Raw genomic sequence first — 42,129 nt, forward strand, 5'->3', positions numbered from 1 at the left:
ACTTTTATTATACAAAAAATCAGGATGCCTTTCCTCAATATTGAGGAAAGGCATCCTGATTTTAGATATTGGACTTTTTCAGTGGCCTCGCAGCATACCGAAGTCATCTCATTGCCGCTTAAACAGCGGCGCATCCTTTTTTTTAAAACTGTCTACTTAATAGGGTTCAGTTCAACCTATCTTTATAGATTGCTCTTTTACTGCTATTTTTCATTTTTCCAGCTTCATATTAACTATTTCTCAATATCCACTTCAAACTCTAGTTCAGGAAAATAGGCTTTCATCACATTCCCTTCCTCGTCAAACTTAACCTTCCCTTTTTCGGTGTCACTATATATATTTTGATAAGGTTTGATGATAATCTTAGACGGGAGCGTAGTAAAAGGTTCTAGCCGGAGATCTGAAATCATTCCAGAGCTATTTGCCTGACCTCTCCCATTTCCACTTATTATTCTCAGCTCATTACCTTCATCATCATACACATCGTAATGCATACCTATCGTTAGCGGATCATATTTCATGCCTTCCGGAAGAACGAAACGAGTCGAGATATTTGTCGTTATTGGTGTTAGTTCCACCCTTTCCAGTGTTACTGTATAGATCCCTTGGGTCTTGGTCATATTCGGAGAAATATCAATGATATCCTGTTTTGTCTTCTCAACGGGAATATGCATAACGACAGGGTCCTCAAATGGTTTGACGTCCAGGCTTAACGTAAGCATGAACGAATCAGGAAAAGGTGTTCCTTGTTGATTTCGTAAATCGGAAAATTCCAAAATCACAGAATTCTCAGATGCACCAGGATGAAAAAATTTAGATATCCCACCATATTTGGGTGCATACTCGTTTATATCTCTTCCGTTGATCTGCAGCGTATAGCCGCTTAGATCTTCGTTCAGCTTCTCTCCTGACTCATCCATATTATCTTGCGTCGTTCGTTCTAAACTCAGTGAGACCCTTGTGCCGTCATAGATGATTTCCGGGACCGTAAATGTGGTATCCCCTCGAACCACACTTATATTTGGGGTATCCGCTAATTTTTTTTCTGATGCTGTCCTCAGTCCAAGATCATCCACAAATGCAAAGATACTCTTCATCCCAGGAACTTGCTGCAACGAATCGGCCATTGTTGGAGATACAAATCCACTCCCTACAATCACCAAGACTGCTGATGCCGCTATAGCCGTTGAAACCGCAATTTTCTTCCACATCTTCTTTCGCCCCCTACGCTTCGTTTTATTTTGATAAATCTCCACCATCACTCGATCTGTAAGATCGATAGGAACCTCTTTTTCTCGTATCATTCGGATGACCTGATCCATGGGTTCCTCTTTTTTATGTAAATGATTCTTCATACGTCCCACCTTCCCCATTTCTTTTGATCAGTTTTTTTCGAATACGTTCATATTTTTTCCTCGCCGTAGCCGCCTTGATATTCATGACTTGTCCGATCTCATCATAGGAGTAGTCTTCCACTGCGCGAAGCAGCAAAATATGTTTTTCATCAAAAGAAAGATGATCCATTAGGATCTCTAATCTGTCAGTGCTTTGGACGTCCTTCTTGTATGCCAATTCTGCCGAGTAGGTATGCTTGAAGATTTTGAGCAGCTCTACATCTCGAAATTTCTTTTTATTGAGATTCATACAGTGGTTGTACGCAATTTTATAAAGCCAAGCTGAAAAAGAACCGGGTCTCGTGTAGCTTGCTATGTTCTCATACGCCTTAATAAAAATGTCCTGGACTGCATCCTGTGTCATTTCGGTCTGCTTTAATAAGTAATAACAATACACATAGATTTGCCTTTGATACTTCTCGACAATGACTCTATAGGGCTCGGTCTCTCCCTGCTGTATCCTCTGGATCATATGATCTAAATGTAATTGCTCACGATCGTCTGTACTGTTCCGCTGTATAGAGTTCAACAGTGCCTCTCCCTCCTTTCCACGCCTATATAACAATTCATAGTTTCGAAATGTGACATTACATTAAAATAATCCCGATAAATTCTTCACACAAAAATAAAAGCCGGAACGCATCTCTGCTCTCCGACCCTTCTCTATCCTAAAATCTAATTCTCACTCACTGGTATGACCTTGGTATCTCGATCCCATGCGGTTACAATCTCATTTTTCCGTTCTTTCAGCAGCTCTTCCTTATCGTCCCGATAGAACAAATTATAGGTGTCAAAAGGAATGATCCGTCCATCAGGATGGACAATGTGAACACAGGACTTTTTGACAGAACGCACATCAAAATTGTGTGCATCGAGGAACTGCATAATGATCACCCGGAACACGTTGTCATACGTAATCTCTTCGGGAACAGCTGCGAGCGGTAGGCAGCAGAGTAAGCTTTTCAGCGAAAGAGCAGAAGACTCCGGCGAGTGTCCGGTCGACAACAGCTCAAACATTTTATCTCTGATCACCGGATCTTGTTCATATATAATTGTATTACTGTCCCCTTCGAGTAAAATGTCCGGATCGATCATTCCTGTCAGCGGAATAACTTGTCCGCCAAGCTTCAGCGCATATCCCATTGCCAGGCAGTCCGGGTGACATGGAACCGGTAAAATATCATCGTCCTCAAATACTTCCGACTGGTCAATAATCATCTGCCTCACTTCACTCACCGTCAGACGATCTGTTGCAGGGTCATATCCTTCGAGTCTGCCTGCCGCCTGAATAGGCTGAATGGTGACTCCGCGAACGGCTTTCTGCTGAAGACCATACTGAATTATGTCACCGATCTCTCCGTCATTAAGTCCTTTTTTTAGTGTAACGACGAGTGTAGTGGAGATGTTAAATTCATTTAAATGGTCAATGGCCTGCTGGCGGATTCTTCTTAGGTCTGCCCCTCGCAGCTCTTTTAGTACATGTGCTTCAAAACTGTCGAACTGCAAATAGACCTCAAATCCAGGAGCATATTCAGATAACTTACGGGCAAATTCCCGGTCCTGTGCAATGCGAATCCCATTCGTGTTCACCATAATATGCTTGATGGGCCGCGATTTACACATATCCAAAATTTCAAAAAAATCAGGATGCGTTGTCGGCTCCCCGCCGCTGATTTGCACGATGTCTGCTTCGCCTTCATTTTCGATAATACGGTCTAACATAAATTCAATCTGAGCAAGTGACCGATACGAGGTACGATGCGGGGAAGATTCTGCAAAACAGATCGGACACTGCAGGTTACAGTGATCGGTAATCTCCAGTAAGGTTAGGCAGCTATGCTGCTCATGATCTGGACATAATCCGCAGTCATAAGGGCATCCGTACTTGATCGGAGTATTCCACACGAGCGGCATTTCTGAAGGCTTAATAAACTTACGAGTCCGGTGATAATACTCCACATCGGTGGAGATAAGCACTTTCTCCGGTCCGTGAATAAGGCATCTTTTGACCATGTAGATTTTGCCGTCTTCTTCAATCACCTTGGCTTCTACTTTGCGATAACAGGTCGTACATATACTATTCGTCAGCTCATGATAGAGATAAGGACGGTTAGGCATGAAATCGCTCCTCCTGTTAAATACAGATTAGGCTTGCATATTCGAACTCGTTATTTGATGATCTACCTTCTTCTTGCCATAAATAAGCCAAGCATAATAAAGCACACCAGCGATGCAGGCAAGCTGAATATTGTTCAGTCCGAGGTAAGGATGAGGCGTAGGTTTGATCCATTCAATACCCAGACGAAACAGCAGATAACCTGCCATAAACCACTGGAACATCCGCCCAGATACATACTTTACTTGAGTAGATGTAGCGCTTTTAACACGGCTCTGACGATAAAGCGGGATGAGCACTATAGCTAATATAATAAGAAAGAAAATTTCATAGAGCTGTGCCGGATGACGAGTCACCCCATCTCCAAAATCCACACCCGTAATCCATGTCGTCGGCGTACCATAGGTATGGTCAGTAAGTCCGGTAAGAAAACATCCAATTCTTCCTATACAAAGACCAAGCATCAGCGGATACACAAAATCATCCCCCGTCGATTGGGACCAACCTACCCAGCGCTTTGTAAGTTCCACCCCGATCAGTCCTCCGAGTAACCCTCCGACAATGGTCTTTCCACCCCATAAGAGTTGTCCTTGACTAAGATGCTCCCAAGTGGCGACCGGGTCCTCCAACCAAAACAGCAACTTGGCACCAATCGCTGCACCCAGAATCGTACCCGCTAATATTTGCAGGCTCATCAAAGCAGACATCCCGCTCGGTCTTCGTGTCCATAGATAGACCCTAAATCCGATAAAATAGCTAAGGGACTCAAATAGTACATGTGGGTGAATCCGCAAGGACCCAATAGTAAGATACACAGGAAAATCCATCAGTCCACTCCTAGACATAGATAGTAATAACTAACATTAGTGAATCATTTTCATAATACCTTTAGTACGATAATAAAAAGGCACCGCATATCGTAATTAAGAGTACGGCTAGTCCTCCAATGATCGCTAAGATCGCCACAATGACTTGCAAAAGAATATTTTTCTTAGGCTCATGAATAGAAGAAACTGCTCCATTATTGATACACTGATCACGGCAATATCCCGTCGCTGAGTCATAGCAGTTCTCACAGATCGGCTTACCACACCTTCTACACTGAGCAACAGCCTGCTTATCCGGATGGTTCATACAGAGAAATTCCGTCATCACTTCACCTCTATTTGGTAAGTTTTGTTATTTATTGTAACTTTATTTTTGGTATTACGCTAGAATGTGGTGTACCTTTCGTTTTCAGATGAGAAGCCTACCATTTATTTTTTAATAAAAGGGTCGTATCCTTTCGCCTTGATCGCATCAACCAGTTCAGGACTCATCGCAAAATTCGAAACCTCATTTGTTTTGTAATTGACAGATACGTTGAAGTGTTGGTCCTTATTCCCGATTACATTCCCCTCCAAACTAACTCTGTAACTTACATAAGTCGGCAGCATTTGTTCCCCCGTTATTTCCACATCGAGTTCATATTTTTCTTTTAGATGTTCCATCGCTGTAATTTTGGCCTGATCAATAATCGCTTGATTATTCATTTTCTTCTCCAAGTTATGGTTGTATATTTTTTGAAATCCTAATGCGAGCAAAATAATAATAATGATGCCCAGCAGAACCATTAAGGGCCGAAACTTGAAAACAATCACGATCACCCCCTTAATTTTCTTTCTTATAAGCTATGAACCTAGCCACAGCAAACAGATTATGTACCATAATAATCCATATACTGGATATATAGAAGCTTTGTTTCCATATTTTAATGAGATATGAAATTAATTTACCTGTAAAATAATTATTCTGCTTGAACATACAAAAGAACCCGGGAGATGCTCTCCCGGGCTCATTCTATTTATCTTTTATTTTTTACCGATCTGCCTGATATAGGCTCTCTCACTCTTCACCAAAACTTTTATCTGTCTAGACCTTACTTACTTCAATTCCTAATCTTCTCTATTCTTATACCTGCTTTGCTGCATGCTGCTTCTTTATATATGAGATTTGTCCTGCATGAATACCTGTATGATACATAAGACGTCCTACGGCTTCGAGCGGTGTGGAGTCGCCAATAGGACATTTTTTAATTTCATTCCATTCTTCCTCAGGCAGCTCCGACATTCCCTGAATAAGCCAAGTTTGAGACGCCTCTAAAAATGATACAATCTCTTCTAAATTCGTGAATGTTTCTTTACTGCGTGTAGCCCCTCGGTGCGTGTGAATAACAAGATCTTCCGGCATCGGCTTATTAAAAAACCATGCTGCAAACATATACTCTACCTCGGCATTATGCCTGAGCATATATCCGATCGAAGTATCGTCCATTTGAAGTGCAAGTTCTTCGTTAGTCAGCTGCTTTACCGTATTTAGAAAACGGCTTTGAATTGCATTCCATACTGGCATGATTGTAGCAAAGGTAGACATTTTCTTTCTCTCCTCCTTGTTTCTATTTGATATCACATTACCCGGTTATTCCTTTATTTCGCTGCTGCACTGCTGGCATGACCATCGCGGGCTACATGCTCAATTCGGTCTGTGGCAAGGTCTAGATCAAAAGCAAGACCGAAGCCTGCCACGTATCTTCCTGTCTGCGGAGTAAGCTCGAACAAGGAGAAATCGAGTCCCCGCAGCATTGTTACAAGTTTCGCTGGAAACTTCTCTTCAAATAGAGCGAATACTTCTGGATATCCCTCATTCCCCACATTATTCGCTGTACAAGGGAAGCGAGCCCGCTGTCTTGCAAATAGATTACCCGAAGCTGCCTCATCTTCAATTAGCATCACGTCCACTTGCGGACGTTTATCCAGATGATGATAGTGATTTGCAATGCGGCTGATATAGATGTACATTTTATTGTCATACGCTACAAAAGGAGCATAAGAAATGAAGGGATTTCCTTCCTCATCTAACGTACTTAACATGAGCGATCTCAGCTCACCTGTAAATTCCAAGTACTTATTTTTCACTTCTTCCATATTGATCCGATTCATATTCATCATGTTTATTCCACCTGCTCCATCCTAAATTTTATGAAGTACATGTATTCTAGGTTTTCTATCTTTCGTTAACTCTACATCGACCTCGACGCCGTATACACTTCGGATTAATTCTTGGTTTAGTACATCCTTTGGAGTTCCATATGCTTTTCGCTCTCCGTTCTGAATGACACATACTTTGTCGCTGTATAAACTCGCATGGTTCAGATCATGCAGCACCATTACTACTGTGATCCCAAGTTCCTTATTCAGTGTCTTCACCAGCTCCAGAACATCCAGTTGATGCGCAATATCTAGATAGGTGGTCGGTTCATCAAGTAATAGCAGCTTGGGACGCTGGGCGAGAGCCATGGCGAGCCAAGCTTTTCTTGACTCCCCGCCCGATAAGGAATGAACCAAGCGGTGCTCATACCTTGTCATATTCGTCTGTTCAAGCGCCCACTGAATGATCTCACGATCCTCCTGAGTGAGTTGTTCGTACCACTTTTTATGCGGCATCCGTCCAAAACCGACCAAATCTCCAACGGTCATATCCATAGGGCTTACATTTGATTGAGACAACATACATAGCTGCTTCGCCACTTCTCGGACATTCATTTTCTGGAGTTCCTTACCCTCAATGGTCACTCCGCCGCTTGCGTAAGGAATAAGGCCGGATATGCTTTTGAGCAGTGTTGATTTCCCTGACCCATTCGGCCCGATGATGGAGACAACTTCTCCTTTTTGAACGGTAAGCGACAGGTTCTGAACAATTGGCCGTTCTCCGTAATGTACATGTACCGATTCTACTTGCAGCAATGCTATGCCCCTCCTTTACGCATCAGATAGAGAAAATAAGGCCCTCCTACCATCGCCATCACAATACCCGCCGGAATTTCAAGCGGACTAAACATCGATCTGCCGATCGTATCGGCTATAATCAATACGACAGCCCCCAGCGCTAAGCTAAAAGGAAGGCTGTATTTATAATCCGAACCGATCATCATACGTGCCATGTGTGGAACGATGAGACCAACAAAGCCGACAAGCCCAACCATGGAGACGGAGACCGAAGCAAGAAAGACAGCAACAAAAGAAAGCGTAATCCGCACCCGATTTATATTTTGGCCGAGATTATGTGCTGCTTGTTCTCCAAGCCGTAAAATATTCGCCTGCCGTATGCATAGAAGTGCCATAATCCATCCCGCCGCAGAATAAGGTAGAATCGTCAGCACCGCATCCATTCCTTTTCCCGATAAACTCCCGTTCATCCATGAGAGCGCAGCGGGTAATTTGTCACTATAGAGAATAGATAGTAGTCCGATGACTCCGCCAAAGACGGCATTGACTGCTACCCCTGATAAAATAATGCGAATAGGCGTTATCCCCTGTGTCTTGGTCCAAGCCCATCCATAAACCATTGCCGCAGCAATCCCTCCGCCGACGATAGCTGCAATGGGAATAAGCGAGGATAACTCCGGTTTCACCAGCATGATAAAAAGTACCGTAACAGCAGCACCGCTGGAAACCCCAGTTAGCCCAGGGTCTGCCAGCGGATTATGCATTACGGCTTGAAGCAGCGCACCCGAAACCGCTAGATTGGCTCCGATGATCAGCGCGAGGATCACCCGCGGAATACGTATATTCCATAGGATGGTGTTCCATTGTTCACTTCCCGATCCAGTTAAAGTCTGAAGGACTTCTGCAGGAGATAACCTCACGCTTCCGATGCCGATAGCAAGAATAATAATGATCAGTAAGATGAGATACGTAATTGCAAGAAGTAACTTCCGGCTTCTCTGCTGCCCTATTGTATTCACAAGCTCATAATCCTCCTATTCCCCGTACAAAACGGTGGAAAGTGCTTTATAAGCGTCAGGCGTTTTGGATAGGGAAGCAACACCAAACAAGTTATAATCCAGTGTTTTCATTTTTCCATTCTTGAAAGCATTCATTTTCTCCCATGCGCCGTTCTTCTTCACATCTTCTTCAAACTTCTTCGCTACCGCTTCAGCATCTCCGTGAGCCACAAGTAAAATCACGTCCGGATTCGCTTCTACTACACTTTCCATATTAAAAGGAACATACGTCTCGGTGGACTGCATTGTATCCGTAAGTACATTCGTTGCGCCTAGATTTCTAGCGAGACTTCCAGCAAATGTATCTTCATTCATCAGCATGAGATAATCGGTGGAACCGAATAAGAACATAACAGTGGGTGCATCTTTTCCTTCTACTGATTTCACAATTTCCGATTCCTGTTCAGCAAAAGAACTCAGCACCTGCTCTGCCTCAGCTTCTTTATCGTAGAGACGTCCTATGGCAACTAGTGAAGCTTTGAGTCCATCTAATGAATCAACGGGGAGATATGCTCCCTTTAAACCGGAAGGCTTCAGCATTTTTTCAATGCTGTCTTTAATTGATTCGGGTGACAGTATTGCATCAGGTGTAAGGCTTGCGATCACTTCGAGATCCGGCTGATGAGATGACCCAACTTTCTGTACATCTTGGTAAGCTGCTGGCAGTTCACTTTGTGTAGTCGGTACACCTTCTAGCGATAATCCTAAGTCATTAAATAATTCTGTAATGGCTACTGACAAAGTTACAGTCGTACTCGGTGTTTTATTATCAAATTGAGACAAAATTTCTTCTACTAATGCTTCGTCTACCGCAACCGTTGCAGCAGCTTCATCTGCTGCTGGAGTAATATCTTCCGATCCCGTTGTTACTGTTGTATCTGCGGCTGCTTGCTGCTGAGCATCAGAACTGGTTTCACTGCCGGCCCCTTCCTGATTCCCACACGCCACCATAACAACCATGGTTAAAGCGATAATTCCTAATTTCAACGACGAAACCTTCTTCATACCTTCATGCCCCCTGATTTATTGTTATCTCTCTATGTAGACGAGTAATTGATAATGATTATCATTATATGTTGGATGATAATGGTTATCAATGGACTTTTTCCGGCTTACCCATGGATTAATCTCACTATGTTTTTATGTTCTTCACACCTGTTCTTTCTCTGTACATGAATAAAATGCAAAAAACCTTCTAACGATGGATTCGTTAGAAGGTTTTTATGGTGTTTACGCTATTCTAGAGATAATGCCATTACTCTCAAGGACTACACGGTCGGACTCATTCACAGGGCGATATCCTTTTTCCAAAAGTTCTTTAATATAAATCTTGTTGTAAACAAAAGAAAATACAATGCCACAAACCCATGCTCCAAATCCCAGTGTAAAGGATCCAAGAATAGCAGCAAGAATGAACATAATAGCTGCCCACTTTAAATCCCCTCTAAATAATGCAGGAAAGAAACCAAAGAAAAATGTTGTCCAGCTGAATCCTACTTTAACGTCCTTTGCTACCCCTGCTTCATTAGCTAATACGACTCTCACCGTTCCACACTCCTGTTTGTTGTTAGAAAAGAGCTTGTCACTTGGATAAACTGATCTACTTTTTATCTATATAGGTCTTATGTATTACTAAGTGACAAATCACATCTTTTCATCTAGTCAATTATTCCTAATATATCGGTTCATTACATGGATAATTTTAGAGATATCTCAATGATTTATTATAAATATGTAAAATTATATCAGCTTCTCCTGCATATTTTCATTCCCATCAGGCTCTCGGAACTATAAAAATCCCTCATCATCATCCACGTTTGCGTGTTTGTAAACATCTCAATCAGCGGATAAGCTGAGGGATCCCTTAGAATTATATTGTTTTTTTGAGTTTATCTTACCTATTTTTTATACTTGATTGTGCCGAGAGCTGCTTCCTGTTTAAATACTTCTTCCCACTTCTTATCGGTTCCTAATGAAATTCCTTCAGTAGCCCAATTTTCCGGTTTCTCAAGCTGATCATAGGCTTCCATAAGCCGCTTGTTAGCATGAATAACCGCTTCTCTCTTCTGTGATTTCAAGACTTTATTATCATGGTAACCAAGGAAATGTTGCTTAAAAATCCCTCTCGCTGCGGTAAGCGAATACTCCTGATTAGCCCCGCCCCATACCTTGTCAGCCTGGTCATCTCGCTGGCCATCGTCTTCCCAGCCGCAAAGTATACAAACCTCATATCCATAATTCTGGATTTCTAGTGTAGGATAACCACAACATGGACAAGGGAATCGTTTCGGATCTATTTCTTCTTCATCATAGTCATAGAACTCCTCATCCTCCATCCACTTTGCTGCCTCTCTTCTAGAAGATATTTCTGTATCAATCACTAGCGGAAGCCAGAGAAACGTACCTATTAGAAAATGAACAACCTTACTCCCCTTTTTGCCAACCATTTGATTCAACATGCGTTTCATTCCCTAGTGATTAATCATGCTGCGCTAACATTCTACAGAAACCGGTTCATATTCACCATGAATAAAATGGAATTTCGTTTTCAAAATAGTTCTCGCTGAGGTTCTATAATGGGATCAGTCGATCAAAAGTAAAACAACAGCGATTCTCCAAATAGGAAAATCGCTGTTGTTGTTACACTTCAGAAACGGGGTGAATTAGCGTACTTCTCCGCGCGAAGCAATCAACTTCTGATACCAGTAGAAACTATCCTTACGAATCCGTTTCAAATCCTTCAAGTCAAACTCATCGCGGTCTACATAGATAAATCCGTATCTCTTACTGGATCCTTGATGCGTACTAACCAGATCAATTGCAGACCATGGACAGAAACCAAAGACCTCAACGCCGTCTGTAAGAGCGAGTTGAATCTGCTCAATATGTTTACGGAAGAAATCAATCCGGTACGTATCTTTTACAGTACCGTCTTCTTCTAATTTATCAAATGCACCCAGTCCATTCTCTGTCACGATCAGCGGCAGGTTATAGCGGGAATAAATCTGGCGCAATGTCGTACGGAATCCAACCGGATCAATCTCCCATCCAAATTCCGTTTTTTGCAGATTCGGGTTAACGGATCCGCGATATGCTCCCGGCTCACCAACAATCTCATGCTGGTCACCTGTGTGGGAGAAGTCATTACCGTCATTTTTGCTCTCGCCCACCGTCTGAGAAGTATAGTAATTGAAAGCGATGAAATCCGGTTTACCTGACTTGAGGATTTCCATATCGCCTTCCTTAATCTCAGGTTCATAACCTTTTTCCACCATATAACTCCAGGCAATATGATTGTAGCGTCCATATACCGCCATATCTAGATACAGCCAATTGCGAATTGCCGCATAATTGTCGGCAGCTAGTACATCTTCAGGTTTGGAGCTAGCTGGATAAATAACACCGATGTTTGGTGCAGGACCAATCTTCGCATTCGGCAGCATTTTGTGACACAACGCCATAGCTTTCGCTTGAGCCACCAACATATGATGGTTCTGCTGATAAAGCTCTTTTTGAGGATCAGTCATATTTTCATTAAGTGTTCCAATAGATCCCGGATGCAAGATCAGCATGTTCTGCTCATTAATGGTCAGCCACCATTTAACACGATCTCCGAAATGTTCGAATAGTGTCTTGGCATACTGTTCAAAAGCATCAATGGTAATTCGGTTGGACCAACCTCCTCTTTCTTCCAGCGCATACGGGAGGTCGAAATGATACATTGTCACAATCGGTTCTATACCGTATTTTAACAATTCATCAATCAGTGAGCTGTAAAAGGCTAGTCCTTTGGGATTTACTTCTCCATCGCCATTCGGATAAATTCGTGTCCAAGCAATTGAGAAACGATATGCTTTAAAGCCCATTTCTGCCATGAGTGCCACGTCTTCTTTATATTTGTGATAGTGATCACTACATACTTTGAAATCAGTAACACCTTCTACATGATTGGCAAAATCAATGACGGATGGACCTTTGCCATCTTCATCCCAAGCTCCTTCGAGTTGGTAGGCCGATGTTGAACCTCCCCATAGAAAATCCTCAGGGAATGCGCTTAATTTTTTGTGTAACATATTCAGTTCCTCCTTATATATAGATGTTATTTAACCAGTGTTAGAAGAATATCATTCTTATTAATTTTGGATTGAGTTGTTTCAAATATCTCAACTTCATTTTGCGTCAGTGTAACAATAACGGGAGTGGTTGTTTCATAACCGGCTGCCTTAATTTGTTCCAGATCGAAACGAATTAACAAATCTCCCTGTTCCACTTTGTCTCCTTCTTTCACCATAGGAGTAAAGTATTTCCCTTTCAGGCTGACCGTATTAACACCGATATGAATTAAGACATCTGTCCCTGCTTCCGAAGTGATACCGATTGCATGTCCTGTTGGAAATAGGGAGGTTACAACCCCATCCATTGGAGCGACGACTTCTCCTACAGCCGGAACTACTGCGAGTCCTCTGCCCATTGCCCCTGAAGAGAAAGCTTCATCGCTAACCTCACTGAGTGACAATGCTGCACCTGTCAACGGGCTGAAAATGTACTCTTTCTTCAAATCCACTGCTGGACTAACTGAAGGCGAGTTCGGTACTGATGTTGGTGCTGTTGGTGCTGTTTCTACAGGTTCTACTGCCTCTCCACCCTCTACTGTTTCTGCCTTCTTCGGTTTACTTTCGTAGCCGAACAACAGTGTCAGCAAGAAAGCTGTACCCAGAGAAACAATCAAGGAAATTACAAATATACCGCTTGGCTGCTCTACAGGAATCGAGAAAATATTGTGGAATACGTATGCCGTATACTTAACATCAAAGTGACCGTTTATCGCACCACCCAAAGCTCCGGCTATAGCTACAATAGGGATAACTCTTTTATATTTGAGAATGATCCCATATACGATAGGTTCTGTTACCCCTGCCAGTAGTCCGGTAATTCCAGTGGAACCAGCAATGGTTCTCAGCGATTTATCTTTTTTAGCCTTAATAAAAATACCAAGTGCGACACCAATCTGTGCAAATACTGCAGCCGAAGCCATCGCTTCAATTGGATCACCGCCGTTTGCGATATTCTGCAGCGTAATAGGTGTGAATCCCCAGTGCAGTCCGAACACAACCAGAAATGTCATGCCGCCGCCTAGTACAATACCTGATAAAATACCACTGACTCCAATGAGCCAGGTTACCCCTGCTGCAATCCAGTTACCAACATTCGTACCAAACGGCCCTAAGACAATAATCGTAAGCGGTACCATAACCATTAGTGAAATCATCGGTACCATGAAAATCTGCAGGTCTTTCAAAATGATCTTCTTCAACAATTTTTCTAGCAGTGCATAAACACTAACTGCGATAAAAATGGGGAACACGCTGGATGCATAGCTGACAATAGTGAGCGGTATCCCTAAAAATGAATGATCTGCGCTGCTGTCTAACAATGCAGTAAAACTTGGCTCTAATAGAGCAGCGCCGATTGCCCCTGCTACATAAGGGTTCGCTTTTAACTTCATCCCAAGTGTAATACCAAGGAATATCGGCAGGAAATAAAAGACCGCGTTACCGGCTGCCGATAAAATCATATAGGTATCGGATGTTTCAGACAACCATCCGAGCATCGGCAGGACAGTTAACAGTGCCTTGAGCATCCCTGCACCAGCCATTACTGGAATGAGCGGTGAGAAGCTACCCGAGATCACTTCAAACACTTTAGACATCGTCGAAACTTTTTGATCTGGATTATCTTGTTTCGAAGAAGTATTGGCAGCAAAATTGGTACTCTTAACGATCTCACTGTAAATACCAGCGACACTGCTTCCAACTACAACTTGGAATTGTCCTCCGCTTTCGACTACCGTAATAACTCCTTCATGCTTTTCAAGCTGTTCTCTTTGTGCTTTTTTATTATCTTTCAGACTGAACCGCAGTCTGGTAGCACAGTGAACTAAATCATTAATGTTCTCTTCGCCGCCAACAAGTCTTACGATATCTTGAGCCATCATTTTGTTATCCATCATGCTAACTCCTCTCTTGTTGTAGTATTTAAGATTTGAGGCAAAAAAAATACCTAAACGAAAGGGTATGATCACACAGATGTGATCGTACACACTCGTTTAGGTATCGCCTGCTTTACCAGTAACAATCCTGTTGTTTAGGTTGTGCCTTTAATATAATCGATTAAGAAAGCGCATGCAACAGGTTTTTTATTCCAGTTCCTTTTACAAGTCAATTCCACTTCTTGAAGTTACCCGCTGTATATGAATCGTTAAATATACTTTTTCATCAATCGTCATAGCGCTTTCATACTCGGTCTCCAAATAATGATTGATTCGATTCATACACTCAAACGCAGTGGGGTACTTCTCTTTAACCTGGTCGTAAAGAAAATTGTCACCCGATGCCGATTTCTCCTGCTCTCCACTTAGCATCCGTTGCAGGAAAAACTGTAAATGGGTAATAAAGCGAGAATAATTAAATGAGTTCTCATCAAGTTTCAGCTGATAATAATCTGACACAAGATTTACAATATCACTCATAGCCTTGGTCACTTCAACTGTTTTCTGCATTCCTTGACTGTCTTGGCGCGCATTAACAAAATGCATGGCAATAAAACTCGCTTCATCCTGGTCCATTTCAATGTCAAAGTATTTCTTAATCAAAAGCAGCGCATTTTGACCAATTGCAAATTCCTTAGGATAGAATTTTTTGATCTGCCAGAACAACGCATTCTTGAGATTCATCGATTTTTTATAGCGGGCAACCGCAAATTGGATATGGTCAATTAAGGTAATATAAATATTATCATTAAAAATATTTCCCATTTCTGATTTTGCATAGCTTATAATTTCATCAGCCAAAGAGAAATAAGTGACAGATGTCTCGCCAATAAGATCAATCAATTTCTGAGGTACTTTCTCTGGCTTCAGCATAAAGGTCTTTTCGATTTTATCTTCGTCAACTTTTTGTCCTGCCTTCTTCTTGAAGCCCAGACCATTGCCAATCACGATGTATTCGTGACCAACCTGATCCTCAACACGAATAACGTTGTTATTGAAGATTTGCCGAATGATCATGGTGTATTCATTCTCCTCTTTTTCAGTTCAATTCTATGCGTAAATGCTTTAAGTAAGATAACACAGCTTCCAACAGCGATTCAATATACAATGATTTCTTTGCCTCTATCCTATACAATTAACAATTTTTCATAAGAATAAACCCTTATTGGGGGTTGTTTTTTAGGATTCAGGCAACAATAGATCGGTATTATTTGCCTTAAAGTACAGAATATATAACGCAAAACCGCCCTTCCAGCTATAGCTGAAAGGACGGTTCCTTCTTCTCTAGTGCTGTTCGTGAAGCACGAACTGAGCAATATTTTTACAATGATCTCCGATGCGCTCAAGGTTCGTTAGCAAGTCCAAATAAATGGTTCCTGCACCGCTTGAGCATACGTTTTGGTTTAGACGAATGATGTGATTTTTGCGGAACACAACTTCAAGGTCATCTAATTTCGTTTCCAGTTCCAACACGGCTTTAGCTGCCTCGGTGTCCTGTCCTTCCAGTGCAACGAGCGCCTTCTCTACCGTCTGATCTGCCACTTCCATCATTTCCTGCAGCTCTTTCGTAGCCGCTTCCGAGAACAAAATCTTGTTATTAATGCTGAACTCCGCAAGCTCTACTACATTCTCTGCATGGTCGCCGATCCGCTCAATATCACTAACCGTTTGAAACCAGCCAGAAGCTTTTTCTGACTCCCCTGCCGGCAGTGCGTTCTTCTGGTGGATTCGAATGATATAATCCGTAATTTTGCGATTCAGCTCATTAATAAGCTCTTCCTTTTGCAAAGCTAGGTCAGCATATTTCGTATCCCGATCAAAGAAATACTTCGTTGCATCCTGCAAAGACTCTCTCGCATACTGACCCATACGCACAATTTCATGCTGAGCTTGTCCTAATGCGACAGCTGGTGTTGCAAGTAGACGATCATCGAGATAGATCGGTTTAAACTGAATCTCATCCATCTTGCCTGGAATGACTTTGGTTACAATCCATGCCAGTACAGGAATTAGCGGCAGGAAGATAAGGGTGTTCGTCACGTTAAACAATCCGTGGGCATACGCAATCTGCATCCGAATATTCACGCCTTCTCCAAGCCACAGTACTACCCAGAGTACGACAGGCAGCAGAAGCGTGAAGATAATGGCTCCGCAAACGTTAAAAATAACGTGTACTAACGCCGTACGTCTTGCTGCGATCGACGCACCAATAGATGCGAGTACCGCTGTAATCGTTGTACCGATATTATCACCAAACAGGATCGGCAAAGATCCGCTGAGACTGATCATCCCTTCATCCGCAATAGTCTGCAGAATTCCGATCGTTGCACTTGAACTCTGTACGACCATCGTAAAGATGGTACCGACAAGAAGTCCCAGTACAGGCTGATCTGCCATTTGAATCATAAAATCAGTAAAAGCCGGCAATTCCCTAAGCGGTTTCACTCCACCACTCATGGTAGATAGTCCAAGGAACAACATCCCGAAACCAAAGATTACTTGGCCAATGTATTGAAATTTCTTCTTATTCAGGAAAAATAAAAAGAAGGCACCCACTGCAATAATAGGCAGAGCATACTCTTCAATTTTGATCCCGACGATAAAAGCAGTCATCGTTGTACCGATATTCGCACCAAGTACAACCCCAATTGCTTGTCTAAGTGTCATAAGTCCAGCGTTTACAAGTCCAATTGCCATTACTGTCGTCCCAGAAGAGGACTGAATTAAACAAGTAACGATAATTCCAACTAGAACGCCCAATATCGGATTTGTGGTGTACTTTTCCAAAATCCCGCGCATTTTGTCTCCGGCTGATTTTTGCAGTCCGTCTGACATAAATTTGATACCAAATAGAAAGATGCCGAGTCCCCCGACAAACTTAAACAATATCTCTTGCCAATCCAATATATGAAAGCCTCCCTCAGTTATTGGTCCGTCCAAACCTTTTTTAATTTATCATACTCACGAATCGAAATGAATAATTCAAGTTTAGACATTTTATGATATTTTTAGTACAGAATAAGGAAAATACTTAAGATGTTTCTAATATGAGTGTGAGAAATGTTATTGAATACAAAAAAAGAGAGCTGACAACTCAGCCCTCTCCAATGAAAATATCAGATTAGATCAGTTTACGACGATACCATTTGTCCCCGCGGAAACGAATCCAGAAAATCACTCCACGAACGCTCCATTCAGTGACCATAGCAATCCATACCCCCATGATCCCAAGTCCAAGCGTAATTCCTAGGAAATATCCTAAGAATACACGGAGAACCCACATCGACAGTAAAGAAGTTAAGGAGGTGAAGTTCGAATCCCCAGCCGCACGCAGTGCAGAAGGAAGGATAAAACTAATTGACCAGAAAATCGGCTGAACAATCGCAATCAGCAGTGTGAGTGCAAAGATATCAGGTACAATCTCAGCCGGCGGCGAGAATAAGCCGACGATGAACGGAAACAGCGGAATGATAATAGCAGCTACCAAAATAAAGAACGCGGTCGACAAGCCGATAAATGACTTAATAAATTTCCTTGCATCCGGTATACTCCCATTACCAATACATTGCCCAACTACGGTGACAATGGCGATACTAAGCGCGCTGCCCCCAATTTGGAACAGCAGTGATATGGAGCCGCTGATTGCATTTACGGTAATTGCTAAAGTTCCAAGCTGAACAATAAACGTCTGAGTGAGCAGTTTCCCGCCGTTAAAGAACATTTGCTCAGCGGCAAATGGAATTCCAACCGCCATAATCCTTTTGAGGATTGAAAAATCCAGTTTTAGAGCTTCTTTAATCTTGTATTTTAAAGTCTGATTTATTTTGATCAAATAATACATCGAGATACACATGCCCAGCACCCGTGCTGTGATCATGGAAATAACAAGACCTATAATTCCCATATCGAATACAGTAATAAGCAAAATATTCAGTCCAAGATACGTAAGGTTCATGATGAGTGACAATCCTAGGCAAGCCTTCGTCTCCGCTACCCCGCGTAGAACACCGGTTACGGCCTGAAATATCGCAATAAACGGATAAGAAATACAGCTGCCTATAAGAAAGACTCGAGCATTCTCGAATACTTCTGCTTCCGCCTTACCAAATAACAGATTAAGAATAGGGGTATGAAAAGTAATAACGAGCCCGCATATAACTACGGAAAGTATCGCTACTGCCGTAATGGCTTGTGTAGCCGATTTCGATACCATCTCCTCATTACCGCTCCCCTTATACTGAGCAACAATGACGGTTCCCCCTGTGGCTACCGCAACAAATACGTTAACGAGGAAAATATTGATCGAATCGACCATACTTACGGCACTTACCGCAGCAACGCCGGATGATGCAATCATCGCTGTATTTAACAGGGCCATTAAAATAATAAAAGCCTGATCCACAAATATCGGAATAATAATCGCGATAATTTGCCTGAAATCAAGCGTCTTTCCAGTAAAATATTTATTCAAGAAGGTATTAGATTTTTCTTTATACATAGGAAGTGGATTACTCAAAGGATAATCATCTCTTTTTCATTGTATTTACAACATCGCCCAATAGTATAGCATGATTTTGTGAGTATGGGTTGTGAAGTATTTCTTTTTTATAATAATGATTGCAGAAAGTCCAGTTTTCGACTATACTTTCGTTATTCCAATAAAAGTAAACAGGTGTTCATTAATGCAAATTTTAAAAGAAGAAATCCGAAATAATATTCTGAGCGCAGCCCTATCTGAATTCGAACAATACGGGTATGCGCAGTCCTCGATGAGACGAATTGCGACCGCAGCGGGAATAACAACAGGTAACATTTATCGCTATTTTAAGAACAAGGATGATCTATTCCAGGCACTCATGGGAAGCGCACATGAGCAGTTTATTTCGTACACCATCGCAATTAAGGAAGAAATAGAGAAAACCTTCACCATTCACAGTGACGAAGTATTTGAGTATATCAAAATGGTGGATGAGACCATTGTAGAACTGCTGAAAGACTCAAGTACAGAGATCAAGATCTTATTAACTTTAAGTGAAGGTTCGGCTTATGCTTCGGCAAAACAGGATCTTATTGCAATTGTCATTCAGATTTTGGAGAAGGTATTCACGGTCACCCGGGAAACAACGGATTTAGATCCCAAGGATCGATTGTCTATTCAGATGCTAGCCGTCACCATCATTGAAGGGATATGCCTAATTCTCCGCGATCACCGGGATGGAGCAACTATTAAATATCTTGTTGATGAGCTGCTGCAAGTGTTCTCCGTGGGGATTGCGGAGAAAATTAGTTGTGTTACTCGCAAAGCTTAGATTCATCTCTACGAGTGAATGAAGGTTTGCGAGTACTCGCAATTCTTTTGATCATCTCCAATCCAATGGGTCCACCTCTGCCGAGCGGATAATTGGTTTGGAGTCCAATCTTTTGGCTCACCTCAGCTGAGTAAATAATCAATTGAAAGCACATCTCTTTTTTTAGCATTATAATGAACGCCTGTTTACTAATGTTCTGTACCTCAAGCAATGCCACTATTCCATGATCAAGGGAGATAATGTACGAATGCAAAAGATACTAAAGTGGCGCTGGCTTATTCTAGCCATTTGGCTGGTTAGCGCAAGCTTACTCACCGTATTTCAGCCAGATGTCAACGCGATCCTACATGAAAGAGGCCAAGATCCACTCACCAAAGACAGTCCCTCCAAAGTAGCAAGTGAGCTATTAAAGGAAATGACAGGAGATCAAGGCACCAGCGATATTATTGTTTTTCATAATGAAAATAAACTGTCTGATACGGATCTGACTCAGATCGAAACAGGTATAGAGAACATACGAGATCAAAGTGCTGAACTCGGTGTGCATGATATGATCGACCCTTTTTCTACCCCAGAGGCGAAATCCTCTCTTCTCTCCGAGAATGGAACGACCCTTATGGTCAGCTTCAGTCTCGATAAAGGAGATCGTGAAGTTGCCGTCATTAAAGAACAACTTGAGCAAGAACTCGCTGACGTAGATACTGATTTTTATCTAAGCGGTGAAGATTTTATTCAGAACGATTATTTGGAAGCAACAACGGCAGGTGTAGAAAAAAGTGCTTTGCTGACCGTTGTGTTCATTCTTGCCGTTCTTATTATTATGTTCCGTTCCCTGCTCATTCCCTTTATCTCGCTGCTAACGGTGGGGATTACTTATCTCGTATCCATGGGCATTGCAGCACAAATTATTGAAAAGCTGAATTTCCCGGTCACCAGTGTAACGCAGATGCTGCTTGTCCTCATTTTGTTTGGGATCGGTACCGACTACAACATTCTTTTATTCAACCGCTTTAAAGAGGAACTTGCTCACGGTGCAACGATTGATGAAGCTATCTTCACTACGTTCCGAACCGCAGGCAAAACCATTCTCTACAGTACATTAACCGTATTTATTGCGTTTGCTGCACTAAGTTTCTCAAACTTTGGAATTTACAAATCTGCGAACGTCGTTGCCATTGGTGCGATCGTATTAATTGTGCAGATTTATACCTTGACCCCCTTCTTTATGAAGACACTTGGGGAAAAATTATTCTGGCCTGCCAAACAAAATAACGGCCATAAAGACAGCAAGTTTTGGACCAAGCTCGCTACGATTTCAGTAAAATATCCGGTGATTACCACCGCACTTATTATCATCATCATGATTCCTGTTCTCATGTTCAGCAAACAGACGCTGTCCTTTGATCAGCTGAAAGAACTCGGTAACGGCTACCCTTCGACCAAGGGATTCAGCCTCGTTGCAGAAAACTTTAGTGAAGGTCAGGCTCTGCCTACGAATGTAGTCATTCAAAATGATGAGCCGATGGATAATAATGATGCCCTGGCTGTAATTGATTCGATTACCCTCGCTCTTAATGAGCTTGAAGGGGTAGACAGTGTATCGAGTGTAACGCAGCCGCAGTTTGAGGAAATTCCGGATTTGTATACAGATAGCCAAACCTCTGCTATAACGGATGGAATCTCAGCTTCTAGGGATGGTGTCGATCAGATCCAGGATGGACTTTCACAGATGGAAGCAGGACTTGAAACGCCTGACTTCTCTGAAGTGGATCAGCTAGTTTCCGGTTCGGGAGAGATCACATCAGGCTATCAGCAGCTAACAGATGCGGTGAAAGAACTTGGAGGCGGTATAAGTGACAGTGCTTCCGGAGCAACCGGGCTCTCATCCGGTATTGCCGAGATTCGCAGTGGACTATCTTCCATACAAAAAAGCTCTTCACAAGTCTCAAGCGGACTCCGTGAGATTCAAAAACAATATACGGCGCTTGGCAGTGGATATGAATCACTAGCGAAGCAGCTGCCCGGCATTCAGCAAGGAATGACAGGGATTAACGGACTGATCACTGCCCTCGGCACTTCCCATAGTGAACTTGCGTCTGATGATACTTATGTACAGCTGAAGACACAGGGTGCAGCACTCGAAGGCGGCATTGCCCAGTGGGCTGGAGGGTTAACACAACTCAACACGAATTATGAAAAGTTAAATAGCGCCTTTACACAAGCTACTGGTGGTCTAGATCAGATTAACAGCGCTCAGGGGCAGATTCTCAGCGGGCTCAAGGAATTAGAAAACGGAGCAAAACAGCTGAGCTCTGGACTGAATCAAGGCGCTAGCGGCGCGGATGAAATTGCTGCTAATATGAATAAATTAAATGATGCTTTAGCTAAAGTGAATCAGGGGCAAGAAGAACTGAGTAACGGTTTATCTCAGTTTTCGGGCGGTCTAACTTCATTAAAAGATGGACTTCATCAAAGTGGAAATGGACTGGAAGATATTTCGGAGGGACTTGGAAAAACCAACGAATTCCTGACGCAATTCGAATCTTCTAAAACGTTCTTCATTCCTAGAGAAGCACTTGAAGGAGAAGATTTCGCCCAGGTACTTGATAATTTCATGTCCGAAGATCGTAAAATCACAAAATTGATGGTTATTTTGAACGACGATCCTTATTCAATGAAAGCTATGGATACCATTGAAGAGATTAACGATACCGTTGCTTCAGGACTTAAAGGAACTGTACTAGACGGAGCAGTATTTGGAGCAGCAGGACCAAGCTCGACAACCTATGATACCAATAAAGTACAGCTTGAGTCATTTAACGGAACAGCAGTGATCGTAATTATCGGGGTATTCCTTGTACTGCTGTTTGTGATTCGTTCAATTCTGCCATCCATCTATATTGTAATATCTCTAATTGTCTCTTACTTTGTTGCCATGGCTGCAACCAATCTGGTTACCTATCAGATACTCGGTGCTGACGGCGTATCATCCTTTGTTCCCTTCTTCTCCTTCATCATTATTGTGGCGGTCGGAGTCGATTACAGCATCTTCTTCATGATGCGCTATAAAGAATACGGGGAACTGGACCCTGCAAAAGCACTCGTGGAATCAGCCAAAAATATCGGCGGCGTCATCATCTCCGCCATGATTATACTCGGCGGCACCTTTGCCACACTCATTCCATCAGGACTTGTCCTGCTGATTGAACTAGCTTCTGCAGTCATTGCGGGTCTCCTTGTACTTTGCTTCATTTTACTTCCGATGCTGGTACCTGCTTTAATTATGCTGCCTAACGCATTCAGCAAGAGAAAAAACACAGCTGCAAATGAGAAATCTACGTTGCATCAATAACGACATGCAGTTGTTAAAAGAAGCAGATGCCTATCATAGGCTCTGCTTCTTTGTTTTATTTTGAGAGACAATACTCCTCTTTTAATATACCGAATACTTCCCGATCCACTACCCCTTTGCCGGACCAAAGTGCTGCTTGTCTGAGAGTACCTTCTTTTATAAAACCGTTTTTCAGGAGCACCTTTTTGGAGATTTCATTCTGCGGCATCACATCTGCCTGAACTCGGTTAATACCTGCGCGCAGGAACAGGAATTCAAGCACCAAGCGAACCGCTTCCGTTGCATATCCCCTGCCCCAATAAGCCTCTGCTAAGAAGTAACCCATCGTGGCCATGTTCACCTTGCGATTAAGATCAAATACCTCAATAATACCAATCAGCCGATCCTGCTGATCCTTAGCAAAAATCCCCCACTTTACACGGGTCTGTTTATTGAAGTCTCGCTCAAAGTGCCCGATCATTTTCCTCACCGTGTCTTTGTTGTGTCTCGGAAGGATTCCACAGTATCTAAATATCACGTCATTGCTGTATATTTCGAACAATTCATCCACATGTTCCTCTTCTACTTTCTTAAGTACAAGTATGTCTGATTTCAGAATAGGAAACGAGTCAAAAATGGGATCCATATTCTCCTCCTTGTCATTCATCTTATTCTTCCTACGTTCCGGCCTATCCCTGCAAGTTTAGATCTTTTAAGAACGGATTACGGGCAGCAATGTCGTTTGCTTTCTTCATGAGGTCTATTCCTTCCGGTCCTTGTGCAAACCGGTTAAGCAGAATCCAGCGCAAATAAGCGATAGCTTCAAATTTAGTTCTGTCTTCCTCTTGAATAGGATGTAAGGAGAGATAAGCAGTAGAGAAAGCTTCGGCAAGGAAAGAAGGCATATAGATTCGCTTTAGAAAAAGAGACCAGGAAAAGTCAAACCTCGGATCACCAAGCTGTCCATTCGTCCAGTCAATGATCGTCATGCGTCCATCCTTCTCTACCAAATTATTTAAGTGAAAATCACCATGAATGAAATGACAGTGTTCGATAGAAGTTACGGATGCCACTTCAGTTACCACAGCTAATAGATCCGGATGCTGATCAAGATCGGGAAAATAATAAGCAAAAAAATCGTATTTAGGAAGTGTCAGCGGAAGTAGTTTCTCCACATTCACCTGGTGAATCTGATATAAAAGAACCGCGATCTCCTGCATTTTCTTTTCACTATAATCTTGTAGTTCTCCGCCATCATCATAGGTGAACAGTACTTGTTCCTTTTGTTCAGAACGTTTTCTTCCCCACCCTAGAGGCTTCGATACAGGTAAACCTTGCTCATATAATCCTGATAACAATCGGTACTGATAATCAATATTCGGCTTAGAAACTTTGTTCCACACTTTCAGAATAAAACGATTATCCTGTATACATAGTTTGGTTACTTCTGCTTCCATTCCTTGAGTCATGGGCTGTACAATAATCGGTGGATTTTGAGCTAACAACTCATCCAGTAAAGGGTCTTTCTGTATCCATTCCATGTCACGTAACAGAGATCTCAGCTCCTTTTTCCTAAATGTTATAGCCTATTTGCAGTATCCTTGTTACATTCGCTTAGAGAGTCTAGGAAACCTTTGAAATTCAGGTACAATTGAATATAAAACATTTTTTACTTTCCGGTTAAGCTCGAAATAAGGTAAGTTCAAATGAGATCATTTTGAAGAGGGGTTAATATACCATGGAACTACATATTTCCGCTGAACATAGTAATGAAGATCGGACCCGTGTACGTAACAAACTGATTGCATTTAATCATGCTCATTTTCCTAAAGAACTGAGTAATCGATACGAAGAATTAAATCTTTTGTTAAAAAATGCAGAAGGGGAAACGCTGGGTGGAATTGTGGGAGATATATGCTGGAACTGGCTGGAGATCCACTATCTAATTCTGGATGAACAGATTCGCGGACTTGGTTATGGCTCGAAATTATTATTAGAGATCGAGGAAATAGCCAGGCAGAAATCATGCGATTTCATTAAACTCGATACCCTTAGCTTCCAAGCACTGGACTTCTATTTGAAATATGGCTATGAAGTATATGGATCTATCAATAACGCGGGCGGGCACACTCACTATTACTTAAAAAAGGATTTGAAAAGTTAATAGGTACATGTCTAACTATCCTGACCACTTATAAAAAGCCCTGCAATTCTGCAGGGCTTTCTCCAGGATTCATATTTCAATAATTACGAAAGTACGTCGTATTTAAATTCATCTTCAACGCTTGAAATATCAACAGTATCATAAATGAGCCAGTTTCCTTCTTTATTTTTCACTAGATAGTACAAGCTCTCCGTATCAAATTTCAAAATTTTGTCCGTCTCTTCTGCGTACAGAATTGCGGTATTTCCGGTGTACTTAATGACACTCATGAATTTCGCAGACATATCAAAATTAATTGCGTTTAGTAAACCCTCATCCGTCATCGCTTGCATCATTTCATACAATAGAGATGAAGGATCCATCGAGGAGAGAAGTAACGCTGTATTTTTTTCGTTAAACCCTTTGTATTGGTTGTTTACGGTCTGCATGATTGCTTTTTCCGTATCTGCTGGTACTTGAACTTGAGTGCCGATGAGATCCTCAGCTGCATAATAGTAGTCCTCGTAGTACAAATCATACTGTCTTAACGTACCATTTGGCATTTTCATCAAGTTCACTTCATAGGTTTCTACCGAATCCCAGAAAAATGGACCACTAATATAACTACGTGTTCGAGTAACGGTCGCGTAAATGTCATCACCATACGCCTCAATGTTATTTACATTGCTGTAGACCACTTTTGCTTTGGAAAGAAATTGATCGCGGTATTCTTCTTTTATCTCCTCATAATAAGGAGCATCAGGGTGAATCAGCTGCATCGCTTTCGCCAAACTTCGCTCGTTCTCCGCCGTTTGCTGCTTTTTGAAAAATTCAGCGACTTGTGCTTTTACCTTGCTATCCGCAATTCCGGTTGAGATGTGAATCGTTTTGTTCTGCTGATTCCATTTCACATCATAACCCGTTGCTTCTGCTACGAATCGAAGCGGAACAAGCGTGCTTCCTTTGGTTATGTAGGGTGCCGCGGAAAGACTCGTCTTCATTCCATCAATATAAGCTGATTTTTGTCCAACCGTCAGCTGTATTTTGGTCGACCCGTTATTGGCATTAATTCGTTTAGCTGCATTATTATAAGCGACAGTGTAATTGAAGGCTTCAAATAATGGACGGAACTGTACGAAAGTGACTCCATTTTTGATTTCGGGGGAAATAGAAAAGCTCATTACCTTCCCGTCTAGATATACCTGAATCTTTTTAGTTGCCGCACTGGCAGGGGCCACGTTACTAAGGACGGTACATACCATCAGCAGAGATAACATAAGAAGCCCAAATTTCTTTCTCATCATGCAGTCTTCTCCTCTAAGTTGTAAGTTTTTCAGGGAAAGAGAACTCTCTCCTCTCATTCCAAAATAATGAAACGAGCCCATCATAAGCCATCGTAACCTCACACAAAAGAGATTTCAACACTTGTGTAAGTTTTTACATAGAGGTAAAATATGACAATTAATGAACTGTCCATACAAGCATGTCTTACTTTTTATTACTTTTCTTTTTAGCTGCTGCTTTTTCTTTATTCTCAGCAGCTCGAAACTGTACAATCCTGCTGATTAATTCATAGGGAAGTTCCTGATTCAGCGGAAATTGGACAGAACCTTTTGCCCCCTTATATCCGGATAATTCCTCTTTAAATGCCTCGATTCCACTTGGAGCCGGATAAAAACCGATATGATTTTTAAAAGCAGCATAATGTACTAGATTCCCACTCAGCGCAAAGGTAGGCATTTGATAACTTATCTTTTCCACTGCATGTGGGGCAGCTTCTTTTATTACCTTTCTGAGCTTCTGAAGGATTTCTTGAATCTCAGCGGGAAACTGGGAAATATATTCATCAACCGACTCAACCTTCGCTTTCTTTTCGTCCATGATAGACATCACTCCGATCTTAAACTAGTTACTATAACGTCCTTTCACTTCACCCTAAAGCCGTTAATTTTAAGCTTCGAAAAATGCCTTCGAGTACTCCACCACGCCTGATTGATCCTTAAGACTATTTTCAATGAGTTCTAGTGCCATAAATGCATCATCCGGGACTTCAAACGGCGCTTTAATTCCCCATACCGATGCTTTTTTAAATCCAAACTTCGGATAATATTCCGAATGACCCAAAACAATAACCGAACCGTACCCTAACTCTCTCGCTGCTTGTATTCCTTCTTCAATAAGCCTTCTGCCGACACCTTGATTCTGATATTGGGGTGGCACAGAAACAGGAGCCAAGGCAAGAGATTCTGCCGTCTTTCCTTCACCCACGATTTTAATTTTCGAAAAAAGAATATGCCCGATGATTTCATCATTCTCTTTATTTATCGCTACTAAAGACAATTCAGGGATGAACGCTTCCGATGTACGGATCCGGGCAACGAGTTCATGCTCTTTTTTATCACTGAATTCCATAGTTTCAAACGCATGTTGTACGACCTTTTCTACGGCTTCATAATCCTTTGCTTCTTCTTTTCTAATGATCATATGCATATTTCCATATCTCCTTTTTTGGGACAATCTCTCTACTCTTCATAGTACTCTAAAAGTATACCCGAAGAGCAGGACCTACTTTCATGAATACTTGGGTAAAACCGAACAAGGAGAAGTAATTTACTGGATTAAAGAAACTTAAATGAGATATAATGGAATGAATCTTTTGAATGAGGTGAATGGGATGAACTTCCGCAGGGTTCGAAGTAATTAGTTGCCGGGCTGGATAAAAACGCGTACCAGCTGTCAAGGGACACGTCTGTTCTTTTGTCCACAGTAACTAAGTATTTGAACGATATGGGGCTGTTCTTTCTCTAGCTTGTTATGAACCTCAATTTGAAAGGTGGAAGAAAAAATGAATACACTCGAATACAAAGATTTTTATGATAAAGTAGGAAAACGCATTGGCTGGGATTTCAGTAAGATGAAATGTGTCTCCGAAGGATTACCGTGGGACTTTTATAATGAAGTAACAAAAGTAACGAAGAAGTCAGATCTCCTGCTTGATATCGGAACGGGCGGCGGCGAAGCAATCCTCTCCATCGCAGATTCTGCACTGCTTCTCGTCGGGATTGACCATTCCACAGGAATGATGGAAACCGCAACTAAAAATGCGGTAAGTTCCGGTATACCTAATGTCCGTTTTCTGCAGATGGATGCAGAACATCTTGATTTTCCTAAACATTTCTTTCAGGTCGTCTCTTCTAGACACTCATGCTTCTATCCAAATGAAATAGCTAAAGTATTAGCTCCAGGCGGTATTTTTCTAACTCAACAAGTAAGCGAAAATGACAAAGAGAATATAAAAGAGGCTTTTGGGAGAGGTCAGGCATTCAGTAAGAAAAACGGGACATTAAAAGATCAATATATTACGGAACTAAGGGAAGCTGGCTTTACGGATATCAAGGCCTTTGAAGCTAGCGTCACCGAATATTATCAGACGCCGGAAGACTTACTTTTTCTCTTGAAGCACACTCCGATTATTCCTAACTTTGGAGAAACCGAAGATGATTTTCAAATCCTGGAGCAATTGATTAGGGACAATCAGACGGACAAAGGAATAATGACCAATTCATCACGATTTATGATTATAGCCCGAAAGTAACAGCGTACGTAACAAAAATCATACTAAAAAGGGATACTCATGGGTATCCCTTTTGTTATTTAACCGTATGAAAATGCTTAATGACTACATGATCAAACATCGCCGTTCCGCCTTCAGCAAACAGGGTAATCGATCTATCGCCGGATTCCGGAAAAATTTCATTCGTAAAGGCGACTCTACCATCATCAATAAAAACTTCAATACTCGTTTTATCAACGAGGATTTTTAGATGAACCTTCTTGTTGTTCCCATCAAATGGCGCGGTACTTTCTACATATCTGTTACTCTCATCAGGATGTCCTGTTGAAGCTCGGTTCACATAAGAATACTCGCCTTCTACAAAAACACCAACGTCTACATGGCGAGTTTTATCACTGGATTCTCGAAGTCTAAGTCCTACATTCTTCATCTCTGACCAAGAAATATCTGCCTCCAGCTGATACATTTCTCCTGTTACATCAAGGGTTGTGGAGCCATCCACTTCGATATGTCCAAACGTACCCGTTGAACTTGTTAACTCATCTAATGCTTCAATGGGTTGGGATACTAAATAGTACCTATTATCTCCTTCTGCCTGTAACTCGATCTGACGGACAATGGAGTCTGTACCGTTAAAACCTTCTTCGAGGGTAGGGGTCACATTTGCGTAATCCCAATTATTCATCCAAGCTAATGCATACCGATGATTATATTTATCCCTTTCCACTCCGTCTTCAAACGTTACCGCACCATACCAGTCAAATCCATAATCCAACCACTGAGGCTCGGTCTGATTCGGGATAAACTCTTCACCATCAAAATCTCCGATCCAATATGCATACGTATTCGGTTGGCCTGTAGATTTACCGTTGGCACTGGCACCAAGAATCCACTTTAGTGTGCCATCATCTGCTCTTAACTGATAAAGATCAGGACATTCTAGAACTCCGATATTTTCAGCATGGAAGCTGCTAGTATAATGCCATTCTTTTAAGTTATCTGACTCGTAAAAACCAATTTTCGTTCCTTCTGCCAGCGTCATCACCCATTTTTGCGAATCATGATCCCATATTACTTTTGGATCTCTGAAATCTTCCACTCCCGGATTCGCGAGAACAGGAGTATCTCCATAAGGTTGGAACGTTTGACCTCGATCCGTACTGTACCACAAAAATTGTTCCTGCTTCTTTTCATCTGCAGAGGGCTGTGTCAGTATCGCTATAATTGCACCTTCGCCAAACCCTGCTGTGTTTGTATCATCTATAACAACTGAACCCGACCATGGGTCTCCATTTTGATTCGTGTATTTAGGAATGGCAACTCCTTTATCTTCCCACTCCACTAAATCTACAGAAGTGGCATGCCGCCATTCGGTACCGTTGCCTTCAGGATAATCACTATTATATAGATAATAATAATGATATTCTCCATCGAAGTAGATCGGTTTTTGGGGGTCGTTTTTCCATTTATCAGGAACAGTAAAGTGATAACCGGGACGAACACTTACCTCTGGAATCGGATGAATAGTAGCTTCCTTATCGTTTTTAACTGCGGTATAAGTGATAAGTGCTAATGCGATTAAACAACAAGCGAAAAAGATGAACATAACGGTTTTACTTCTCCTCAATTTCTCAACTATATTCAAATGCATCCCCCACTTTTGCTCTGATCATATTGCTGTTAAAACTTACAGATACAAAGAAAGTAAATGCTATATATAGCATTTACTTTCAGTTCTTAGATCTCTTTTTTATTTGGTTTGTTTGAATTGTTTGAATTGTTTGAGTTATTTGAATGATTCGGTTTGTTCGGTTTCACCGGTTTATTTGGATTATCCGTAGAGATGGTGATTTGACCTTGCTCTAGAATGCTGTCCTTCACAACCGAAGTCGTAGAATTTTTAATATTCATTAAGAAGCTTGGCGCAAAAGTAGAGTGATGATCTTCAAAGAATCCTCTGTTCGTCATGTAACTTGTGATTACCACATTGTTACCTTTCACTTGCGGAATTGCAAAGTGAGCATATGTCCAAGTAATATCATTTGGATCAAGATCTTGATGCAACACAAGTCCAGTACCGTTCAGTGGTTTATAAGGACCAGTTAATGAATTAGATACATATCCAAGCAGGTAGATGTCTTCATCATCGATACCATCAATGTACATTTTAGATCCTCTGGAACTTGTAAACAGGTACCACTTACCTCTTAATTTAAATACATTCGGACGCTCAATTTCATCTGTAACGGTATTAGAAGCAATCAGAGGTTTCAACTCTTTTTTAAATGTATAATCATCATTAAGTTCAATAATACCAAGTGCTCCATTTGCGATTTCCGCAAATGCTCTTACTGGGCTTGCCAGCAATTTCTTTCTTTCTGCTTCGAAGAAAGCTTTAGTTCCGCCGTAATAAGCTGGATTATTAAGGGATTCTGCCCCTTGATATCCTGTTTTCTTACCTGTATTTGCTTCAAACACAAGATATTTACGTCCTTTGTCCTCTATGTAGTGAGGATCTCTTAAGGTATGGTTATCGTTATAGTCACCTTGGCTGAAACCAGTAGATTCCACGTTTTGATAGATTTCGCCATCTTTTCCATCATAGATGGATTTTAGATCTTCTACACCATCAATCTTCAGCGTATTTTTATTTGGTGCTGATACATTGACTTGAGCTGTAGTCAAAATTTGTTTTCCGTAAAAACCGCGTTCTGGAGCCCATGCTTGACGATTCGTGTAGAACAAGCGAATTTTACCATCCGAAGTCATTGTTGCCGAGCCAGACCATTCTTCTGCTTGGTCGTTTAGAAGGGTGTCGCCAGGTACAAGTTTATCGCTATCTTTAAATACGCGGCCGGCATTCTTCCAGCTGGAAAGCGAAGTTTCTCCAGCTTTTTTATAGAACAAGTAGATAAATGTATCTGAACCACGTTTAGGGTCACCAGCTAAGGCAAAGACAATTTCATACCCTTTGTAGTTTGCTACAGTCCCATCCGCATTTTGCAGCGGCCAAGAGTCCCAAACATCCATTTCAATTTTATTGCCATTCTCATCATATTTCACTGCTGAAGGAATGTTTTGAATCGTAGACGCATCAAATTCAGGCACCTTAAATTGTTCACTGTTTTGTTGTGCAGGTATTTTCAGCATATCCGCACGAGTGATATGGGAAAATCCGTACGTTTCTCCTGCATCCTTATGATTGTTGCCTTTTGCTAATGCCAATGTCCCACCGCTAACTAATAAAGAAGCGGACAAGGATAATACTACCGATTGCTTGATCATCTTTTTAAAATTCATAACTGACTCCTCTTTTATAATTAACTTTAAACTCATTGTAATAAAAGCGGGTCATATTAAACATGTCTTACATTGATGCTTTTTGCGGCTTATATTGATTTGTCTATTTCTTCGCATACTTTTCCCATGAAGATTGGAGCTCATCGAGCAGCTGATCTCTATTTATCTGCTTCCGAACATAGGCTTGCATCGCGTATCCGAACTCATCTCTTGTCGGTTCCGGAAACTTAAACCAATTCCAGGACAATGTTTTCTTATCCTCTACATAACGCATTAGATCCTTCACGAGCGGTTCTGAGCGATCGGTTTCTATATTTTTAAATGCAGAAATAAAATGGAATTGCTCTTTCATGAACTTTTTTCCCTGTTCCGAAGATACCATCCAGTTCAAAAACTTCTTTGCTTCTTTTTTCTCTTCGGGTGGAGACAGCTTATTCACAGCCCAGTTATTTGAAACTCCGATTGGCAGAGCATCATTCTTCGCATGATCATTAATCGACATAGGGATAAATCCAATATTTATATTGGGTGATATTTCCTTGATTTTGGACTCCACCCAGTTGCCCTGTTTCAACATCGCTGATTTACCTGTTGCAAACCGCTCCACCTCGGTATTATAATCAATCGTCTCATAATCTGGGTTACCATACTCCATGGTGAGGTCCAGCATTCGAATGACATCCTTGATCTCTTTATTCCCACGGATGGTCTGTTTCCCTTCATTTAAAGCTTGAATAAAAGCGTCTGGGTTGTCCTGCTGAGCAAAAGCGAGATTGAGCATGAGGATAAAAAACCAATTATCTCCGTATCCCACGGTAAAAGGCGTTATCCCTTCGGCCTGTAATTTTTCAGTTGCCTTTTTTAATTCGGTAAATGTAGTAGGAAGTGTATCAATCTTGGCCTTAGCGAAAAGGTCCTTATTGTAGATGAAGCCGTAGCCTTCAAAATTGATCGGCATTCCATATACTTTTCCATCCATTGTCATCGGCTCAAGTGCCTGATCATAGGCTTGATCCACCCATGGCTGATCCGATAAATCCTCTAGATACCTTTTCCATGCCTTCGCTTCTTCGTAGCCACCGTTTGGAAAAATATCTGGACCTGCATCAGCCGAAAATCTCGCTCTCATTTCACTAAGGTAGCTTGCACCCCCGCCGTAAGTTAAAACTTCAATTTTCACATTCGGATTTTCCTTTTCGTATACCTCTGCCATCTTCTCGAACTCGGTCGCAATTTCTACTTTGGGATTCAGGATCTCCAGAGTAATTGTCTTTTCTGCTACGAGAGGTTTTGCTTCCTTCTGTGAAACGATGTCCCTTCCACATGAAGAAAGAGACAGGGTAATAAACCCTGCCATAATCAGAATTCCTATTCGCTTCATGTTTCCTCCATTACTTCCGTTGTATATACTTATACATTTGCCATTCTGGCTTCGCCGGTCATCCTATTTTTCCGCTCTACATTTCGATATTCAATTGGTGTCTTACCTACGTGTTTTTTGAACAATTTAGAAAAATAAATTTCATCTTGGTACCCGAGCTTCAGAGCAATCGAGTACATCTTCTCATCCGTTTCAATTAACCACTGTTTCGCTTGATTAATTCGTAACTGGATTACGTAACTCGAGAGCGTCATCCCTACCTTTTGTTTGAATCGCCGCGAGATATGTTCACGGCTTAGGAAAAACCGAGTTGATAGCTTATCCAAACTTAATTCTTCCATATAGTGTTCTTCTACAAAAGTAACAATATCTTGCATACGTCTTGCATCATCAAGATCTGCTAAACGGTGAATTGCTCTGTAATTTTGTTCTGCCATAGACCTCTGTGCAGATTGATAGGAGGATGTAATCTCTTGTAATGAACGGATGGAATACCCACTGACCAAACGTACGGGAATATCAAACTGCTGTGTAATCCATTCTTCCACCTCAAAGAACTGACCCACCGCCGATAGAATCATACTCACATGCGGATCATTCTGAAGGGTATATACATTTCCCAGTCTTCGAGCATCTAGTTCACGGCTCAGATGCTGTATGTAAGGTTCCGAGTGATGTGTTTGGTAAAAATACAATAACGTAAGATCGTACGCATCCGCTTGCGGAAGAGAGGAGGCAATTGCATCCACATCGAAACTTTCTCCGTTACAAGCGGAGGTGATCTCTCTGTTCAAACGAAAGGATTTTACCTCTTCATAAAAACCGGACTCTACATTGCGACGTTCTTCCTCTTCCAGCTTCCAGGAATTTATCGCGCTTGTCAAAGCTTCGTTCAACAACTCATCTTCAATCGGCTTCATTAAATAATCGACGCATCCATGCTGAAGCGCTTTTCGCATATAAGAATAGTCATCAAATCCCGAAATCATGATTACTTTCCCCGGGTAGGAAATGGCACCCAGCCATTCTATTAATTCAATTCCATTATTCTTAGGCATTTTGACGTCGGTCAGGATAATCTCCGGGCATTCCAGATCAATCATCTGTTTCGCCTCCATACCGTTTTTGGCTTCAAAAATTTCTGTGATTCCATGTTTCTCCCACTGTCCCAAGAAACGGATGATTTTTCTTACATTATTCTCATCATCTACGATAAGAGCCTTCATGTCTTACTCCTCCTTCGTACTTAAGTGGAATCACCAGCCGTACAGAGAATCCTTCTCCCTGCAAGTTGTCTACCGTGATTCCTGCTGACTGATCGAAATGAAGAACCAAGCGATCATGAATGTTTTTTAAACCGATATGTTTTAGTGAGTAATTCTCTTCATTTGCGGCTGTATAAATATTGTTTTGTAATAATTCCAGTTCCTCCGCAGTCATACTGCTTCCGGTATTTTCAACGACTAGATGGATATTCTCGCCCTGAATTTCGCCGCATATATGTAAGCAGGCTTGTTCATATCCCTTGTCATAGCAATGTTTAAAAAAGTTTTCAACGAGTGGCTGCAAAATCATACTCGGAACCGGCACATTAAAAATTTCTTCAGGAATCTCAAGTGAGTAACTAAAGTCATTCTGAAAACGCTCCTCTTGAAGGTGCAAATAGGCTTTGACATACTCTACTTCACTTCGGATCGTTGCTTTTTGATCGACTCGTATCGAGTAACGCATCATTTTAGATAGAGAGTTGATGAGCTGGTAGACCTTAGGTGAATCAGATAGAAGAGCAACCGTAGCAATGGATTGCAATGCATTAAATAAAAAGTGTGGATTAACCTGCGACTTTAACGCCCGATGCTGGTTCTTCCTATTCTCTATCTCCAGTTTGTATTCCCGGTCAATATGTCGATTAATTCGGTTCATCATATCTTTGATATTTCGCTCCAGGATCCCAATTTCATCCTCTCGTTTATCATTAAACGGAGCATTCATATTCCCTGCCTCTATGCTCTGTACCTTTTGGCTAAGCAATTTGATCGGACGTGTTACATAGTAGGAAATAACAGCTACCATAATCATACCGAGACCTCCCACAATGACACCAACGATGATGTTTGTGTAGGCTGTTGATCTCACGCTCTCAAATAATAGTTGGCTTGAGGTGATTTTTGTAAAATGCCAATCTTTTATCGGCACTTGCAATGAGTTAGAAAAAACAATATTTCCATCAGATATGGTTGCCCCTGCTGGAGAAGAATAGATAATATCCGCTAACTCAGCCGGAACTGCCCTGCCTGTCCAATTGTCATTACTTGTGTATATAACGTGCCCCTCTGCATCTGACAGAAGCACCGTTTCATTTTTTGCAAGCACATGATTTGCCAGGCTCGCGATCTGATCCAGATCCATATCTATTGTAATGATTCCAAGAAACTCATTCGTCAGGGTATCCATAATTTTATGATGAATAGTAAGAACCACCGTTTGATCAGATTCTGGCAAAATGGAGGTATTATTATAGTTCACAATCGGATGAGGCGGTTCAATAACATAGTTCATCTCTGAATCCATGAGCTTCTGAATCGAGGCTTGTTTTAATAGTTCCGAATCCCGCTTCCCTGAACTTAGCATGGCGTTATAGACGGAAAATGAGATTCCCTCTTCATGGGTATAAAACCGAATTTGGCGAAACTCACTTCTCATCAGATAAAAGTTGACCATATCTTTATTGATTTCTTGCAAATTGAGATAAGGTGAGTCCTCAAACCCCTGCTTAAAAAAGCGAAAAAAATCAGGGTTTCTATATAAAAGGTAAGGAAGATTCACAATATCATCAAAATACTTTGCTATGTCGTAAGATGCCTGCTGCATCTGTTCTCTGCTGTTCTCTAGTTCATGGCGTTCCACATTTTCCTTGGTTTGTCGATAGATGAGCAGCACAGATAGGAAATAGGGAAGAATGATAAAAACAAGCAGTAAGATTAGTAAGCGATTCTGGATGCTTTTCAACAATAAATACTCCTTTATATAAGACAACTTCCAATGTTTTACTAAATTAAATAGGTAGTAGAACCAAATAAATACTTGCTGCTAGCAGCAAGTATTTATAAAAGATTCTATTATTCTCATATGGTATACATGCGAAACGCACTATCTATATTACTATGATCTCCGGACAAACTCCTGTTCTTAATTACCCATTTTTGCTTCCTGTGAAACAGAAATATGATACAATTATTTTTCTCGAATCAAATTGAATATTCATCTCGGCTACTGTATCCATTACTATATTATGGCGAAGGCTCATGACTATTCGTCTTTTATTATAGACTTATCATTTTTCACGGATTATAATAACAAAATACATCATAAAAACGAACATTAAGGCGGTAAGTATGAAGAATTATATGCAAATATTTCAAGGCACTGCGTTTACCAGTAAGTCTCCCAAAGAAATTCAAATCCTAAAAGATTATCTTTTCTGTATTAATACAGACGGACTAATTGAAAAAATCGTCGCTCCAGGTGAGCCTGAATATCAAACATTGCTAGATGCATATCAAGGAAAACCTAACTTCCATTCACTAAATGAGGGCCAATATTTCTTGCCTGGTTTCGTCGACCTGCATGTACATGCACCACAGTGGGCTCAATCAGGAACTGCACTCGACATCCCGCTATATGATTGGTTACACACGTACACCTTTCCGCTGGAGTCTAAATTCTCAGATCTCGATTTTGCGAAGGAAGTCTACGATGATGTGGTAAGCACCTTGCTGGCTAATGGCACAACCACTGCTCTTTACTTCGCCACGGTACACAAGGAAGCAAGTATTCTGCTTGCAGAAATCTGCGCTAGTAAAGGTCAGCGGGGTCTCGTAGGGAAAGTCGTCATGGATGACCCAGAAGGCAATCCAGAAATCTATCGGGACGCTAATACTGAGACAGCCTTAGCTGATACGGAAGAATTTATTATCGCTGTACAGGAACTAGCCAAAACAACTAAACAAGGCGTTTATCCTGTCGTGACACCAAGATTTATTCCAAGCTGTACAGATGAAGGGTTAAAAGGCCTCGGAGAGCTTGCAGCGAAATACGATACCTATGTTCAGTCCCACTGCAGTGAAAGTGATTGGGCACATGGTTATGTACAAGATCGTTTTAATAAAAACGATGCTTTTGCTCTGAATGATTTTGGATTGCTTCGTGATAAATCGGTCATGGCTCATTGCAATTTCCTGGATAACGATGATGTCGAATTATTCGCTAAGACCGGAACGGCGATCGCCCATTGTCCTGTGTCTAATGCTTATTTTGCGAACAGCGTCATCCCTGTTAAAGAGTTCCACTCCAAGGGTGTTGAGATCGGCCTCGGATCTGATATTTCCGGAGGTTTCTCTCCAAGTCTGTTCGATAACATCAGACAAGCGGTCATTTCATCCCGAATGCTGGAAGATGGTGTGAATCCTAGCATTCCTGCGGAGAATCGCGGCGTTCCGGACTCACGGATTACAGTTAACGAAGCATTCTATCTGGCGACAGCCGGCGGCGGAGAAAGCCTCAGCCTGCCGATCGGTCGTATTGAAGAGAATTATGTATGGGATGTACAAGTTATCGATACGAAGTTACCTACGGCTAGATTGCCTATTTTTAATGAAAATGAAGACTTACATGATGTGTTCCAAAAAATGATGTACCTTGTAAGGCCTGAACATATCCGTGAAGTTTGGGTACAAGGCGAGAAAGTTCATACACGCTAAGCATTGAAAAAATAGAGAAAATCCGGGGTGTGCATCAGAGTGAAAACACAAGTAGAGCATCAAGGTAATACTGAAATGAAGTCGCAACATCTAACTGTCTTACCCGATGAAAAAGTACCATTTTTAAAATCTGCTTTCCTAGGTTTACAACACGTACTGGCTATGGATATCTATGTGGTGCCTTTTCTGATCGCAATATTACTTGGATTACAATCCAATCAGTCGAGTGCTTTGATTCAATCTACTTTTATTGCTGCGGGGATCGGAACGATCGTACAATCCTACTTTTGTATGAAACTGCCTATGGCCCAGGGACCTTCTTATGTTCCGCTGGGTGCGATCATCAGCATTTATGCTGCTAGCGGCGGCGGGGAATTAGGTTGGAGTTCCGTGCTCGGTGCGAGTTTGGTCGGTTCGTTACTTGTAATCGGACTAGGGTTTACCGGTGTCTATAATACGATTGTCAAAAACTTCATTCCGCCCGTCGTAGGCGGTACCATTATCTTTAACGTAGGACTTTCCTTATTACCTGTTGCACTGCAAGATAATATTTATGAAGCTTCCGGTGCTACCATTCAGCAAAATGTTCTACTAGCACTGATTACCGGAGCTGTACTCATGTTTTTCGTTATTCTTGGTTCTCTTTTAGGTAAAAAAGGATCTTTCTTCCGAATCACATCCGTACTTATGGCGTTAATCGCCGGATGTATTGCAGCAAGCTTTATGGGTGTCCTGGATTTTTCAGCAGTAGCAAATGCGAAATGGTTCAGCATGCCGCAGATTCCTTTTAAAGATTTCGGATTTTCCTTCAATCTTTCAGCAATTATTACAATGATCATTGTTTATCTCGTACTCATGGCGGAAACAACAGGTACTTGGTTTGCCATCAGCAACGTAATTGATCGGCCGTTAACGGATAAGAATATTAACCAAGGTGTGGTTGGCGAAGGAATCAGCTGTCTGGTTGCTTCCCTGCTCGGTTCGACTCCAGTTACCGGTTATTCCACAAATGCGGGGATTATTTCGATCACCGGTATTGCCAGCCGCCGCGTCTTTCTTGCGGTAGGAGGATGGTTCGTCCTCTTCGGTTGTCTCAGTAAACTCGCCGTGCTGATCTCTTCGATTCCATCTGCAGTCATCGGCGGCGTATTCGCCATCATCTGCGGAATCATCGCTATTAACGGACTGCAGGTAATCAAGAATCAAACCATGGGCGAAAAAGAAATGTACATTATTGCGATTCCGATGATTTTCACTCTTGCTTTAGTGCTCATTCCTGATGAATTCTTATCTTCCATGCCTACTTTCGTGCAGTATATCCTGGGCTCTCCTATTCTTGTTGCCTCGGTTACCGCGATTGCGCTCAATAAAATATTGCCAAGTGCAAAGTAAGATAGAACCCGAAGTTGCCCCCAAAGGATATAATTGATCCTTTGAGGGCATTTTTTATTCAGTCTTTGATAATTTCGCTTTATAAAAACTCACAAAATACTCGCTAACTTGAGCCTGCTTATCAATCATTTCAATAGGTGCAATCAACTGTATCCTCTCTCCATTAAAATCGGCTGTCTTCTCTCCGATTGTTGCCGTAAGTGAGTTCCCATTAAAGCGGATCATAACCCTTTTTGTTGCTGGATTCCATTCCACCACTGAACCAAATTGCTCAAAACTTGTTCGCAGCTGTACGAGTTTACGCTCTGATTCTCCAAACACTTTTTTCTGAATTACCGCATGAATGCCCCAGTTAGCATCCACGACTTGTGTTATACCAAAATCAGTGGAAACGGACATAAAAGAGTATGCTTCATCTTCTGTTAAGTTCATTCCTTTCATCAGAAAAGCCTTCGTCTTCAAGGCAGCATCTTTCATCGCTTTGTCGATGGATGATTTATTATAAATATCCTGCTGAGCATTTTCTCCCAGCTCTTCTAAGTAGTTCGCATAGCTAAATCCATGGATTACCCATTCATTCTCATTCTCTAGCAACGGAAAATTAAGACCGCTCAGCTTGTTATTCAGCGATGCTTTTTTATGTAAGATAATCTGAATATCGCCTGTTAATGAAGTTTCAATCGCAGTTCCATTCAGTTCGGAATCTCCTTGCCCCGCATGCGGGTCACCGATAGACAAGAGTGCTCCAGGAACAGAAACGGGATAGTACATGGTAGCTCCTTCGGTAACACGCCAATCATCAATATTACCGCCGTAATAAGAAGGAGGAACGGAGTTCACAATATCCGCTTCTTTCGGTGCTACACTCATCGTTCCAAAATGAAGTCTTACTGGAATTTGAACATCTTTTAATACGTCATTGTTTCTTTCAATTGTATTAGGATCAACGATAAGGCCGGGATAATCCATCGTCTGATGTATTTTTCCATTCGGATCTGTTTGAGGTGTCCATTTATAACTGTACAACCCCTTTGCATAGTCTGTTCCCCCAGCGGAATCCATCTCATAGATCGTTATCACTTCACGCTTGATTGGTTCTTCGATCATCTCACCGTATAAGTACCCCCATCTCGAAGCAACATTGGCACCATAGGTTTTACCTGCATACTGCTCATTCCCATTTGGCCGCAACCTCATATCAAGTATCTTCACCTCAAGCACATCTCCAGGCTCCGCTCCTTCGACGGCAATCGGCCCTGTCATAATATGTACACCCGGACCTCGATTTGCTACATTCTGTTCCGTTTCGTTCCAATGGTAAATATCCTCTACTCCTTCATCACCTTGGATCATTCGTTCATAATCATCCCCGGAATGATGCGTCACCGCCTCGACGGTAACAATATCTCCTGAGTTTACGGTAAGGACAGGCTTGCCTACTCCTATGTTTCCCCAGCGGATATTGTCTGCATTTGCTGCAAGATAATGGGTTTTCGGCATGCTACCCACCTTATCTGCGTTAGCATTACTAACTCCATAATTCGGATTCACCAAAAGTAACAAGGATAAAGCAACAAAAACTTTGCACATATTACGTTTTTTCATAATTCATCTCCCCAATATTTAGTATATGTTACTTTTTCTTACTTAATATGGGATTGATTATATCAGAGGGTTTTTCAGTGAACAATATAAACATTTTTATTAGGCTGAATTTATTTTTTGATCAAAATGTGGTTTGAGCCAAGGAAATCTAATCTTAAGACAAAAAGAAGCCGCCCTATTGGCGACTTCTCTTATTGGTGATTCTAATTCATTTTTGCTAAACGGTATCCATTTTTATATTGATTTTTCTGTCTTTATAATAGTATTCCTTGTCATGCTCATTGATTTCGCGAAGCACACGGCAAGGATTCCCAACGGCAACCACATTAGCTGGAATATCCTTGGTTACCACACTGCCTGCACCGATCACCGTATTATCACCAATCTTCACGCCTGGAAGAATCACAGCGCCCGCACCAATCCATACATTCCTGCCGATATGAACGGGTAAATTGAACTGGGTTACAGGCTCACGCAGCTCGGGCAGAACGGGATGACCTCCCGTAGCAACCGTCACATTTGGGCCAAACATCGTATAATCCCCGACATAGATATGCGTATCATCTACCATCGTCAGATTAAAGTTAGCATACACATTGCTTCCAAAGTGCACATGCTTTCCACCCCAATTCGCATGAAATGGAGGCTCAATATAGCAATCGTCTCCAATTTCAGCAAACATCTCTTTCAAAAGCGCTTGGCGCTTTTCTCCTTCAGATGGACGGGTTGCATTAAAATCATACAGTTTCTCCAAACACTTCAGTTGTTTATTCATCAGATCTTCATCGGTGCAGCTATAAATTTCGCCTGAATGCATTTTTTCATATGACGGATTGTAATATGAAGTGCGACACCTAGTTCAAAATAAAAAATGGCCCATGGCCGGATTCGTGTAGAATGGAGTTACCACACAACACCTACAAGGAGAATCCGCCATGAGCTATACACATCTT

General features: G+C 41.6%; 37 protein-coding genes. 6 read left to right on the plus strand and 31 right to left on the minus strand.

Translation table 11 applies throughout. The features are described from left to right. Positions 1–233: 233 nt before the first annotated feature. From KJS58_RS23415 to KJS58_RS23500, 18 genes are all read right to left on the minus strand, one after another. Positions 234–1,355 carry a DUF4179 domain-containing protein gene (locus KJS58_RS23415; RefSeq protein ID WP_213535951.1) on the minus strand — a complete coding sequence of 374 codons (1,122 nt, stop codon included), beginning with the start codon at positions 1,353–1,355 and terminating at the stop codon, positions 234–236. Next, positions 1,336–1,923, minus strand: coding sequence for an RNA polymerase sigma factor (locus tag KJS58_RS23420; protein ID WP_249717843.1), 588 nt, complete (start codon positions 1,921–1,923; stop codon positions 1,336–1,338). Before KJS58_RS23420 ends, KJS58_RS23415 begins: the two co-directional genes overlap by 20 nt. Before the next feature lie 146 nt (positions 1,924–2,069). Further along, positions 2,070–3,512 carry a radical SAM protein gene (locus KJS58_RS23425; protein WP_213535953.1) on the minus strand — a complete coding sequence of 481 codons (1,443 nt, stop codon included), beginning with the start codon at positions 3,510–3,512 and terminating at the stop codon, positions 2,070–2,072. Between the two features lie 27 nt (positions 3,513–3,539). Next, positions 3,540–4,337: a prolipoprotein diacylglyceryl transferase gene (locus KJS58_RS23430; RefSeq protein WP_213535955.1), complete on the minus strand. Its 798-nt coding sequence runs from the start codon at positions 4,335–4,337 to the stop codon at positions 3,540–3,542. A 61-nt stretch (positions 4,338–4,398) separates the two neighbouring features. Next, a complete protein-coding gene (locus tag KJS58_RS23435; protein ID WP_213535956.1) occupies positions 4,399–4,662 on the minus strand; it encodes a B-box zinc finger protein in 264 nt (87 codons plus the stop codon). A 104-nt stretch (positions 4,663–4,766) separates the two neighbouring features. After that, complete coding sequence (locus KJS58_RS23440) at positions 4,767–5,150, minus strand: hypothetical protein (RefSeq protein ID WP_249717845.1); 384 nt, start codon at positions 5,148–5,150, stop codon at positions 4,767–4,769. A 310-nt stretch (positions 5,151–5,460) separates the two neighbouring features. Continuing rightward, a complete protein-coding gene (locus KJS58_RS23445) occupies positions 5,461–5,901 on the minus strand; it encodes a DinB family protein (RefSeq protein ID WP_249717846.1) in 441 nt (146 codons plus the stop codon). 74 nt (positions 5,902–5,975) lie between these two features. Continuing rightward, entirely contained in the window at positions 5,976–6,497 is a 522-nt protein-coding gene (locus KJS58_RS23450; RefSeq protein WP_306433115.1) for a HugZ family pyridoxamine 5'-phosphate oxidase, read from the minus strand. A 21-nt stretch (positions 6,498–6,518) separates the two neighbouring features. Then, a complete protein-coding gene (locus tag KJS58_RS23455; RefSeq protein WP_213535961.1) occupies positions 6,519–7,292 on the minus strand; it encodes an ABC transporter ATP-binding protein in 774 nt (257 codons plus the stop codon). A 2-nt stretch (positions 7,293–7,294) separates the two neighbouring features. Next, the gene (locus KJS58_RS23460; protein ID WP_213536017.1) at positions 7,295–8,284 is read right to left on the minus strand and encodes a FecCD family ABC transporter permease; all 990 of its coding nucleotides are present in this window, start codon (positions 8,282–8,284) and stop codon (positions 7,295–7,297) included. A 24-nt stretch (positions 8,285–8,308) separates the two neighbouring features. Beyond that, a complete protein-coding gene (locus KJS58_RS23465) occupies positions 8,309–9,337 on the minus strand; it encodes a helical backbone metal receptor (protein ID WP_213535963.1) in 1,029 nt (342 codons plus the stop codon). A 225-nt stretch (positions 9,338–9,562) separates the two neighbouring features. Then, the gene (locus KJS58_RS23470; protein ID WP_213535964.1) at positions 9,563–9,877 is read right to left on the minus strand and encodes a DUF2628 domain-containing protein; all 315 of its coding nucleotides are present in this window, start codon (positions 9,875–9,877) and stop codon (positions 9,563–9,565) included. A 353-nt stretch (positions 9,878–10,230) separates the two neighbouring features. Beyond that, entirely contained in the window at positions 10,231–10,791 is a 561-nt protein-coding gene (locus KJS58_RS23475; RefSeq protein WP_249717850.1) for a CPCC family cysteine-rich protein, read from the minus strand. Between the two features lie 204 nt (positions 10,792–10,995). Further along, positions 10,996–12,405 carry a glycoside hydrolase family 1 protein gene (locus tag KJS58_RS23480; RefSeq protein WP_213535966.1) on the minus strand — a complete coding sequence of 470 codons (1,410 nt, stop codon included), beginning with the start codon at positions 12,403–12,405 and terminating at the stop codon, positions 10,996–10,998. 26 nt (positions 12,406–12,431) lie between these two features. Then, positions 12,432–14,339, minus strand: a complete 1,908-nt coding sequence (locus KJS58_RS23485) for a beta-glucoside-specific PTS transporter subunit IIABC (RefSeq protein ID WP_213535968.1) — start codon at positions 14,337–14,339, stop codon at positions 12,432–12,434. Between the two features lie 204 nt (positions 14,340–14,543). Beyond that, positions 14,544–15,398, minus strand: coding sequence for a BglG family transcription antiterminator LicT (licT, locus tag KJS58_RS23490; protein WP_213535970.1), 855 nt, complete (start codon positions 15,396–15,398; stop codon positions 14,544–14,546). 267 nt (positions 15,399–15,665) lie between these two features. Continuing rightward, positions 15,666–17,285 carry a Na/Pi cotransporter family protein gene (locus KJS58_RS23495; protein WP_213535972.1) on the minus strand — a complete coding sequence of 540 codons (1,620 nt, stop codon included), beginning with the start codon at positions 17,283–17,285 and terminating at the stop codon, positions 15,666–15,668. Positions 17,286–17,502: 217 nt separating this feature from the next. After that, the gene (locus KJS58_RS23500) at positions 17,503–18,879 is read right to left on the minus strand and encodes an MATE family efflux transporter (RefSeq protein ID WP_213535974.1); all 1,377 of its coding nucleotides are present in this window, start codon (positions 18,877–18,879) and stop codon (positions 17,503–17,505) included. A 184-nt stretch (positions 18,880–19,063) separates the two neighbouring features. Between KJS58_RS23500 and KJS58_RS23505 the strand changes: the two genes are divergently transcribed. Then, positions 19,064–19,690: a TetR/AcrR family transcriptional regulator gene (locus tag KJS58_RS23505; RefSeq protein ID WP_213535976.1), complete on the plus strand. Its 627-nt coding sequence runs from the start codon at positions 19,064–19,066 to the stop codon at positions 19,688–19,690. Here the strand turns inward: KJS58_RS23505 and KJS58_RS23510 are convergent. Then, a complete protein-coding gene (locus tag KJS58_RS23510) occupies positions 19,674–19,859 on the minus strand; it encodes a hypothetical protein (RefSeq protein ID WP_213535978.1) in 186 nt (61 codons plus the stop codon). The genes KJS58_RS23505 and KJS58_RS23510 overlap by 17 nt on opposite strands. A 78-nt stretch (positions 19,860–19,937) precedes the next feature. Between KJS58_RS23510 and KJS58_RS23515 the strand changes: the two genes are divergently transcribed. After that, positions 19,938–23,042 (plus strand): MMPL family transporter, encoded by a 3,105-nt coding sequence (locus KJS58_RS23515; RefSeq protein ID WP_213535980.1) that lies wholly within the window; start codon positions 19,938–19,940, stop codon positions 23,040–23,042. A gap of 55 nt (positions 23,043–23,097) precedes the next feature. On the opposite strand, the gene KJS58_RS23520 is transcribed toward KJS58_RS23515, so the two are convergent. Further along, the gene (locus KJS58_RS23520; protein WP_213535982.1) at positions 23,098–23,688 is read right to left on the minus strand and encodes a GNAT family N-acetyltransferase; all 591 of its coding nucleotides are present in this window, start codon (positions 23,686–23,688) and stop codon (positions 23,098–23,100) included. 22 nt (positions 23,689–23,710) lie between these two features. Next, complete coding sequence (locus KJS58_RS23525) at positions 23,711–24,562, minus strand: phosphotransferase (protein ID WP_213535984.1); 852 nt, start codon at positions 24,560–24,562, stop codon at positions 23,711–23,713. A gap of 197 nt (positions 24,563–24,759) precedes the next feature. Between KJS58_RS23525 and KJS58_RS23530 the strand changes: the two genes are divergently transcribed. Continuing rightward, positions 24,760–25,185, plus strand: coding sequence for a GNAT family N-acetyltransferase (locus KJS58_RS23530; RefSeq protein ID WP_213535986.1), 426 nt, complete (start codon positions 24,760–24,762; stop codon positions 25,183–25,185). Positions 25,186–25,268: 83 nt separating this feature from the next. Here the strand turns inward: KJS58_RS23530 and KJS58_RS23535 are convergent, their stop codons facing one another. The 3 genes from KJS58_RS23535 to KJS58_RS23545 form a co-directional block, all read right to left on the minus strand. Further along, the gene (locus KJS58_RS23535) at positions 25,269–26,468 is read right to left on the minus strand and encodes a copper amine oxidase N-terminal domain-containing protein (protein ID WP_213535988.1); all 1,200 of its coding nucleotides are present in this window, start codon (positions 26,466–26,468) and stop codon (positions 25,269–25,271) included. Between the two features lie 184 nt (positions 26,469–26,652). Beyond that, positions 26,653–27,045 carry an iron chaperone gene (locus KJS58_RS23540; RefSeq protein WP_213535990.1) on the minus strand — a complete coding sequence of 131 codons (393 nt, stop codon included), beginning with the start codon at positions 27,043–27,045 and terminating at the stop codon, positions 26,653–26,655. A gap of 69 nt (positions 27,046–27,114) precedes the next feature. Next, complete coding sequence (locus KJS58_RS23545; protein WP_213535992.1) at positions 27,115–27,654, minus strand: GNAT family N-acetyltransferase; 540 nt, start codon at positions 27,652–27,654, stop codon at positions 27,115–27,117. Positions 27,655–28,009: 355 nt separating this feature from the next. Here KJS58_RS23545 and KJS58_RS23550 point away from each other — a divergent pair, with 355 nt between their 5' ends. After that, a complete protein-coding gene (locus KJS58_RS23550; RefSeq protein ID WP_213535994.1) occupies positions 28,010–28,759 on the plus strand; it encodes a class I SAM-dependent methyltransferase in 750 nt (249 codons plus the stop codon). A gap of 55 nt (positions 28,760–28,814) precedes the next feature. Here the strand turns inward: KJS58_RS23550 and KJS58_RS23555 are convergent, their stop codons facing one another. The 5 genes from KJS58_RS23555 to KJS58_RS23575 all read right to left on the minus strand — a co-directional run bounded on the left by KJS58_RS23555 (position 28,815) and on the right by KJS58_RS23575 (position 36,428). Next, entirely contained in the window at positions 28,815–30,344 is a 1,530-nt protein-coding gene (locus KJS58_RS23555; protein WP_374705850.1) for a glycoside hydrolase family 32 protein, read from the minus strand. A 131-nt stretch (positions 30,345–30,475) separates the two neighbouring features. Further along, positions 30,476–32,038, minus strand: a complete 1,563-nt coding sequence (locus tag KJS58_RS23560) for a glycoside hydrolase family 68 protein (protein WP_213535998.1) — start codon at positions 32,036–32,038, stop codon at positions 30,476–30,478. Positions 32,039–32,141: 103 nt separating this feature from the next. Further along, positions 32,142–33,419: an ABC transporter substrate-binding protein gene (locus KJS58_RS23565; protein ID WP_213536000.1), complete on the minus strand. Its 1,278-nt coding sequence runs from the start codon at positions 33,417–33,419 to the stop codon at positions 32,142–32,144. A 29-nt stretch (positions 33,420–33,448) separates the two neighbouring features. Continuing rightward, positions 33,449–34,645 carry a response regulator transcription factor gene (locus KJS58_RS23570; protein WP_213536002.1) on the minus strand — a complete coding sequence of 399 codons (1,197 nt, stop codon included), beginning with the start codon at positions 34,643–34,645 and terminating at the stop codon, positions 33,449–33,451. Beyond that, entirely contained in the window at positions 34,623–36,428 is a 1,806-nt protein-coding gene (locus KJS58_RS23575) for a cache domain-containing sensor histidine kinase (protein WP_213536004.1), read from the minus strand. The genes KJS58_RS23570 and KJS58_RS23575 overlap by 23 nt, the downstream gene beginning before the upstream one ends. 386 nt (positions 36,429–36,814) lie before the next feature. On the opposite strand from KJS58_RS23575, the gene guaD reads away from it, so the two are divergent. Next, a complete protein-coding gene (gene guaD / locus KJS58_RS23580; protein WP_213536006.1) occupies positions 36,815–38,179 on the plus strand; it encodes a guanine deaminase in 1,365 nt (454 codons plus the stop codon). A 39-nt stretch (positions 38,180–38,218) separates the two neighbouring features. Beyond that, complete coding sequence (locus KJS58_RS23585; protein WP_249717852.1) at positions 38,219–39,571, plus strand: uracil-xanthine permease family protein; 1,353 nt, start codon at positions 38,219–38,221, stop codon at positions 39,569–39,571. 54 nt (positions 39,572–39,625) lie between these two features. On the opposite strand, the gene KJS58_RS23590 is transcribed toward KJS58_RS23585, so the two are convergent. Further along, positions 39,626–41,176: an acetamidase/formamidase family protein gene (locus tag KJS58_RS23590; protein WP_213536008.1), complete on the minus strand. Its 1,551-nt coding sequence runs from the start codon at positions 41,174–41,176 to the stop codon at positions 39,626–39,628. 217 nt (positions 41,177–41,393) lie between these two features. Next, positions 41,394–41,993, minus strand: coding sequence for a sugar O-acetyltransferase (locus KJS58_RS23595; protein ID WP_213536010.1), 600 nt, complete (start codon positions 41,991–41,993; stop codon positions 41,394–41,396). Between the last annotated feature and the right edge of the window lie 136 nt (positions 41,994–42,129).

The sequence above is a fragment of the Paenibacillus sp. J45TS6 genome (assembly GCF_018403285.1).
Taxonomy (GTDB): Bacteria; Bacillota; Bacilli; order Paenibacillales; family Paenibacillaceae; genus Paenibacillus.

What these genes read in the sequence shown, in the direction of transcription:
- KJS58_RS23415 (WP_213535951.1), bottom strand. Translation starts at nt 1,355, where the DNA reads ATGAAGAATCATTTACATAAAAAAGAGGAACCCATGGATCAGGTCATC.
- KJS58_RS23425 (WP_213535953.1), bottom strand. Translation starts at nt 3,512, where the DNA reads ATGCCTAACCGTCCTTATCTCTATCATGAGCTGACGAATAGTATATGT.
- KJS58_RS23430 (WP_213535955.1), bottom strand. Translation starts at nt 4,337, where the DNA reads ATGGATTTTCCTGTGTATCTTACTATTGGGTCCTTGCGGATTCACCCA.
- KJS58_RS23435 (WP_213535956.1), bottom strand. Translation starts at nt 4,662, where the DNA reads ATGACGGAATTTCTCTGTATGAACCATCCGGATAAGCAGGCTGTTGCT.
- KJS58_RS23445 (WP_249717846.1), bottom strand. Translation starts at nt 5,901, where the DNA reads ATGCCAGTATGGAATGCAATTCAAAGCCGTTTTCTAAATACGGTAAAG.
- KJS58_RS23450 (WP_306433115.1), bottom strand. Translation starts at nt 6,497, where the DNA reads ATGATGAATATGAATCGGATCAATATGGAAGAAGTGAAAAATAAGTAC.
- KJS58_RS23465 (WP_213535963.1), bottom strand. Translation starts at nt 9,337, where the DNA reads ATGAAGAAGGTTTCGTCGTTGAAATTAGGAATTATCGCTTTAACCATG.
- KJS58_RS23475 (WP_249717850.1), bottom strand. Translation starts at nt 10,791, where the DNA reads ATGTTGAATCAAATGGTTGGCAAAAAGGGGAGTAAGGTTGTTCATTTT.
- KJS58_RS23480 (WP_213535966.1), bottom strand. Translation starts at nt 12,405, where the DNA reads ATGTTACACAAAAAATTAAGCGCATTCCCTGAGGATTTTCTATGGGGA.
- KJS58_RS23485 (WP_213535968.1), bottom strand. Translation starts at nt 14,339, where the DNA reads ATGGATAACAAAATGATGGCTCAAGATATCGTAAGACTTGTTGGCGGC.
- licT (WP_213535970.1), bottom strand. Translation starts at nt 15,398, where the DNA reads ATGATCATTCGGCAAATCTTCAATAACAACGTTATTCGTGTTGAGGAT.
- KJS58_RS23500 (WP_213535974.1), bottom strand. Translation starts at nt 18,879, where the DNA reads ATGTATAAAGAAAAATCTAATACCTTCTTGAATAAATATTTTACTGGA.
- KJS58_RS23505 (WP_213535976.1), top strand. Translation starts at nt 19,064, where the DNA reads ATGCAAATTTTAAAAGAAGAAATCCGAAATAATATTCTGAGCGCAGCC.
- KJS58_RS23510 (WP_213535978.1), bottom strand. Translation starts at nt 19,859, where the DNA reads ATGCTAAAAAAAGAGATGTGCTTTCAATTGATTATTTACTCAGCTGAG.
- KJS58_RS23515 (WP_213535980.1), top strand. Translation starts at nt 19,938, where the DNA reads ATGCAAAAGATACTAAAGTGGCGCTGGCTTATTCTAGCCATTTGGCTG.
- KJS58_RS23520 (WP_213535982.1), bottom strand. Translation starts at nt 23,688, where the DNA reads ATGAATGACAAGGAGGAGAATATGGATCCCATTTTTGACTCGTTTCCT.
- KJS58_RS23525 (WP_213535984.1), bottom strand. Translation starts at nt 24,562, where the DNA reads ATGGAATGGATACAGAAAGACCCTTTACTGGATGAGTTGTTAGCTCAA.
- KJS58_RS23530 (WP_213535986.1), top strand. Translation starts at nt 24,760, where the DNA reads ATGGAACTACATATTTCCGCTGAACATAGTAATGAAGATCGGACCCGT.
- KJS58_RS23535 (WP_213535988.1), bottom strand. Translation starts at nt 26,468, where the DNA reads ATGATGAGAAAGAAATTTGGGCTTCTTATGTTATCTCTGCTGATGGTA.
- KJS58_RS23540 (WP_213535990.1), bottom strand. Translation starts at nt 27,045, where the DNA reads ATGGACGAAAAGAAAGCGAAGGTTGAGTCGGTTGATGAATATATTTCC.
- KJS58_RS23545 (WP_213535992.1), bottom strand. Translation starts at nt 27,654, where the DNA reads ATGCATATGATCATTAGAAAAGAAGAAGCAAAGGATTATGAAGCCGTA.
- KJS58_RS23550 (WP_213535994.1), top strand. Translation starts at nt 28,010, where the DNA reads ATGAATACACTCGAATACAAAGATTTTTATGATAAAGTAGGAAAACGC.
- KJS58_RS23555 (WP_374705850.1), bottom strand. Translation starts at nt 30,344, where the DNA reads ATGTTCATCTTTTTCGCTTGTTGTTTAATCGCATTAGCACTTATCACT.
- KJS58_RS23560 (WP_213535998.1), bottom strand. Translation starts at nt 32,038, where the DNA reads ATGAATTTTAAAAAGATGATCAAGCAATCGGTAGTATTATCCTTGTCC.
- KJS58_RS23565 (WP_213536000.1), bottom strand. Translation starts at nt 33,419, where the DNA reads ATGAAGCGAATAGGAATTCTGATTATGGCAGGGTTTATTACCCTGTCT.
- KJS58_RS23570 (WP_213536002.1), bottom strand. Translation starts at nt 34,645, where the DNA reads ATGAAGGCTCTTATCGTAGATGATGAGAATAATGTAAGAAAAATCATC.
- guaD (WP_213536006.1), top strand. Translation starts at nt 36,815, where the DNA reads ATGAAGAATTATATGCAAATATTTCAAGGCACTGCGTTTACCAGTAAG.
- KJS58_RS23590 (WP_213536008.1), bottom strand. Translation starts at nt 41,176, where the DNA reads ATGAAAAAACGTAATATGTGCAAAGTTTTTGTTGCTTTATCCTTGTTA.
- KJS58_RS23595 (WP_213536010.1), bottom strand. Translation starts at nt 41,993, where the DNA reads ATGCATTCAGGCGAAATTTATAGCTGCACCGATGAAGATCTGATGAAT.